The sequence below is a fragment of the Bacillus sp. MD-5 genome (assembly GCF_002201875.1).
Taxonomy (GTDB): Bacteria; Bacillota; Bacilli; order Bacillales; family Bacillaceae; genus Bacillus; species Bacillus stercoris.
Genome location: NZ_CP021911.1, coordinates 2,819,698 through 2,877,368 on the forward strand (window position 1 = coordinate 2,819,698; position 57,671 = coordinate 2,877,368).

At 44.0% G+C, this 57,671-nt stretch carries 59 protein-coding genes, 1 riboswitch and 1 other annotated feature (1 of these 61 running past the window's edge); of the genes, 17 read left to right on the forward strand and 42 right to left on the reverse strand.

Annotated features, from left to right (window positions below; genetic code table 11):
* Positions 1-684, reverse strand: partial view of an unsaturated rhamnogalacturonyl hydrolase gene (gene rmgQ, locus CDO84_RS14250; RefSeq protein WP_156122881.1) — the 5' portion only. The gene continues 438 nt to the left of window position 1, outside the view; only the first 684 of its 1,122 coding nucleotides appear in the window; its start codon is at positions 682-684; its stop codon lies off the left edge, out of view.
* Between the two features lie 7 nt (positions 685-691).
* Positions 692-1,657, reverse strand: coding sequence for a polygalacturonan/rhamnogalacturonan ABC transporter permease (gene rmgP / locus CDO84_RS14255; protein WP_014665041.1), 966 nt, complete (start codon positions 1,655-1,657; stop codon positions 692-694).
* A gap of 214 nt (positions 1,658-1,871) precedes the next feature.
* Between rmgP and CDO84_RS14260 the strand changes: the two genes are divergently transcribed.
* Positions 1,872-4,187, forward strand: coding sequence for a helix-turn-helix domain-containing protein (locus CDO84_RS14260; protein ID WP_052438137.1), 2,316 nt, complete (start codon positions 1,872-1,874; stop codon positions 4,185-4,187).
* Between the two features lie 40 nt (positions 4,188-4,227).
* Here CDO84_RS14260 and CDO84_RS14265 read toward each other — a convergent pair whose 3' ends face one another.
* From CDO84_RS14265 to CDO84_RS14315, 11 genes are all read right to left on the reverse strand, one after another.
* Positions 4,228-5,724 (reverse strand): extracellular solute-binding protein, encoded by a 1,497-nt coding sequence (locus CDO84_RS14265; RefSeq protein ID WP_040082092.1) that lies wholly within the window; start codon positions 5,722-5,724, stop codon positions 4,228-4,230.
* A 23-nt stretch (positions 5,725-5,747) separates the two neighbouring features.
* A complete protein-coding gene (locus CDO84_RS14270) occupies positions 5,748-6,608 on the reverse strand; it encodes a carbohydrate ABC transporter permease (protein WP_080478349.1) in 861 nt (286 codons plus the stop codon).
* 207 nt (positions 6,609-6,815) lie between these two features.
* Positions 6,816-7,577, reverse strand: a complete 762-nt coding sequence (locus CDO84_RS14275; protein WP_014665045.1) for an NAD-dependent epimerase/dehydratase family protein — start codon at positions 7,575-7,577, stop codon at positions 6,816-6,818.
* Between the two features lie 77 nt (positions 7,578-7,654).
* The gene (locus CDO84_RS14280; protein WP_040082089.1) at positions 7,655-8,842 is read right to left on the reverse strand and encodes a biotin biosynthesis cytochrome P450; all 1,188 of its coding nucleotides are present in this window, start codon (positions 8,840-8,842) and stop codon (positions 7,655-7,657) included.
* A 68-nt stretch (positions 8,843-8,910) separates the two neighbouring features.
* Positions 8,911-9,918 (reverse strand): biotin synthase BioB, encoded by a 1,008-nt coding sequence (bioB, locus tag CDO84_RS14285; protein ID WP_040082087.1) that lies wholly within the window; start codon positions 9,916-9,918, stop codon positions 8,911-8,913.
* 2 nt (positions 9,919-9,920) lie between these two features.
* Positions 9,921-10,616, reverse strand: coding sequence for a dethiobiotin synthase (gene bioD, locus CDO84_RS14290; protein WP_040082086.1), 696 nt, complete (start codon positions 10,614-10,616; stop codon positions 9,921-9,923).
* Positions 10,613-11,782, reverse strand: coding sequence for an 8-amino-7-oxononanoate synthase (bioF, locus tag CDO84_RS14295; protein WP_040082084.1), 1,170 nt, complete (start codon positions 11,780-11,782; stop codon positions 10,613-10,615). The genes bioD and bioF overlap by 4 nt, the downstream gene beginning before the upstream one ends.
* Positions 11,772-13,118, reverse strand: coding sequence for an adenosylmethionine--8-amino-7-oxononanoate transaminase (gene bioA / locus CDO84_RS14300; protein WP_040082083.1), 1,347 nt, complete (start codon positions 13,116-13,118; stop codon positions 11,772-11,774). The genes bioF and bioA overlap by 11 nt, the downstream gene beginning before the upstream one ends.
* Entirely contained in the window at positions 13,108-13,884 is a 777-nt protein-coding gene (gene bioW / locus CDO84_RS14305; RefSeq protein ID WP_040082082.1) for a 6-carboxyhexanoate--CoA ligase, read from the reverse strand. The genes bioA and bioW overlap by 11 nt, the downstream gene beginning before the upstream one ends.
* A gap of 187 nt (positions 13,885-14,071) precedes the next feature.
* On the reverse strand, positions 14,072-14,554 hold the full coding sequence (locus CDO84_RS14310; RefSeq protein ID WP_252400775.1) for a hypothetical protein: 483 nt from the start codon (positions 14,552-14,554) through the stop codon (positions 14,072-14,074).
* A 73-nt stretch (positions 14,555-14,627) separates the two neighbouring features.
* Positions 14,628-15,527 carry a dienelactone hydrolase family protein gene (locus CDO84_RS14315; protein WP_040082081.1) on the reverse strand — a complete coding sequence of 300 codons (900 nt, stop codon included), beginning with the start codon at positions 15,525-15,527 and terminating at the stop codon, positions 14,628-14,630.
* A 217-nt stretch (positions 15,528-15,744) separates the two neighbouring features.
* Between CDO84_RS14315 and CDO84_RS14320 the strand changes: the two genes are divergently transcribed.
* From CDO84_RS14320 to melA, 5 genes are read left to right on the forward strand one after another with little or no spacing between them, the layout of a single operon-like run.
* A complete protein-coding gene (locus tag CDO84_RS14320; RefSeq protein WP_040082080.1) occupies positions 15,745-16,779 on the forward strand; it encodes a LacI family DNA-binding transcriptional regulator in 1,035 nt (344 codons plus the stop codon).
* Between the two features lie 33 nt (positions 16,780-16,812).
* Positions 16,813-18,093: an ABC transporter substrate-binding protein gene (locus CDO84_RS14325; RefSeq protein ID WP_040082079.1), complete on the forward strand. Its 1,281-nt coding sequence runs from the start codon at positions 16,813-16,815 to the stop codon at positions 18,091-18,093.
* Positions 18,086-18,997 carry a carbohydrate ABC transporter permease gene (locus CDO84_RS14330; RefSeq protein WP_040082078.1) on the forward strand — a complete coding sequence of 304 codons (912 nt, stop codon included), beginning with the start codon at positions 18,086-18,088 and terminating at the stop codon, positions 18,995-18,997. The genes CDO84_RS14325 and CDO84_RS14330 overlap by 8 nt, the downstream gene beginning before the upstream one ends.
* A complete protein-coding gene (locus tag CDO84_RS14335) occupies positions 18,994-19,824 on the forward strand; it encodes a carbohydrate ABC transporter permease (protein ID WP_040082076.1) in 831 nt (276 codons plus the stop codon). Before CDO84_RS14330 ends, CDO84_RS14335 begins: the two co-directional genes overlap by 4 nt.
* Before the next feature lie 19 nt (positions 19,825-19,843).
* A complete protein-coding gene (gene melA, locus CDO84_RS14340; RefSeq protein WP_040082075.1) occupies positions 19,844-21,142 on the forward strand; it encodes an alpha-galactosidase MelA in 1,299 nt (432 codons plus the stop codon).
* A 21-nt stretch (positions 21,143-21,163) separates the two neighbouring features.
* On the opposite strand, the gene CDO84_RS14345 is transcribed toward melA, so the two are convergent.
* The 3 genes from CDO84_RS14345 to CDO84_RS14355 all read right to left on the reverse strand — a co-directional run bounded on the left by CDO84_RS14345 (position 21,164) and on the right by CDO84_RS14355 (position 24,767).
* Positions 21,164-21,475: a rhodanese-like domain-containing protein gene (locus tag CDO84_RS14345; RefSeq protein WP_014665058.1), complete on the reverse strand. Its 312-nt coding sequence runs from the start codon at positions 21,473-21,475 to the stop codon at positions 21,164-21,166.
* Positions 21,476-21,590: 115 nt separating this feature from the next.
* The gene (gene leuS, locus CDO84_RS14350; protein ID WP_040082073.1) at positions 21,591-24,005 is read right to left on the reverse strand and encodes a leucine--tRNA ligase; all 2,415 of its coding nucleotides are present in this window, start codon (positions 24,003-24,005) and stop codon (positions 21,591-21,593) included.
* Positions 24,006-24,114: 109 nt separating this feature from the next.
* Positions 24,115-24,329: a binding site (T-box leader), on the reverse strand.
* A 102-nt stretch (positions 24,330-24,431) separates the two neighbouring features.
* The gene (locus CDO84_RS14355) at positions 24,432-24,767 is read right to left on the reverse strand and encodes a DUF4257 domain-containing protein (RefSeq protein WP_003223352.1); all 336 of its coding nucleotides are present in this window, start codon (positions 24,765-24,767) and stop codon (positions 24,432-24,434) included.
* A gap of 403 nt (positions 24,768-25,170) precedes the next feature.
* On the opposite strand from CDO84_RS14355, the gene CDO84_RS14360 reads away from it, so the two are divergent.
* Complete coding sequence (locus tag CDO84_RS14360) at positions 25,171-25,956, forward strand: YtvA family blue-light photoreceptor (protein WP_014665061.1); 786 nt, start codon at positions 25,171-25,173, stop codon at positions 25,954-25,956.
* Between the two features lie 32 nt (positions 25,957-25,988).
* Here CDO84_RS14360 and CDO84_RS14365 read toward each other — a convergent pair whose 3' ends face one another.
* Positions 25,989-27,182, reverse strand: coding sequence for an MDR family MFS transporter (locus CDO84_RS14365; RefSeq protein WP_040082071.1), 1,194 nt, complete (start codon positions 27,180-27,182; stop codon positions 25,989-25,991).
* A 188-nt stretch (positions 27,183-27,370) separates the two neighbouring features.
* Between CDO84_RS14365 and CDO84_RS14370 the strand changes: the two genes are divergently transcribed.
* A complete protein-coding gene (locus CDO84_RS14370; protein WP_040082070.1) occupies positions 27,371-28,117 on the forward strand; it encodes an LMBR1 domain-containing protein in 747 nt (248 codons plus the stop codon).
* A 36-nt stretch (positions 28,118-28,153) separates the two neighbouring features.
* On the opposite strand, the gene bceB is transcribed toward CDO84_RS14370, so the two are convergent.
* The 12 genes from bceB to CDO84_RS14425 all read right to left on the reverse strand — a co-directional run bounded on the left by bceB (position 28,154) and on the right by CDO84_RS14425 (position 38,592).
* Positions 28,154-30,094 carry a bacitracin ABC transporter permease BceB gene (gene bceB / locus CDO84_RS14375; RefSeq protein ID WP_040082068.1) on the reverse strand — a complete coding sequence of 647 codons (1,941 nt, stop codon included), beginning with the start codon at positions 30,092-30,094 and terminating at the stop codon, positions 28,154-28,156.
* On the reverse strand, positions 30,084-30,845 hold the full coding sequence (gene bceA, locus CDO84_RS14380; protein WP_040082067.1) for a bacitracin ABC transporter ATP-binding protein BceA: 762 nt from the start codon (positions 30,843-30,845) through the stop codon (positions 30,084-30,086). The genes bceB and bceA overlap by 11 nt, the downstream gene beginning before the upstream one ends.
* Positions 30,846-30,946: 101 nt before the next feature.
* Positions 30,947-31,951, reverse strand: coding sequence for a two-component sensor histidine kinase BceS (gene bceS, locus CDO84_RS14385; protein WP_040082066.1), 1,005 nt, complete (start codon positions 31,949-31,951; stop codon positions 30,947-30,949).
* Complete coding sequence (gene bceR, locus CDO84_RS14390) at positions 31,944-32,639, reverse strand: two-component response regulator BceR (RefSeq protein ID WP_040082064.1); 696 nt, start codon at positions 32,637-32,639, stop codon at positions 31,944-31,946. The genes bceS and bceR overlap by 8 nt, the downstream gene beginning before the upstream one ends.
* Positions 32,640-32,735: 96 nt before the next feature.
* Positions 32,736-34,046 carry an ABC transporter permease YtrF gene (gene ytrF, locus CDO84_RS14395; protein ID WP_040082062.1) on the reverse strand — a complete coding sequence of 437 codons (1,311 nt, stop codon included), beginning with the start codon at positions 34,044-34,046 and terminating at the stop codon, positions 32,736-32,738.
* The gene (gene ytrE / locus CDO84_RS14400) at positions 34,036-34,731 is read right to left on the reverse strand and encodes an ABC transporter ATP-binding protein YtrE (RefSeq protein ID WP_040082061.1); all 696 of its coding nucleotides are present in this window, start codon (positions 34,729-34,731) and stop codon (positions 34,036-34,038) included. Before ytrE ends, ytrF begins: the two co-directional genes overlap by 11 nt.
* A gap of 14 nt (positions 34,732-34,745) precedes the next feature.
* Complete coding sequence (ytrD, locus tag CDO84_RS14405) at positions 34,746-35,723, reverse strand: ABC transporter permease YtrD (protein WP_040082060.1); 978 nt, start codon at positions 35,721-35,723, stop codon at positions 34,746-34,748.
* 29 nt (positions 35,724-35,752) lie between these two features.
* Entirely contained in the window at positions 35,753-36,736 is a 984-nt protein-coding gene (ytrC, locus tag CDO84_RS14410) for an ABC transporter permease YtrC (RefSeq protein WP_040082059.1), read from the reverse strand.
* Positions 36,730-37,608, reverse strand: coding sequence for an ABC transporter ATP-binding protein YtrB (gene ytrB, locus CDO84_RS14415; RefSeq protein WP_014665071.1), 879 nt, complete (start codon positions 37,606-37,608; stop codon positions 36,730-36,732). The genes ytrC and ytrB overlap by 7 nt, the downstream gene beginning before the upstream one ends.
* Positions 37,605-37,994 carry a GntR family transcriptional regulator YtrA gene (ytrA, locus tag CDO84_RS14420; RefSeq protein WP_014665072.1) on the reverse strand — a complete coding sequence of 130 codons (390 nt, stop codon included), beginning with the start codon at positions 37,992-37,994 and terminating at the stop codon, positions 37,605-37,607. Before ytrA ends, ytrB begins: the two co-directional genes overlap by 4 nt.
* Before the next feature lie 33 nt (positions 37,995-38,027).
* Complete coding sequence (locus CDO84_RS21460) at positions 38,028-38,165, reverse strand: hypothetical protein (protein ID WP_003229119.1); 138 nt, start codon at positions 38,163-38,165, stop codon at positions 38,028-38,030.
* Positions 38,166-38,319: 154 nt separating this feature from the next.
* Complete coding sequence (locus CDO84_RS14425; RefSeq protein WP_014665073.1) at positions 38,320-38,592, reverse strand: YtzC family protein; 273 nt, start codon at positions 38,590-38,592, stop codon at positions 38,320-38,322.
* Positions 38,593-38,756: 164 nt separating this feature from the next.
* On the opposite strand from CDO84_RS14425, the gene CDO84_RS14430 reads away from it, so the two are divergent.
* Positions 38,757-39,722: a tRNA modification radical SAM protein MnmL/YtqA gene (locus CDO84_RS14430; RefSeq protein WP_014665074.1), complete on the forward strand. Its 966-nt coding sequence runs from the start codon at positions 38,757-38,759 to the stop codon at positions 39,720-39,722.
* Positions 39,719-40,303 carry a tRNA 5-(aminomethyl)-2-thiouridylate-methyltransferase MnmM gene (locus CDO84_RS14435; RefSeq protein ID WP_014665075.1) on the forward strand — a complete coding sequence of 195 codons (585 nt, stop codon included), beginning with the start codon at positions 39,719-39,721 and terminating at the stop codon, positions 40,301-40,303. Before CDO84_RS14430 ends, CDO84_RS14435 begins: the two co-directional genes overlap by 4 nt.
* Here CDO84_RS14435 and tbcS read toward each other — a convergent pair.
* Both tbcS and ytpA read right to left on the reverse strand, forming a co-directional pair.
* Positions 40,293-41,396 (reverse strand): tetraprenyl-beta-curcumene synthase, encoded by a 1,104-nt coding sequence (gene tbcS / locus CDO84_RS14440; RefSeq protein WP_040082058.1) that lies wholly within the window; start codon positions 41,394-41,396, stop codon positions 40,293-40,295. The genes CDO84_RS14435 and tbcS overlap by 11 nt on opposite strands.
* A gap of 20 nt (positions 41,397-41,416) precedes the next feature.
* Positions 41,417-42,196 carry a phospholipase YtpA gene (ytpA, locus tag CDO84_RS14445; protein WP_040082057.1) on the reverse strand — a complete coding sequence of 260 codons (780 nt, stop codon included), beginning with the start codon at positions 42,194-42,196 and terminating at the stop codon, positions 41,417-41,419.
* 48 nt (positions 42,197-42,244) lie between these two features.
* On the opposite strand from ytpA, the gene CDO84_RS14450 reads away from it, so the two are divergent.
* Positions 42,245-42,760, forward strand: a complete 516-nt coding sequence (locus tag CDO84_RS14450; RefSeq protein ID WP_040082055.1) for a gamma carbonic anhydrase — start codon at positions 42,245-42,247, stop codon at positions 42,758-42,760.
* Between the two features lie 241 nt (positions 42,761-43,001).
* Here the strand turns inward: CDO84_RS14450 and alaP are convergent, their stop codons facing one another.
* From alaP to metK, 3 genes are all read right to left on the reverse strand, one after another.
* On the reverse strand, positions 43,002-44,393 hold the full coding sequence (gene alaP, locus CDO84_RS14455) for an alanine permease AlaP (protein ID WP_014665079.1): 1,392 nt from the start codon (positions 44,391-44,393) through the stop codon (positions 43,002-43,004).
* Positions 44,394-44,529: 136 nt separating this feature from the next.
* Positions 44,530-46,428, reverse strand: coding sequence for an asparagine synthase (glutamine-hydrolyzing) (gene asnB / locus CDO84_RS14460; protein ID WP_014665080.1), 1,899 nt, complete (start codon positions 46,426-46,428; stop codon positions 44,530-44,532).
* A gap of 148 nt (positions 46,429-46,576) precedes the next feature.
* On the reverse strand, positions 46,577-47,779 hold the full coding sequence (metK, locus tag CDO84_RS14465) for a methionine adenosyltransferase (protein ID WP_014665081.1): 1,203 nt from the start codon (positions 47,777-47,779) through the stop codon (positions 46,577-46,579).
* 167 nt (positions 47,780-47,946) lie between these two features.
* Positions 47,947-48,085: riboswitch (SAM riboswitch) on the reverse strand.
* Positions 48,086-48,281: 196 nt separating this feature from the next.
* On the opposite strand from metK, the gene pckA reads away from it, so the two are divergent.
* Positions 48,282-49,865, forward strand: coding sequence for a phosphoenolpyruvate carboxykinase (ATP) (pckA, locus tag CDO84_RS14470; RefSeq protein ID WP_014665082.1), 1,584 nt, complete (start codon positions 48,282-48,284; stop codon positions 49,863-49,865).
* Between the two features lie 37 nt (positions 49,866-49,902).
* On the opposite strand, the gene CDO84_RS14475 is transcribed toward pckA, so the two are convergent.
* Together CDO84_RS14475 and CDO84_RS14480 are read right to left on the reverse strand one after the other, a co-directional pair.
* Complete coding sequence (locus CDO84_RS14475) at positions 49,903-50,145, reverse strand: DUF2584 domain-containing protein (protein ID WP_040082053.1); 243 nt, start codon at positions 50,143-50,145, stop codon at positions 49,903-49,905.
* A 51-nt stretch (positions 50,146-50,196) separates the two neighbouring features.
* Positions 50,197-50,970 carry an alpha/beta hydrolase family protein gene (locus CDO84_RS14480; protein ID WP_014665084.1) on the reverse strand — a complete coding sequence of 258 codons (774 nt, stop codon included), beginning with the start codon at positions 50,968-50,970 and terminating at the stop codon, positions 50,197-50,199.
* 151 nt (positions 50,971-51,121) lie between these two features.
* Between CDO84_RS14480 and CDO84_RS14485 the strand changes: the two genes are divergently transcribed.
* Genes CDO84_RS14485 through CDO84_RS14495 form a run of 3 tightly spaced genes read left to right on the forward strand, consistent with a single transcriptional unit; the run spans position 51,122 to position 53,708 of the window.
* Entirely contained in the window at positions 51,122-52,126 is a 1,005-nt protein-coding gene (locus tag CDO84_RS14485; RefSeq protein WP_040082051.1) for an ABC transporter substrate-binding protein, read from the forward strand.
* A 12-nt stretch (positions 52,127-52,138) separates the two neighbouring features.
* A complete protein-coding gene (locus CDO84_RS14490; protein ID WP_014665086.1) occupies positions 52,139-52,921 on the forward strand; it encodes an ABC transporter ATP-binding protein in 783 nt (260 codons plus the stop codon).
* Positions 52,896-53,708, forward strand: a complete 813-nt coding sequence (locus tag CDO84_RS14495; protein WP_040082049.1) for an ABC transporter permease — start codon at positions 52,896-52,898, stop codon at positions 53,706-53,708. The genes CDO84_RS14490 and CDO84_RS14495 overlap by 26 nt, the downstream gene beginning before the upstream one ends.
* Positions 53,709-53,737: 29 nt before the next feature.
* Here the strand turns inward: CDO84_RS14495 and ytkD are convergent, their stop codons facing one another.
* The 3 genes from ytkD to CDO84_RS14515 form a co-directional block, all read right to left on the reverse strand.
* A complete protein-coding gene (ytkD, locus tag CDO84_RS14500; RefSeq protein ID WP_014665088.1) occupies positions 53,738-54,214 on the reverse strand; it encodes an RNA deprotection pyrophosphohydrolase in 477 nt (158 codons plus the stop codon).
* Positions 54,215-54,422: 208 nt separating this feature from the next.
* The gene (locus CDO84_RS14505; protein ID WP_014665089.1) at positions 54,423-54,827 is read right to left on the reverse strand and encodes a phage holin family protein; all 405 of its coding nucleotides are present in this window, start codon (positions 54,825-54,827) and stop codon (positions 54,423-54,425) included.
* Between the two features lie 156 nt (positions 54,828-54,983).
* The gene (locus CDO84_RS14515; RefSeq protein WP_003229083.1) at positions 54,984-55,421 is read right to left on the reverse strand and encodes a Dps family protein; all 438 of its coding nucleotides are present in this window, start codon (positions 55,419-55,421) and stop codon (positions 54,984-54,986) included.
* A gap of 128 nt (positions 55,422-55,549) precedes the next feature.
* Between CDO84_RS14515 and ytzI the strand changes: the two genes are divergently transcribed.
* Positions 55,550-55,690, forward strand: coding sequence for a YtzI protein (gene ytzI, locus CDO84_RS14520; protein ID WP_003229081.1), 141 nt, complete (start codon positions 55,550-55,552; stop codon positions 55,688-55,690).
* Here the strand turns inward: ytzI and CDO84_RS14525 are convergent.
* Together CDO84_RS14525 and CDO84_RS14530 are read right to left on the reverse strand one after the other, a co-directional pair.
* A complete protein-coding gene (locus CDO84_RS14525; RefSeq protein WP_040082047.1) occupies positions 55,684-56,121 on the reverse strand; it encodes a FixH family protein in 438 nt (145 codons plus the stop codon). The genes ytzI and CDO84_RS14525 overlap by 7 nt on opposite strands.
* Before the next feature lie 119 nt (positions 56,122-56,240).
* Positions 56,241-56,714, reverse strand: a complete 474-nt coding sequence (locus tag CDO84_RS14530) for an S-ribosylhomocysteine lyase (protein WP_014114882.1) — start codon at positions 56,712-56,714, stop codon at positions 56,241-56,243.
* A gap of 127 nt (positions 56,715-56,841) precedes the next feature.
* On the opposite strand from CDO84_RS14530, the gene yidD reads away from it, so the two are divergent.
* Positions 56,842-57,069, forward strand: a complete 228-nt coding sequence (gene yidD, locus CDO84_RS14535; RefSeq protein WP_014665092.1) for a membrane protein insertion efficiency factor YidD — start codon at positions 56,842-56,844, stop codon at positions 57,067-57,069.
* Here yidD and CDO84_RS14540 read toward each other — a convergent pair.
* Positions 57,066-57,629 carry a beta-class carbonic anhydrase gene (locus CDO84_RS14540; RefSeq protein ID WP_014665093.1) on the reverse strand — a complete coding sequence of 188 codons (564 nt, stop codon included), beginning with the start codon at positions 57,627-57,629 and terminating at the stop codon, positions 57,066-57,068. The two genes, yidD and CDO84_RS14540, sit on opposite strands and share 4 nt — an antisense overlap.
* Positions 57,630-57,671: the final 42 nt, after the last annotated feature.

The following is a 57,671-nucleotide window of genomic DNA, read 5'->3' on the forward strand; positions in this document are numbered from 1 at the left end:
CTCTTCAATCATGTCAGCAAGTGACATGACGTACCAGCCGATGGAACGTGCCCAAAATTCCGGTGAACAGCCTGTCTCTTCATTGGCCCAAGGCATTTTTTTCGCTTCATCCCAGGCGTGATAAAAGAGTCCGGTTTTTGAATCCTTCGTATGCTTTCTCATCAATGACTCCTGCAGCACGACCTGATCAAATAGCTCCGGCTCTTGCTTCAGATTCGCGTATTTCAGTGCGAACGGCCCCCCCATGTATAAACCGTCAAGCCACATTTGGTAAGGATAACCGTCTTTGTGCCAAAAACCATCCTCAGACGTCCGGTTCAATGTTCCATATAAGCCGCGGAGCCTTTTTGCCGCTTTGACATACCGCTCATCCTTCGTCTGCTCGTATAATGGAAAAAGAATGAGACCCGCTTGAATAGCGTCCAGCTCATCTCTCCTAAATAATAGATTGCCATAATCATCGATTAAGAGATCTGCATAAGCCTTCGCATACTCAAAATACCGCTTTTCTCCGGTTGCTTTCCATAACCGCAATACACCGCATAAGAAAACGCCTTGATGGTAATGCCAGCGGTTTGCAGGCGGCAGCTCCTCGACTGTGTACGTGTTCATAATCGTATTTGCCAATGCCTCCGCGTACGTAAGAGGCGATTTTACAGCGATTGATTGATCCATTGATCCCATCCCTTCCCTAATAAATTCCTTCCTCGCCAAATTTCTTCGCCAAACGATTCGCAAGCATGACCAAAATCAGCCCGACTGCCGCTTTAAATACGCCGACTGCTGTACTGTAGCTGAATTGGCCCTGTTTCAGCCCGGCAGTATAAACATACGTATCAAAAATTTCCGCTACTTCCCTATTCGTTGCATTTAACAGCAAATACACATGCTCGAAGCCAAGCTCCAGCGTGTCTCCGATTTTCAAAATCAGCAAAACGACGATAACGCTTTTAATGGCGGGCAGCGTAATATGCCACATTTGCCGCAGCCGTCCCGCTCCGTCCATTTTCGCCGCTTCATACAGCTGAGGGTCAACCGCTGTAATGGCCGCCAGATAAATGATCGTCGACCATCCAGCTTCCCTCCAGATAACCTGAAGAATATACAGGGGCCTGAACCATTCTTCGTTCAGCAGAAAATTGATTTTTTCACCGCCAAAAAACACAATCAGTTCATTAATCAAGCCTCCGTCTACCGTTAAAAGCACAAACGACAGCGATACCACAATGACCCAAGACATAAAATGCGGGATATAAATCAGCGTCTGAACAAATTTTTTAAAGAGAGCAATCCGCACTTCGTTCAATAGAAGCGCCAGCAAAATCGGCACCGGGAAAAATATGGCCAGGTTCAACGCAAATAACACGAGCGTATTTTTTAACAAGAGAAAAAATGTAGGCTCAGTAAACAGCCTGATAAAATGCTTCAGACCGACCCACTCACTGCCCAAAATGCCGAGGAATGGCTGATAATCCTGAAATGCAATCACAATCCCCCACATCGGAACATACTTAAAAAGCAAAAAATAAATACACCCAGGCAAAATCATCAAGTACAAATATTTTTGCTGGATCAGTTTACTTAGTAAGCGCTTTCTTTTTTCTTTTTTAAAAATGACTGCATCAACAGCCGGCGCTTGCGCTTCTGCTGTTTTCATTTTTTTCAAGCCTCCTTTCACAGGTTCTTGCATTCACTGTAGCTCAGCAGGCAAAAGTCCGTCTACAATCATATGATCACATCCTGTTTTATCCCTTTATGATCAATGGTTCAGCAGTTCCACCTGAAATAAAGACACCGATATTAGAAAATGATTATTGACAATATCTATCAATCTTTGGATTAATTGTATTAAAGTGAAGTGGATTTAGGAAATGGGGGGTTTTATGAAAAGAAGCCAATACAAGTTTTACTACAAGCTGATCACGTTTTTCTGCCTGCTCAGCACCATTCCGGTTATTTTGGTCGGATTGTTTTCGTACGAGCACTCTCAGAAAACGGCTATTTCCAACGTTTCGGAGGAAAAATTCGACACACTCCAGCAGACCCAGCAAAGCATCGAGCATATCTTGAAAACCGTTGATCACTCTTTGACCCACTATGTGAGTTCGCCGCCTCTCCTTCGCACATTGTCCGAGTCTTTGCACTCTGACCAATTTCAAATCTATAACCAAGTGAACCAAGAGCTCAATTATCTGCAAAGCTTTGATACCGACCTGTCCAATCTGACGTTAGTCAGTTTAACGAAAAAATGGTATATGAACAATTCCGGTTTGTACCGCTTAAACACAGACACTCTTCATGAAGCAGCCTCAGCATACACGAAACACAAAGCGAGCCGCTCATATTGGACACTTGAGGAAAACAATCATTTGATTTCCACAAAAGAAGGCACATCAGAAAACTGCCGTTACAATATCAATTTAATTAAGCAGCTGCCTTTGAACAGCACAAATACAAAAGGATTAGCCGCCGCAAGCATCCCGAGCTGTTCGCTTGTCAAAAATATGCCCGACTATTCTAACGCCAACAACCTGTTTATCATGGATGAAAAAGGCCGCATCATCCTGCATAACAATATGTCTGACGTCGGAGAATCTCTTCATAACGACGGTTTTGTCCAAAAAATGCTGGCGCAAACCGCTAATAGCGGTCAGTTTGAAACAGTTATTGACCGGATTCAGTATAAAGTCACCTATCAAAAATCCGATTATAACACGTGGACTTATTTTTCTCTCGTTTCCCTGCCTGAGCTAAAAAAAGAAGCCAAGTCAATCGGCTGGATCACTTTTACAGTATGCCTTATTTTGTTAACGCTTTCATTACTGTTTTCTTGGCTGGGTTCCCGCCATTTTTACAAGCCGATCAGGGTGCTTTACGAATCATTCGCAAGGCATGGTGCCATACAAGAAAAACAGCCGCCTCAAAATGAATTTGAGTTAATTGAACAGAGCTTTAAGCAGCTGAAGGACAGAAATGATGACCTTGAAGAAACGATGAAGCAGCAAGCCACTCACCTGCAGCAATATTTTATGGTCAGGCTTATGCTCGGAAAACTGACGGATGAGGAGGTTAATAACCGCTTTGAAAGCCTCGGCTTAAAGCAAAATTGGCGGCACCTTGCCCTGCTTGTGCTCCAAATTGACACACTGAATCATACACCTTACGAGAAAAAAGATATGGATCTGCTTTTGTTTGCCGTCAACAGCCTGATTGAGCGCAGCATCCCGACGGACAAACATCTTGCCCCCGCCGTGGTGGACAAACAGCAGGCAACGATTTTGATCAATCAAAGCGGGACAAAGGAGGAATTCATGGCCGAGTTGAATGAGACTGCAAGGATGATTCAGGAAAAAGCGGAAGCTGAGCTGCATCTGTCTGTCAGCATCGGAATCAGCCAGCCGTTTGATGCGCTGACAAAGGCGAAAACAGCCTACGCTGAAGGTTCGGAGGCGTTGAAATACCGGCTTAAAGCAGAAAACAAATCGATTATCTTTTATGAAGACTTAGACCAGAAAAAAACCTTCAAAACCCATTTTCCCAAGCAGCTTCAGCATGAGCTGTTCGATGCTGTCAAAGCAGGAGACAAGGAGAAAGCGGACAAATGCCTGCACGCGATTTTGCAAGCCATTTTCACCCAGAACACTAACCCGTACCAATTTCAGATCGCCATCGCGCGCTTTTTGAACCATGTGATTGAGCTGATGCATGTGCTCGGGATCGAATTGTTTGAGCTTGAAGAAAACAAAATGCTGTATGACCAGATTTTCGAGCTGAAAACGTTCGAGGATACCGAAAACTGGCTCAAAAATGAGTTTATTGACCCGATGACAGACAAAGTGAACGCCCGCGCGGATGCCCAGTACAAAAATATTTCCGACAACATCATTCATATCATCCACCATGAGTTTGAATCTGAGTTGACACTGGATGAAATCGCACGCAGGCTCCATTACAACCCAAACTATTTAAGCAGCATTTTCAAAAAAGAAATGGGTATTTCATTCAGCGAGTATGTCTCAAGCTACCGACATCATATGGCGAAAAGCTGGCTTGCCGAAACCGACATGGCGGTCAAAGACATTGCGGAAAAACTAAAATATAAAAACTCGCAAAATTTTATCAGGTCATTTAAAAAGCTGGAGGGGATTACACCGGGAAACTACCGCCAGCAAAAAAAAAGCATGTAAAAAACCCAAAACACGCAAGCGGTTTTGGGTTTTTCCAGTGTTATTTTGTTTGTTTAAACGCTTCTTCGTATTCCTGAATAATTTGTTTTCCTCCGCTTGACTCCCATTTTTCTACTTCTTTATCGAACTGGCTTTCTGTGATGTCGCCAATCATATATTTATAGGTCGCATCATCAATGATTTTCTTCAGTTCGTCCCCCCGTTCCGACTCCGCCGCGGAATACAGGCTTTCAGCAGGATTTGAGACGATGATCTTTTCATTGTCCTCAGTCAGCTCCTCATACGCCGTCCGAAGCGGATCTCCAGTATTTTTTAAGTAGGCTTTATCAATGGCTATTAAGGCGGACAGCGGCTGAATATCAGTCTGCCAGTCTTTTACCTGGCTTTCTTTGCGTGTGAACGTTTTGTCCTCTCCTTTGTTGTAGTGCACGCCGTCGATGCCATAAGTCATCAGGCTATAGACGTCTTCTTCGGCAATTCGGTCAAAAAACGCCAAGATCCGTTTAAGCTCAGCTTCCGTTTTCACACTCGTTTTCGGGAAAGCAAACACGCCGTTATGGCCTCCTGATGCCCATACCCGCTCTTTCCCATCTGAGCCTTTTATGCGGTTGATGATCTCAAGCTTCATCGATTTATCAGAAGCATGGTCGCGCAGATTGACGGCATCTACCATATTGCCAATATAAATGCCGGCTTTTCCTTGAGAAAAAAGCTCCTGCTGCTGGGTTTTGCTTGTGACGGGAAAATCCTTATTCATATACCCCTTATCACGCAGCTTTTTCATATAGTTCATCGTGTCTTTATATTCCTGTGTCATGAAATCAGGAGTGAATTTGCCGCCTGATTCCTTCCAATCTGTCGGCATGCCTTCATACGAGCCAATCGTTTTAAACGCGCCGTAAATCAGGTCATTACGGTCTGCCAGCCCGAACGTATCATCTTTCCCATCCTTGTCCGGGTCGTCCTCCGTAAATGCTTTGGCCACTTCATAAAGCTCATCTAGCGTTTCCGGCGTTTTCAAATTCAAATTGTCCAGCCAGTCCTTCCGAATGACGATCCCCTGTCTTGAAAGCGGACGCTCTCTGTATATCCCGTAGAGCTTGCCATCGATGGTTACGTTTTTATTAATGAGTTTGTTCATTTTGTTTAAGTTAGGATAATCCTTGATATAATCGCCGATTTCCCAGAACATTCCTGACCGGAAGGCATTCATGACTGACGAATTTTTAATATCCTGGATGGTCACGATTTGCGGAAGATTGCCGGCTGCAAGCGCCGCATTCAGCCTGTCTTCTTTCACCGCGTCTGGAACCCAGGTGATGTCGAGTTCTGTATTTGTCAGCTTTTCAATTTCTTTAATCGCCCTGTCTTTCGGCGGCTGCTGGTGATACAAAATCGCCATCCAAGACAGCTTTACCTTTGAATCCGAGTCAGCCTTGCCTTCAGCCGCAGACTGTTCAGCCCCTTTACAGCCCGCCAGCACTCCGCCGAGTGCCAGTACAAGCACCATGAAAAGCACCCTCCATTTGTTTCCCATCGTACCCCTCCGTTTCATATTTTTTATCCTTTAACAGATCCCAGTAAAGCTCCTTTTGCAAAATGCTTTTGTATAAACGGATAGACAAGCAGAACCGGGATGGTCGCCACCACTATGACCGCCATTTTAATCGTTTGCTCAGGCGGCGGGCTGCCCGAACCCATCTCTGACATATCCCCCTGCATGCCGCTTGATACAATGACGATTTGGCGCAGAAGCACCTGAATCGGCCATTTTGCTGAATCATTTAAGTACAAAATCGCTGTCATATACGTGTTCCAATACGTGACCGCATAAAACAATGAAATCGTTGCGATCGCAGGCAGAGACAGCGGCAGCACGATTTTAAAGAAAATGCCCAGGTCATTGCACCCATCGATTTTCGCGGACTCTTCCAGGCTTGCCGGGATATTTTGAAAGAAGTTTTTCAGAATGATCAGGTTGAAAGCATTAATGGCTGTCGGCAAAATGAGCGCCCAGTAAGAATCGAGCAATCCAAGCGATTTGACCACAAGAAAAGTCGGAATCATGCCGCCGCTGAACAGCATCGTAAATACAACAAGAAACATGAGCGGCTGCCGTCCGATTAATTCACGGCGGGATAACCCGTAAGCCATCAGTGAAGATAAAAACATGCTGACTGCAGTACCTATCACTGTCACAAACACAGAAACAAGCAAACTCTTATAAATAATATCTGTTGAAAAAATGTAGCGATAAGCATCTAGCGAAAAAGTGGTCGGTATTAAAATAAATGTTTTCGACACAACTTCTTCTACTGTGGCGAAGGATGCTGCGATGACATGAATGAACGGCAGTACGCATATTAAAGCGAACATCAGCAAAAACCCGTAAATCAACATATCAAACAAGCGACTTTTCAGTGAATGTGCGATAGCTCCCACCTCTCTTTTGTAAGCGTTATCATTCTTTCCTAAACAAGCTGCAGCATGTGACGATATCGTGTCTAAAATGTAGCAAATCAGTAATTGCCATGTCTATAATCATTTGAACAGAGCCCCAGACCGGGTGGGGAATCCCGCACATGAAAGCCAATGACAAAAGAAAAAGAGCATAATCTTAGAAAATGATTATGCTCCGTTTTCCTCCTCGCTCAGAAGCTCGGCCGTATTGATTTGTGGCGAAAAACCAAGTTCATTGACAGCAGATTCAATGGACCATGGCCGGCCCGGATTATCAGAGACGGCGTAATAAGTGCCGTACCGGATATTGGTTTCAATGGCGGCTTTAAAAATTGACAGCAGATCAGGGTGAGAAAGCAGTGTCTTTTTCGTCCGTTCTTTTTCATGCAGCGTATCCATTTCATCTGTGACGACTGTTCCGATTCGAAGGTTGATCACTGAAAGCTTTTTTTCCAAATAAAACAAATGGCCGATCTGTTCAGACGTCAGCTTTAATACACCGTACAAGTTTTTTGACAGCGGATAATCGCTTGTTGTGATTTCCCGTCCTAAGAGCGAGTGCCCGTCTTTTTCGTATACATCTGTGACATGATTGCTGCTGGCGAACACGAGCTTTTGAATGCCGAGCTCTGCTGCCGCGCGGCACAGATAATAGCTTGCCCTATAGAAAACATCCGTCATTTTTTCAAACTCAGCGATGTCCATGACATCGTATTTAATTTTGACAGCCAGTAAATTTAAGATCACATCGGTATCTTTCGGAATCTTCTTCAAGAGATCCTCGTAATTTGCGGCGTCAGCCTGAATGAAAGAGGCTGTGCCATCGAAATGGTCTTTATCAAGCACTGTCACTTCATAATCTGAAATAAGCCCTTCAGCAAGCAGTCTCCCTATCACACCATTTCCGCCGGCAATCAGCACTTTTTTCACTGTGTTCACTCCCCTTTTTTATAGATTGCCCATTTTCGGCGGGGCTGACACTTTTTTTGGCACTCACATGCTTTGGTTTATTCAAAAATCACCCGCAGCTCTTCAAGCGCCCGAAATCCAAAAAGCGGCCGATATCGCCATTCAGAATCTGCGAGCTTCAGGCTGGGCATTCGCTGCAGAAGGGTGTTAATCGCAATTTGCGCTTCTAATCGTGCCAACGAGGACCCTAAGCAAACATGATGGCCATGTCCGAATGAAAGATGCGGATTAGGGCTTCTCGTAATATCGAAGACATCGGGGCGTGTGAATATGCTTGGATCTCGATTAGCCGCCCCTAACAAAAGATAGACTTGTTCTCCTTGACGGATTGTCACCCCGCTGATGTCAATATCCTCTGCCGCAACTCTGGCTGTCATTTGCGTGGGGCTTTCATATCGCAGAGATTCCTCGACTGCTGTACCAATAAGATCTGGATTTTCTCTCAGTTTCAAAAGCTGTTCTGGGTGCTGCAGCAGACAAAGGACTGAATTGCTGATGAGATTGACCGTTGTCTCATGTCCGGCGATCGCCAGCAATATGCACGTAGATGCTGCTTCCTCTTCCGTCAGCTTATCCTTTTCTTCTCCCTTCAAGAGCATGCTGATCATATCCTGTTGAGGGTGGTGTTTTCTCTTTTGAATCAGCTCTCTGAAATATGCCATAGCCTGTACAGCAATATGATTGCCCTCTGTTAATCCCTTTCTTGACCGGGTAAAATCAATCGTTTGAATGAGACTCGCAGCCCATTCCTTTAATTGCTCCCGATCTTCCTCCGGCACACCTATAATGTTAGCGATGACGAAGCTTGCTAAAGGAAAAGCAAAGTCCGAAATGACCTCCATCTTTTTTTCACCTTGCACCTGATCGAGCAACTGGTGAACAGCTTCAATGATGTACGGCTGATAACACTCTGTTGTTCGCGGCGCAAACGCTCCGCTGGCAAGCGTCCGCAATCGTCGATGATCAGGCTGATTCTGAAACAGCATCATTTGATTTTGCACATGTGTAAGGTCCTGATATTTGGCTGATCTTTCAGGCAGCGGTGTGCGGACTTTGAATCTCGCATCTTTCAAAATAGCTGCCGTTTCTTCATATCCCGTGACATACCAGCCCGGATATTTAAAGAAACTCCCTTTATATATAGGATGAACAGCTCGCAATGTGTCGTAAAAAGGATATGGATTTTTCAAAAACTCAGAAGATGCATGTAAAGATGCAATTGTCATGTGACCTTCTCCTTTCTGTTCAAAAATAAAAGCAATCGACATCACACCGATTGCTTTTATTGATTCTTTCAGCTTTTCGCGCTTAAACTGGCCTTCATTTCTTCGACTGATTCAACTTCAAAGCCTAAATCACTCAGCATTTTATGATCCTCTGTCTCCTCTTGCCCGGCAGTTGTTAAGTAGTCTCCGACAAAAATGGAGTTTGCGGCGTAAAGCCCTAATGGCTGCAATGAGCGGAGATTGACCTCTCTTCCTCCGGAAATGCGAATTTCTTTTGATGGATTAATAAAACGGAACAGCGCCAGCACTTTTAAACAATACAGCGGGTTTAATTCGTTGACGCCTTCTAATGGCGTGCCATCAATCGCATGCAAAAAATTCACCGGAATGGAATCCGCGTCAAGAGCCTTTAAGCTTTTGGCGATGTCAATGACATCCTGTTTTGTCTCCTTCATTCCGATAATGGCGCCTGAACACGGAGACAGTCCCGATTCTTTGGCGATTTCAACCGTATTGACTCTGTCATCGTATGTATGTGAGGTCGTGATGTTTGAATGGTTTCTCTGCGAGGTATTCAAATTATGATTATAACGGTCTACTCCTGCATCTTTGAGCCGCTTCGCCTGCTCTGGCTTTAACAGTCCGAGGCATGCACAAACCTTCAATCCATACGTCTCTTTAATTTCCTGTACCGCATCTACGACCTGATCTACTTCTCTGTTGGACGGCCCTCTGCCGCTTGCCACGATACAATATGTGCCGATATTCAGATCGTGCGCCCGCTTTGCGCCTTCAAGCAGCGTTTCCTTATTCACCATCCGGTAAGACTCAATTGGCGCTTTCGAAATGGCAGACTGTGAACAATAGCCGCAGTTTTCCGGGCAGAGCCCTGATTTCGCATTCATAATCATATTGAGCTTTACTTTTTTTCCGTAAAAGTGTTTTCTGATGTGAAAAGCCCCGTGCATTAATAGCAAAATATCTTCATCCGGACAATTTAATATTGAAAGCGCCTCTTCGTCTGTCACTTCTGCTCCAGTCAGCACCCGGTCTGCGAGTTCCATCCATTGATTCATTCTCATACCCCCACTTGATTCATCAGTAATGATAGATTGATATGGTCTTTTACCATATGTAGAACCGTTTCTTTCGTCACGTTGGCAAGCTTTGGCGTAATCCCTAAAACCGGCACACCGCATAAGCGTTCAATCATCTCAGGATTGGTTTTTTCATCTTGATCGGGAGAATCACTGATTCCATTGATGATAATTCCGGCGATTGGAAGTCCCATGCTTTCTGCATATTTGACAGTTAAAAAGGTATGATTAATGGTTCCAAGGTTTGGACGCGCCACAATAATCATGGGAAGCTGTAACGCTTTTATGACATGACTGACCAAATAATCCTCTCCCAATGGCACAGAAATACCGCCCGCACCTTCTACGATGAAGCATTCATGTTTTTCTTTAATCCGCTCCCAATGGCTTAAAACCTCTTCCATGGTGACAGTCTTTCCCTCGAGTTTCCCTGCAACGTATGGTGCAAGGGGCGCTTTGAAGGCAAAAGGCGTAATGTCTTCATGAGAGAGACCGGTCTGCGACATGTCTTTCAGCAGACTTGTATCACTATCTGGATGATGGCGTGATATACCGCTTAAAAATGGTTTATACACCCCAACATCTTTGTTATGTTCTCGCAATAATGCGGCGATTCCGCTGGATATAACCGTTTTCCCCACTTCTGTATCTGTTCCTGTCACAAAAAAACCCCTCAAATGATGTGCAGCTCCTTTCCGATTGAATGAAATGTTTGCAGCAAATGATCAATATCACCCGTACTGTGATCCGACGTGATTGTGATTCGAATCCGGCTTTCACCTGGCGCAACGGTCGGCGGCCGAATGGCAGGAGCATAAATTCCCTTGCCCTGCAGCTTTTCAGAAAATATGACCGTTTTATGGGCATCGCCGATGACCACAGGAATAATCGGCGTGTGATCTCCTTTCACGGCATAACCCATATTCTTCAGACTGGTTCTGATCATGCTGATATAAGAAAATAAAAGCTGCCGTTTTTCCCTGCTGGCTTCAATTATGTTGAAAGCCTCGTGAGCAGCCGCACAGCTGGCTGGCGGAATAGCGGTTTGAAAGATAAATGTTCTGGCATGGTTCAGAAAAAAGTCGATGGAGACCGCTGATCCTGCCGCAAAACCTCCTTCCACGCCAACAGCCTTGCTTAAGGTGCCGATGACAATGTCGGGACAAACACCAAAATATTCACTCGTTCCTCGCCCTGAATCACCCAAAACTCCTGTTGCGTGGGCATCATCAACGACCACGAAGGCATGATAGCGTTTCGCAAGCGAGATGATCTGGTCAAGAGGAGCAATCGTGCCATCCATGCTGAATACTCCGTCTGTTACGATAAAACGGCGCTGATAACGCTGCGTTTCATTCAGCTTGTTTTCAAGATCATTCATATCAATATGCCGATAAACAACTGTATCAGCCTTAGAAAGTCGGCAGCCATCGATCAGACTTGCATGATTGAGCTGGTCACTTAAAATGACATCTTCCTTTTCTGGCAAAGATGAAAGGACACCGACATTGGCCAAATAACCGCTCGAAAACAATAGCGCCGCTTCTGTCCGTTTAAAGCAGGCAATCTTCTTTTCTAGCTTTTCATGCCAGATCGAATTACCCGTCGTTAAACGTGAGCCGCTGCTTCCTGTCCCAAATTGCTGCAATGCTGTTTGGGCTGCATCGATCAAACGTCTATCGCTTGCGAGTCCTAAATAATTGTTTGAGGACCAGACCGTTTGATTCTTGCCATCAATGTTCCTCTCCGGAACCGGAGCTCCATCCATTGACCGCAGGTTACGATGTACGCCGGCTTCCTTCATTCTGTCTAACCGCTCGTTCAGCCATGAATCAATCTTCAAGGCTCGTAACCTCATGGATCGCTTGTTTCATAATGGCAACCATTTCCTCGAGATCCTCAACTGTACTGGCGAGAGGAGGCAGAAATGCAATCACGTCCCCAAGCGGCCTTGTCAGCATTCCCAGCTCTCGCATTTTTAAGGAAACTTTGTATCCAACCCGCCGATCAGCCGGATAAGGCTCTTTGGTATCCTTCGACTGAACAAGCTCTGCACCGCACATAAAGCCAAGCTGCCGAATATCTCCCACGTGAGGAAGAGCAAGCAGATCTTGAAGAAGGAAATGAAGCTTTTCACTTTTTTTCGCTACTTGTTCCACAATGTTTTCAGATTCAAATAATGCCAGATTTTCAAGCGCAACCGCACATCCAAGCTGATTGCCTGTATAGGAATGGCCATGGAAAAAGGTTTTTAGGTTTTCATAATCATCATAGAATGCCTTATAGATGTCTTCCGTGGCAAACGTAACAGCAATTGGCAAATAGCCTCCTGTAATGCCTTTACCTGCAGCCATCAGATCAGGCTGGACATTCTCGTGCTCGCACGCAAACATTTTTCCTGTACGGCCAAAGCCTGTAGCAACTTCATCAACGATCATTAAGACATCGTATGTTGTACACAGCTCTCGCACCCCTGCCAAATATCCTTCCGGCATCACGATCATACCGGAAGCCCCTTGTACCATTGATTCAATGGAAAGCGCGGCAATTTCCTCGTGATGTTCCTTAAGCAGCTGTTCAAGCTCTCGAAGGCACTGATCACGGCACTCATCAGGATCACCGCTTTCAGAGCGATACACATAAGGAATCGGAGCCTTGTAACTCTCGAACATCAACGGGCCGTATACGTGGTGGAACAGTTCAATTGAACCGACACTGACGGCGCCAATCGTATCACCGTGATACCCGTTTTTCATGGCGATAAATTTTTGTTTCTTGGGCTTCCCGATGTTCTTCCAATACTGAAACGCCATTTTTAAGGCTATTTCCATCGCTTCTGCACCGCTGTCTGAATAAAAGACCCGCGTAAGCTTTTTTGGGCTGATGTTGATTAATGCTTCAGCAAGCTGGGTTGCAGGAACGTTGGTCATGCCTAATAACGTGGAGTGCGCGATTTTTCCGAGCTGCTTTTTTATGGCGTCATCTAATTCCTTTTTACGATGCCCGTGGACATTTAGCCAAACTGAAGAAAAACCGTCATAGTATTCCTTGCCGTTTATGTCTTTGACTTTGATTCCCTTGCCGCTTTCGATGATTAAGGGGTTTTCATCATAATCTTTCATTTGGGTAAATGGCAGCCAGAGATGTTTTTTACTTTTTTCTATCAAATCATGAGTCATAATCTTCCTCCCACTCTATTAAAATAGGCTGTTTCTCCAGATCATGTATGTATGTGGTTACATCTTTGGAGCCATCAATAAAAAAGACTCGGCAGCCCGCTTCAGCTCCATATTCTTTCATTGCTGTAATACGCTGATAGCCCAGTTTTTTCCCCGCAACATAGCCTGTTATGTAATCCGGATCATCTGACCAGCATAATTCTGCAATGGCTGCCGGGTGCCAGCTTACCTTTGAAGCAAGCGCAAGGGCCTCTTTTATTCTTGAATGTGCCGGCACGTGACTGTAAAGCGCCCATTTTTCAAAATTAGCGTCCGGCCAGTCCATCCTGGAGACCCGCACGCCTTTTTCTTTTGTTTGATCCATTCGCCTGCCTGAGTGAATATCAAACAGCACCGCTCCCCTGACATCAGACCATTCAGGCATTTGTTCATATGCTTTGTCAATCACGTCTCGTGAAACGCCTGCTTTTTCCAATAACAATCGGGCGAGCTTTTGTCCTTCTTCCGGGGAGCTCACTTCATTCGTATGAACAGGCAATGGCTGAATGGTTTTTATCGGTTCATGAACCTCTTCAAATTGAATTTGCATAAAATCAGGCTTTCCTCTTGAATGGGATAACCCTTTTTCCAATAAGGCATTGACTGTACGCTTCATCTCATGGAAAGGAATAAGCCGTTCTCCGCCGGATATATGCTTTCCGCCGTCTTCATGAGATCCATTCATAGAAGCTCTCATTCTGACACTATAAAATGTTTCTTCTTGCATGTTTCCTCGCCCTTTCACTGATAACTAAAGAACGTATATCACATCCTATTCTAAATGTTAACCATTTATAAATTAAAGTTAACAATTAGAATATTATTATTCACATACGATTCTGTCAATATAGGAATTGTGGGGCCGGACCTGAAACGAGCAAAAAAGACCGTTTTACAGTAAAACGGTCCTAGCCTTAGATGTCTATTCCTCTGCGTTTTTTTTGAATTCGATACTTGATGAACAGGCCGATTCCATTGACCATCATCAGCCCAAAAATCGTATTGCCTAACGGTGCCCAACCATTCTCACCTGTGAATAATAAGGACAGGACCACCTTCCCAACAAGTGTCACATTCAATAGGATTAAACCAAATACAAGTGACCGCTTCCAGAAAGCAGCCAAAATAAAACCGAGAAAAACCAGCATGAAAGCAATTGTTAAAACAGCCGAGACCGGACTGCTTAAAAGCATTTGCTCGAATTCCAGCACTTTTTTCATTTGCAGATCAATCTTCTCAGGTTCCGGAAACCAGACCATACTGCTCATCATCAATACAAAAGTGACGATGACTCCTTTCCAGCTGCGCTTATACGCAGCATAAACCAATACTAATAAAAAAAGGGGTCGAATATACCAGCTGAATGGATTGAGATGCCGCCGGAAAGCCCAATCCATTATGTCTTGTCATTCCATTGGTTCCACTTCCCTCGCTTCAATTCTGCGCCTTTCCGCCTGTTTCCTGTAACCGTCACAGCCATGTTTGCAAAAAACGGACTGCTTTATGCCTCATGACTGCTGTTTCGAAATGTCCTGAAGCAGAACGGACCACCCGGTAGCAATCAGAAGCTCCCTGTCCAGCATAGACATCTGCCAGTTCTTTTTCGATTTTGTCCACGCCCTCGGCCGGCGTTAACCGATCGTGTATTCCAACAAGACTAAGGTGCGGGCGCGGCGCGATCAGGCTTTGGATCTCCGATGCGGAAAAATGCTTTGCAAGCGATGGGACGTAATAATAAAAGCCGTGCCTGTCAAGATTCTGTGTTTTGATCAGCACGTGATGATCTACCTGGCTGCACAAATCAACACACACCTTAATCCGGTCATCGAGCGCCGCTGTCCACCACGCCATCAACCCTCCCATAGACATGCCGATGGTACCGATCCTGTCAGGCTGAATATCAGAGCGTGACTGCATATAATCTAACGCTCTTAAACTGTCATAAATCATCATCCCCCACATCACTTTTCCGGTCAGAAGCATTTCTTTAAAAATCTCGCTTTCCGCTTTTCCCCGCCGATCTCCAAATCCCCAATGATCAATCGCAAGCACGCCGTATCCGAGAGAAGTAAGCTCATCAGAAAAAGAAGGCGTTTTCAAATAATCCGCTCCCTCAATCAGTTCACTTTTCCCCCTGTCATACCGGCCCCCATGTGAATGCTGAAACAATACGGCTGGGCAAGCTCCTTCTGTTATCCTCGGCTTCACAAAATAAGCGGGCACCTTTTCAAGTCCATTTAAATCGAGCAGGAGCGTTTCAACGATATTTTCTCCTCTTTCTTCAATACGTAATGTCTCAACACTTATTGGCCCCCGGTCAGGCAAATCACCAAGCAATCGAAACAGTTGCTCTCTTCTTTCAGCTCTCATCCCATCACCCTTCCTTATTCGCTTACTTCACATTTACGAGACAGATCTGGGTTCCCCTTTATTTTTCCAAAACAAATCACATCTTTTACTAAATATTTAGTAAATATAACGAAATATTCCGAAAATAATCATTGTAACCGCTTACTTTTATATGATAGTATCAATTTATCAAAAACAGGTGAGTTAATATTTTACTAAATAGATGAGAGGGATTTCCATGGTTCGTATTAAAGATATCGCTTTGAAAGCTAATGTTTCCAGTGCAACTGTTTCCAGAATTTTAAATGAAGATGAGTCGCTTTCTGTTGCGGGCGAAACGAGACAAAGAGTCATCAATATCGCTGAAGAGCTTGGTTATCAAACCGTTGCCAAACGCCGAAAAGCCCGTGGGCAAAAACCGCGGGCCCAGCCGCTGATCGGCGTGCTGAGCTGTCTGTCCCCTGATCAGGAAAGGCAGGACCCTTATTTTTCTTCCATTCGCAAAGGCATTGAAAAGGAATGCTTTGAACAGGAAATTTTTATTACAAACTCGATTCATCTCGGCTCCTTTCAGGAACATATCTTTCGGGAATTGGATGGTGTCATTGTCATCGGCCGTGTTCATGATGAAGCGGTTAAGCATATTAGCGGAAAGCTGGAACATGCCGTATTCATCAATCATTCTCCTGATCCGCAAACATACGATTCGATTAGCATCGATTTTGAATCGGCTTCACGCCAGGCGATTGATCACCTTTTCGACTTAGGCTACAAACGGTTAGGCTACATTGGCGGACAGGAAAAAGAGCATACGCTCAAGGACGGCCAAAGCATTCGCAGAACCATTGAAGACAAACGCCTCACCGCTTTTTTGGAGTCAGCCGCCCCCCAGCCTGAGCATGTGCTGATTGGAGAATACAGCATGCGTGAGGGCTATCGCCTGATGAAAAAAGCAATCGCTCAAGGCCATCTGCCTGAAGCATTCTTTATTGCCAGCGATTCCATGGCGATCGGTGCATTAAAAGCGCTTCAGGAAGCCGGGCTGCAAGTGCCGCGGGATACTGCAATCGTAAGCTTTAACGGGATTGAGGAAGCTGAATTTGCCAGCACGCCTTTAACGACGGTGAAGGTATACACAGAGGAAATGGGCCGGACAGGCGTAAAACTGCTGCTTGACCGTCTTAAGGGACGAACCCTTCCCCACCATGTCACCCTGCCCACAACATTAATCGTAAGACAAAGCTGCGGATGTACAGCTAAGGAGGTGACATAAGCAAATATTCATCACGATGATAAGGAGGAAAAGATGAAACACACTTTTGTTTTATTTCTCTCTCTTATTCTGCTTATTCTGCCCGGATGCTCAGCAGAGAAAAGCTCAGCAGATACCGCAAAAAAGACGTTAACCATTTATTCCACAATGTCAACCGACAGTGAAAGAGATACGTTCAGAAAACTGGCGGCAGCATTCGAAAAGGAACACAGTGACATTCATGTCAGCCTTCATTTCCCAGGCAATGACTATGAAAATATCATGCGTGTCAGAATGGCGGCCAATGATTTGCCTGATCTATTCGATACACATGGCTGGGGGAAAATCAGGTACGGAGAATATACAGCGGATCTCCGGAAGATGGAATGGACTCAAGATCTCGATCCCAATTTAAACAGCATCCTCAAAAATAAAAGCGGAAAGGTGTATGCCTATCCGATCAATCAGGCAAAAGACGGGCTGGCGTATAACCGTAATATTTTAGACCGTTATGGCATTGCCCCGCCGGAAACCATGGATGACTTTATCAAAGCGCTGAGAACGATTAAAGAAAAGAGTAAGGGAAAGATTGTGCCCTTCTGGTTTGCCGGCTATGACAAAAGCTCATTCGCTCAATATTACGACCAATTCGCTACACCTCTTCTCATCACAGACCCTGCCCATAATGAAAAAAAACAGCTCATCAACGGCACTTTTCAATGGAGTAAATTCACTTATTTATCAGAAATCCTCAAACAAATGCAGAAAGAAAAATTGATAAACATCGACGCCGTCACGGCAAAAAAATCACAGCTTATTGAATTAATGGCCCAAAACAAAATCGCCTTTACAATGCAAGGCGGCACACTCGGCCAAGACGTTGCCCAGATCAATCCGAACGTCAAGGTCGGCATTATCCCGACACCTGCCATACATCCCGGTGATGACCCAATATGGATTGGCGGTGAACGCTACACGCTTGCAGCATGGAAAGATTCGCCTCACTTAGAAGAGGCAAAAGAATTTATCACATTTATGGCCCGCCCGGCCAATGCCAAACAAATGGCTGAGGCCACATCGCTTCCTTCAGGGCTGACCAATGTGAAAGCTGATATTTTCTACGCAAATGATTATGAGCATTATCAAAATGTCAAAGTTGAGCCTTACTTCGACCGTTTATACTTGCCAAACGGAATGTGGGATGTCCTGGGCACGGTCGGACAGGAGCTTACGGCTGACATTTTGGAGCCTCAAGACATTTCGAAGAAGCTGGGAAGAGAATATAAACGACTCCGGGAGCAATCGGAAACACAGGGGGCTGAAAACAATGAGTGAGATCGCAAGGGACGTTCATGTGAAACAGGTTAAGCCAAAAAAGCAGTCCTCACTTTGGTGGATGTACATTCCTGCTTTGCTCTCCGTTCTGGTCTTTATGATTTACCCGTTTGTGAAAGGCACATTGATTACCTTTACAAACTGGAACGGCTTTTCACAAGTCTACCAATGGGTAGGATTCGCGCAATATGAAAGGCTGTTTTCTGACCCTGACACGTGGCACATCTTAAAAAACACCCTGCTTTATGGGCTTGGCAGCACTTTTTTTCAAAATGTGGTCGGGCTTCTGTACGCTCTCCTCTTGAATCAAAGCATTAAAACGAAAGCGCTAACAAGAACAATTGTCTATTTGCCGGTGATGATCAGCCCGCTCATTATGGGCTACATTTGGTACTTTTTCTTCTCCTATAACGGAGGCGCGCTCAACGATTTGCTCGGTGTCTTCGGCATCAGCCCTATTAATGCGCTCGCCAGTCCATCGCTCAATCCATGGATTATTGTCATGATTAACACCTATCAATATGTCGGGATCGCTATGGTTGTCTACTTAGCCGGGCTGCAAAGCATTCCGAAAGATTACTATGAAGCAGCACAAATGGATGGCGCGAAAAAAGGCCAGCAGTTTTTCACCATCACGCTGCCGCTGTTAATGCCCTCCATTACCATTAATATGGTCATTAACATTATCGGAGGCTTAAAGCTGTTCGACGTCATCATTGCGCTCACCGCGGGCGGTCCCGGAAATGCGTCACAATCCATGTCCACGTTTATGTATGATTTGTATTTCAAGCGACAGGATGCCGGCTATGCTGCAACACAAGGCATATTTATGGCATTTGTCATTTTGATCATCAGCTTTTGCGCGCTTGCGTACTTTAAAAGAAAGGAGACGGAAATGTCATGAGAGCCGCCCGTTCAAAAAACACACGGATCATTACGCTTCTTGCCGCCATTGTAGCCTGTGCGCATTTTATTCCCTTTTATATTCTGCTGACTACTTCATTGAAAGCAAAAGGAGACTACAGTTCGAAATGGATATTTCCAGCCGACATCTCCTTTCACAATTTTTCAGAGGCGTGGGAGCGTGCTTCGCTAGAAAACTCTTTTATGAACACCATGATCATCACAGGTTTTTCTGCCTTGTTATTAATTATATTCGGCTCACTTGCCGCCTACCCGCTTGCCCGGCGGGAAACAAAACTGAATAAAGCCGTTTTTGCCTTGCTGATTTCCATTATGATCATCCCTCCGTTAACATCCATGGTCCCTTTGTACCGAATGGTCGTGGACGCCGGAATGGTCAATACACACGCCATCGCCATTTTGATCAATACAGCGGCTTACATGCCGTTAACCGTATTCTTGTATTCGGGCTTTATCCGATCGACCATTCCAAAAGAGCTTGAAGAAGCCGCAAGAATTGACGGCGCAGGGATGCTGAAAATCTTTTTTACGATTGTGTTTCCTCTGCTGAAGCCGATCACTGCAACCATCTGTATTATTTCTTGTGTTTTTATATGGAACGACTATCAATTTGCCATTTTCTTTTTACAAGATCAAAAGGTTCAGACATTAACAGTAGCCATGGCAGGTTTTTTCGGAGAAAACGCCAACAACCTGCATTTAGTTGCCGCAGCGGCGCTTATGGCAATGCTGCCAATGGTTGTTCTGTTTTTGGCGCTGCAAAAATACTTTATTGCCGGCCTGTCTTCCGGAGCGGTAAAGGGTTAACACTAAAGGAGGAAGCATTATGAAAAAGATTACATTTATCGGCGCAGGAAGCACGATTTTCGCCAAAAATGTTTTGGGAGACTGCCTGTTAACAGAGGCACTGAACGGATTTGAGTTCGCGCTTTACGACATTGATCCCAAACGCCTGCAGGAATCCCAGCTCATGCTCGAAAATCTAAGAGACCGCTATAACCCGAGTGTGGCGATCAACAGCTATGATGACAGAAAACTTGCCTTGCAAAACGCAGGCTATGTCATCAATGCGATTCAGGTTGGAGGTTACAAACCAAGCACAGTCATTGATTTCGAGATTCCTAAACGGTATGGGCTGCGCCAGACGATCGCCGATACAGTCGGCATCGGCGGGATCTTCAGATCACTCAGAACCATCCCGGTCTTATTTGATATCGCTAAAGATATGGAAGAAATGTGCCCGGATGCGTGGTTTTTAAACTATACAAATCCTATGGCTTCTCTTACAGGCGCCATGCTCCGCTATACCAATATCAAAACAATCGGGCTCTGCCACAGTGTTCAAGTATGCACAAAGGATTTATGTAAAGCTCTCGGAATGGAGCATGACGGAATTGAGGAGCGCATTGCGGGCATCAATCATATGGCTTGGCTTTTGGAAGTCAAAAAAGACGGCGCGGATTTGTATCCAGAAATCAAAAGGAGAGCGAAAGAAAAACAAAAAACAAAGCATCATGATATGGTGCGGTTTGAATTAATGGATAAGTTCGGCTATTATGTCACAGAATCATCCGAACACAACGCAGAGTATCACCCGTACTTTATTAAACGGAATTACCCTGAACTGATCAGCGAGCTGCAAATCCCGCTCGACGAATATCCGAGAAGGTGCGTCAAGCAGATTGAAAGTTGGGAGAAAATGCGGGATGACATCGTCAACAATAAAAACCTTACGCACGAACGCTCAAAGGAATATGGTTCTAGAATTATAGAAGCAATGGAAACAAACGAGCCATTCACCTTCGGAGGAAACGTCTTAAACACAGGACTGATCACCAACCTTCCTTCAAAAGCGGTTGTTGAAGTGACATGCGTCGCCGACAGAAAAAAAATTACACCGTGCTTCGCCGGAGAACTGCCTGAGCAGCTTGCAGCCTTAAACCGGACGAATATTAATACACAGCTGATGACAATCGAAGCGGCTGTCACACGGAAAAAAGAAGCGGTTTACCAAGCTGCAATGCTTGATCCGCATACAAGCGCGGAGCTTTCCATGAAGGACATCATTTCCATGTGTGACGATTTATTTGCAGCACACGGCGATTGGCTTCCGGAATACAAATAAAAACTAGGGGATCGCTCTCCCCTAGTTTTTTGGTTTTGTTTCGCCTTCCCAGGCCATCATGCCGCCTTCAACATTGACTGTTTTAAAGCCTTGCTCATCCAGGTACTTGCAGACGTTCATGCTGCGCATTCCTGAGCGGCAGATAAATACGTATTCTTTGTCTTTATCAAGGGTGTCCATTTTTTCAGGAATATCCCCCATGCGAATATGAACGGCTTGCGGAATCATGCCTTCCGCTACCTCTTCATCTTCTCTGACATCAATTAAATATAATTCTTCGTCCGCCTCAATTTTTTCTTTCAAAGCGGCTGTGCTGATTTCTTTTATTTCCAAAGAAAACACTCCTATTCACAGTGATCATGTTCAGTATATCAAAGTCAGCTGAACGATTGCTATTCTGAGACTGATGAAAAAAATCCCCTTTTGGCAAAGGGGATTTTTTCTAGGCTTAGTTTGCCACAATATTGACAAGCTTGCCAGGCACCGCGATGATTTTCCGAATCGTTTTGCCTTCAAGCTGCTCTTTGACCTTTTCATCAGCTTGAGCAAGCTGTTCCAGCTGTTCTCTCGTTGCATCGGCAGGAACCTGTAATTTCGCTTTTACTTTTCCGTTCAGCTGAACAACGATTTCAACTTCATCATCCACAAGTTTTGTTTCATCATATACAGGCCAAGCTTCGTAGGCAATTGTGCCGGAATGGCCAAGCTTCTCCCAAAGCTCTTCCGCTAAGTGTGGCGCGACAGGAGAAAGTAGCTTCACGAAGCCTTCCATATATTCTTTCGGCAGTTCTGTTGCTTTATACGCTTCATTAATAAAGACCATCAACTGGGAAATACCCGTGTTGAAACGAAGGCCTTCATAATGGTCTGTGACTTTCATGACTGTTTCATGATACACGCGCTCCAATGTTTCACCAGCGCCTTCAACGATTTTGCTATTAAGCTCACCGCTGTCTTCAACGAATAGGCGCCATACACGGTCAAGGAAACGGCGCGCGCCGTCTAATCCTGATTCAGACCAGGCGATTGAAGCATCAAGAGGTCCCATGAACATTTCGTACAATCTCAGTGTATCAGCACCGTGAGAGGCCACGATTTCGTCAGGATTGACAACGTTCCCTTTAGATTTACTCATTTTTTCGTTGTTTTCGCCGAGAATCATTCCTTGGTTGTACAGCTTTTGGAACGGTTCTTTCGTCGGCACTACGCCGATATCATAAAGGAACTTATGCCAGAAGCGTGCATACAGAAGGTGAAGCACGGCATGTTCTGCACCACCGATATACATATCGACCGGAAGCCATTTTTCCAATTTTTCTGGTGATGCCAGCTGATCCGGATTGTGCGGATCAATATAGCGCAAGAAATACCAGCAGCTTCCCGCCCATTGCGGCATTGTATTCGTTTCTCTTCTTCCTTTTTTCCCTGTCTCAGGGTCTGTGACTTCCACCCACTCTTTAATGATCGCAAGCGGTGATTCGCCCGTTCCGCTCGGTTTGATTTCATCCGTTTTCGGCAAAATCAGCGGCAGCTCCTCTTCCGGGACAGCTGTTGACGTTCCGTCTTCCCAGTGAATGACCGGAATCGGCTCGCCCCAATAACGCTGGCGGCTGAAGAGCCAGTCACGAAGGCGGTACGTCACTTTCTTCTCGCCGTTTTTCGTTTCTTCCAGCCAAGCGATCATTTTCTCAATCGCTTCCTGTTTGTTAAGGCCGTTCAGGAAATCAGAGTTCACATGCTCGCCGTCGCCAGTGTAGGCTGCTTCCTCAATGTTCCCGCCTTTTACGACTTCCTTCACCGGAAGGCCGAATGTGTTGGCGAATTCAAAATCACGCTCATCGTGACCAGGAACAGCCATGACAGCACCTGTTCCGTATGATGCAAGCACATAATCCGCAATCCAAATCGGCAGTTTTTCTCCGTTTACAGGATTGATTGCATACGCTCCTGTGAATACGCCTGTCTTTGTTTTTGCAAGATCCGTACGCTCAAGGTCACTCTTTGATTGAATTTCTTTGATATAAGCTTCAACAGCTTCTTTTTGCTCAGCCGTTGTGATGTTTTCCACCAATGCGTGTTCCGGAGCAAGGACAGTGTATGTAGCGCCAAACAGTGTATCTGGTCTTGTTGTAAACACCGTAAAGGATTCATCATGTCCATCTATAGCAAAATGAACGTGAGCGCCTTCCGAACGGCCGATCCAGTTGCGCTGCATATCTTTAATGCTTTCCGGCCAATCGAGCTCTTCCAAGTCTTCAAGGAGCCTGTCCGCATAGGCTGTGATTTTCAGCATCCACTGCTTCATTGGGCGTCTCTCTACCGGATGGCCGCCGCGTTCGCTCTTGCCGTCAATGACTTCTTCGTTGGCAAGAACCGTACCGAGTGCAGGGCACCAGTTTACAGGCACTTCGTCAACGTAAGCAAGGCCTTTTTCATAAAGCTTTAAGAAAATCCATTGCGTCCATTTGTAGTATTCAGGGTCAGTCGTATTGATTTCACGATCCCAATCATATGAGAAGCCAAGCGCTTGAATTTGGCGGCGGAAATTATCAATATTCTGCTTCGTAAACACAGCGGGGTCGTTCCCTGTGTCAAGCGCGTATTGTTCAGCCGGCAGGCCGAATGCGTCCCAGCCCATTGGATGAAGGACATCGTAGCCCTGCATGCGCTTCATGCGGGACAGAATATCCGTTGCTGTGTATCCTTCAGGATGGCCGACGTGCAACCCAGCTCCAGACGGATAAGGGAACATGTCCAGCGCATAAAATTTTTGTTTTTCATTATTATCAAGAGTGGCAAATGTTTTGTTTTCAAGCCAATATGTTTGCCATTTCTTTTCTATCTCTTTGTGCTGAAAACTCAAAGTAAAAACCTCCTTCTGATTGAATACGGCGTGTATGGTTCAAGTATTGACGGGAAGGAGAGGATTATATTCAGAATATTCCCAAACTAAAAAAAACTCCCTCATCCCTAAAAGGGACGAGAGACTTTCGTTTTCCCGCGGTACCACCCTCGTTAGCGCGGCATACACCGCACTCACTTGATACTTTTAACGCAGTTATGCGTCAGCGGCTTTTCACCGCTGCAACTCTGAGGTGAGTTCGGAAACAAACTTGATTGACTTTCACCAGCCGTCAACTCTCTGCAACAATATCTGTTTCTTACTGCTCCTCTTCATTGTTCTTATCGCAACCGTAATCTAACTGTATTTTATAGAATTCTGTTCATAAGTGCAAGCAGGTTTGTATACAATGGGAATGTACCCTGAACGGGCGAAGATTGAGGACAATTATTCGGGTGGAGTTTTGGTTTGACGTTTGGACTCGGCCGGTTCGCCGCCGCTGTTCATTTCTCTCACAAAGTCAAAACTTCTGAGCACAGCTTCACCGCCGTAGCCTGAGATAATGGATAAGATGACAAGTTGAATTCCTGAATCGGGGTCAGCGGATAGTACGAGTAAAATGGAAGCTGTCATTCCGATAAACCAATCTTCCAAAAATCCAAGGTAGATAAACCGCTTCGTCATTCTGGGCTTCTCCAGCCTGCCTCTCTTTTTAACGTGACCGAGAATCCCCATGATTCCTCCAATTACACAAGCAATAAGTACCTGATGCAGCATCTTCATCATCACCTTCCTAAAGCCCTTATTTCGTAAAGCGACTTCAGGCCATCCAGCCCCCTTAAACGATTCCGATGATTTTCGATATCTACATACCGGCAAATCTGAAAAAAGCTTGTTTCTTCCATTATATGTGAACACATGATCGGTAAGCTTGATGCATTGGATTCATTTTTCACCCAGTGACATTGACCTAGTTACCTATTTAGCATGTCAAAACCTTTCCGTTCATATGTTCATATTCTGTTCTTATTTTTAGTGTATACGAGGACAAGCCCTAATGACAAACAACAAACTGCGCTTGCTTGAATCAGAACATGTGTTGTGCTAGGGTTACTGTAGAATTCATTTTAAAAAAGGGGAATATCAGGCTTTCGCATAGCAAGCTGACGGCCTAAGGGGGATTTATATGGCTAGTTTTCAATCATTTGGGATACCAGAACAGCTGGAAATCATCAAAAAAGCGCTTGATCACGCGCGAGTCGGTGTGGTAATTACAGATCCCGCACTTGAAGATAATCCTATTGTCTACGTCAATCAAGGCTTTGTTCAAATCACCGGCTATGAGGCCGAGGAAATTTTAGGAAAGAACTGCCGCTTCTTACAGGGGAAACACACAAACCCCGCTGAAGTAGACAACATCAGAACCGCTTTACAAAATAAAGAGCCAGTCACCGTTCAGATCCAAAACTATAAAAAAGACGGAACGATGTTCTGGAATGAATTAAATATTGATCCAATGGAAATAGAGGACAAAACGTATTTTGTCGGAATTCAGAAAGATATCACCGAGCAAAAAGAGTATGAAAAACTTCTCGAGGATTCCCTCACAGAAATTACTGCACTTTCAACTCCTATTGTCCCGATTCGCAATGGCATTTCGGCTCTTCCGCTAGTCGGAAACCTGACAGAGGAGCGATTTAATTCCATCGTTTGCACATTGACGAATATCTTATCAACATCCAAAGATGATTATTTGATCATTGATTTATCTGGATTGGCCCAAGTGAACGAACAAACGGCCGACCAAATTTTTAAGCTGAGCCATTTGCTGAAATTGACCGGAACCGAATTAATCATTACCGGCATTAAGCCTGAATTGGCCATGAAAATGAATAAACTGGATGCCAATTTTTCGTCGCTAAAAACATATTCAAATGTAAAGGATGCCGTTAAAGTGCTTCCGATTATGTAAAAAGATCCCGCTCATCCGGCGGGATCTTTTATTTATGAAGAGATTGATGCATGCTTTTTTGTTTCTTTAGCTGATTTTAACCGTTTGTCATATAAAAGCGTTGTGGTAATACTGATCAGCAGCAATACCAACAGAGATAAAACAAGAGCCTTAATGCCGTAATGGTCGACAAGCACTCCTCCGAACAGAGGGCCAATCATTCTGCCGCCTGTCGCCGCACTGTTGACAAAGCCTTGATAAAAGCCTTCTTTCCCTTTAGGGGCAAGCTGATTGGCAATCGTCGGCACTGCAGGCCATACAAGCATTTCTCCGATCGTCAGGATCACCATCGCGGCCAGAAACATTGGAAATTGCTTTGCTGTCAGCAACATGCTGAAAGACACAATAAAAATGATAAAGCCGATGACCATTTGCGCTTTTAGCGACTCGGCCCATTTTTTCACCACAAAACCGACAAGCGGCTGGCCAAGCACAATGAGAATTCCGTTAACCGTCCAGAGCACACTGTATAAGGAAAGAGAGATTCCAATGCTTTGTGTGTACGAAGCAATTGTGGTGGACCACTGAGAATAAGCCAGCCATCCGAGTACATAGCCTCCGCTTAAAATGATGAGCGCGGCAAATTTTGCTTTGCTGTTCACAGCATCATAATCAAGCACAGATGTTTGGGACGCATCTCCCGTCTGAATATTTCGAAATCCGAAATATACGATAAAGAAAAAGACCAGATACAATACGGCATTCGCCAAAAATACATATGAAAACGAGAAAGATGCAACGGCACCGCCAAGCGCTGAACCGACGGCCACACCTGCGTTTTGCGCGACGTATATCGCATTAAATGCCTTCCTTCCCCCTTCAGGCCATACCGATCCTGCCATTGCGTAGCTAGCCGGAAAAACAACACCGGAGCCAAAGCCCACAATCGTCAGCAGCACAATATAGGCCGGCCAATCATGAAAAAAGACAAGGCCCATCAGGCTTGCTAACGTAATCGCAATCCCAAGCATAATCGATTTAAAGCCGCCAATTTTATCAAACAAAAAACCGCCGCATAAATTTCCAGCTACACTGGCGCCGGAATTCAGCATCAGGACAAGTCCGGCTACTGTTAACGATTTTCCCAAATGGTTATGGATATAAATCGTATTCAGCGGCCATAAAAAAGAAGCACCCGTCACATTGATAAACATTCCAATAACTAATATTTTAAGAGCACGCGGCATACTCATCCCCCTTTCTTCCCTAAAAAAGCTCATGAAAAAAACGAAACCTAAAACGGCTCCGTATGAATCCAGTTATCATAGCACATTCATTCTATCTGTCTATCTCACATTTTTCAACTGATGAGCGTGAAAAAATCTAACAAATATGGTTCGAAAAATGTAAAATAAATAGAAAAAGGGGTAATAATATGGAAATGGTATTAGCATTCTTAGGTTTTCTTGCATGTCTCATTTCGCTTAGCTACGGATTGTATCACCTCGCCAGATATGTTTTAAAAAAAGAAAAACGTTTCTCTAAAAAACTTTTTTGGCCGCTTTTGATAGGGGGCCTGGTGCTGCTCTTCACCGGGGCAGGCTTGTCAGAACCTGATGCTGCCGCAGCAAATGCTGAGAAAAAATATTCAGCGCTAAACGCCGAATATAAAAGTCTCACAAAAGAGCATGAGGAACTTGAAAAAGAATATAAATCTGTCAGCTCTGAAGCAAAGAAATTAAAAGACAATACAGAAGATCAAGACAAGCTTGAGAAGCTTGAAACAGAAAATCGCGAACTAAAAAAGACTCAGAAATCATTAAAAACTGAGTTGAAAGAGCTTCAAGAAAATCAAAAGCAGCTCAAAGAAGATACAAAAACGGTAAAGGCTGAAAATGAAACACTCCGACAAGATAAAACAAAGCTTGAAAAGCAATTAAAAGAGGCAAATAGCCAAACTGCCAGTTCTCATGAAGACGCTGGAGGTTCTTCAAGCAATACGAATAAAAGTGATGAAACCAAAACAGCTGACAAAGCAGAAGGCTGTAATATTAAAGGAAGCAAAAACGGCATCTACCACACGCCAGGCAGTACATACTATGACCGGACAACCGATCCGGCGGAAATGTTTTGCTCAGTTGAAGAGGCTAAAGCCGCCGGTTACCGGGCGCCAAAACGATAAACAAAAAGCTCCAGAATGTCTGGAGCTTTTTCTGTTTCACAACGACGATTTAATGACCTTCTTATAATAAAGAACTGACAGAAAACCAAAAATGGAATAAAGCGCAGTATATAATACCATCACCATAATCATAGGCGTCCACACCTCTGATCCAAATAAGAACCAGCCGGATTGGACGGCAAAGTAACTGTGGAAGAGGCCGACAACCAGCGGAATGCCGAAGTTGTACATTTGTTTAATGCGTATCCCCTTTATCAGGTCGCCTTGCGTAAAGCCGAGTTTTCTTAAAATTGTATAGCTCGGTTTTTCATCTTCACTTTCTCCCATTTGTTTAAAATAAAGGATACATCCTGATGTGATCAGGAACGTTAACCCTAAGAAACCAACGATGAACATCACGATACCAAACAGTGATTTTTGCGCAATGCTTGTATCCAGTCTTGATAAATGCTCGTTTTTCTTGTTTACCTGTTGAAAAAGTTCATTCGCTTTTTCCATTTGATCTTTATGTTTCACATTGATGCCAATAAATCTAGATTGCGCCAGCTGAATGCGGGGGTCTTTATCCTTATCCAGCTGTTGAAACAGGCTGTCATCCACAATGACGGCAGGCATGCCCCCGCTTGTAAACGTGTAGGACACAAGAAACTCTTCTCTTAATCCTTTATATTTTAATGGTTCCGTCTCATGCTTGCTTTTCACTTTAATAACACCAGAGTCCTTGAAAACCATTATTTTTTTCAGCAAGTCGGTGTATCCTGAGAAAACGGCTTCTCCAGACGCCACATCGACTCCTTTTACATCTTTGTCGCTAACAACAGCAAGCTGCATGTTGCTAGGATCACCCTGCATCTCTTTCGGAGTTCCATCCATGATATTTGCAATGTCAACATTTGCTTGCAGGACAGGGGTGACTTTTTTTACAAACGAGATGTTGCTTTCACTCAAACTGTTTTCAAATAACTTGGCATCTTTCTCGTTCATGAATGAAAAATCAGCCGCTACATTTTGTTCAGCGGTCTTTTCTGACGAGTAATACGAGATGTAAGCAAGAGATAACAGCCCGATCGCGAGCGCTGAAACGGTTGTAATAATCGTCAGCAGCAACGCGTTCGATTTCATTCTGAACATGATCGATGACAGTGACAGGACCTCAGAAATATTTAAGTAGCCGCCCTTGCTTTTTCGAATGATGTTCGAGATAAATGTAACCGAACCTTTATAAAACAAAAACGTCCCGATAATGACGCTCCCCAGAATAAAGCTCATCGCACCAAACAGTTCATTAATGGTCTTGAATTTTCCGCCAAACAGCTCAGAAGACACATAGTATCCTGTCAAAATCAGCACGATGCCTAAAGCGCCGATTATCATTTGGAAAAATGATATTTTCTTCACTTTGTCTTCAGTGGAGGACGTTACTTTAAACAAAGATAAAATACTCTGTTTTTTGATAAACGTATAATTCATGATCATAATCAAAAGGTAAATGCCGCAGAACACAATGACCGTTTGGACCAAGGCCTGCTCAGAAAAATGCAGCTTCGCATCCGCTTTGACATCGACAATTTTGAACAGAATCATCAAGACCAGCTTCGATATTGAAAACCCGGCCGCGACCCCGATCGCTAATGAACCGAAATACAGCATGACATTTTCTGCGCTTAAGATGCGAAAAATTTTATGCTTTGTCATTCCAATTAATTGAAACAGCCCGATTTCTTTACTCCGTCTCTTAATAAAAATCGTATTGGCATATAAAATGAAGATCGCCACTACAGCCACAAGCAAAATCGAAGCGGTTTTAATAGCCGCGGCTCCCTTGATTGAACCCTTCACTTCGTTAATTGCTGGATCATACTGCAGCGTGACAAAGGCGAAATAAAGCGCCACACTAAAGATGAGCGCAAACACATACAAATAGTAATTCCGGAGATTCTTTTTCAAATTTCGCAGGATGAGCTGATTAATGTTCATGCTGCACCCCGCCTAACACGCCTTGCGTTTTCATAATATCCTGGAAAAACGTTTGCCTGTCTTGGCCCCCTTTATTCAGCTGTGTATACATTTGCCCGTCCTTAATAAAAATGACTCTGCCGCAGTAGCTGGCCGCGACAGGATCATGGGTGACCATAATAATCGTGGCGTGGCGTTTTTGGTTGAGCTGACTCAGCTTGTTTAATAAATCGGAGGCCGATTTCGAATCGAGCGCACCCGTCGGTTCATCAGCAAAAATAATGCTCGGGTCATGAATAAACGCTCTCCCGGCGGATGTTCTCTGCTTCTGGCCGCCGGAAATTTCATTCGGGTACTTATCCCGCAATTCATATATTCCCAGTTCCTTTGCAACTTCCTCAAACTTACGATTGGCTTCCTTTTTTGACAGTTTCGTGATTGATAATGGCAGAAGGATATTTTCTTTCACTGTCAATGTGTCTAACAAATTGTAATCCTGAAAGATAAAGCCTAAATGCTGTTTTCTGAATTCAGCCAGCTGCTTTTCCTTCATAGCCGTCATGTCATTACCATTAATATGAATGGTTCCGTGACTGACCTGATCGATTGAGGACAGTACATTAAGCAAAGTGGTTTTTCCTGACCCGGAAGCACCCATAATACTGACGAATTCGCCCTTTTCAACGTGAAGATCAATGCCCTTCAGCACTTCCTGTTTATTCAGCTTGTTTCCATAACTTTTTCGAATTTTATTCGCTTCTAAAATCATCATTTACGCAGTCTCCTTTATATTGGATAATCTCATTATAAAAAGGAATGCTGGGCTTTTCCTTCGATACGGCGAACAAAAAAGAAAAGCATGTGACATTTTCGTCACACGCTTATGACCCGTTCAAATTGATTCCGTTTCGGAAAGGTTAATGTAAAAACTGTCCCCGCACCGAACTCCGACTCAACATCAACATGAATTAATAACGGCGCCGCTGCTTTTTTCACCAAGTACAGCCCCATGCCAGTGGACGCTTGATTATGGTGATCTGTTGTGGATGTGAACCCTTTATCGAAAATACGCGGTACATCCTTTGGATCAATGCCCCTGCCACAGTCTTTCACTTGGAGCTGCGTCTGTTCCCCTTTTTGAAAGCTTTTGATCTCAATTTCAGAGGCTTCGCTATATTTCACCGCATTTGTCAGCAGCTGCCTGATGATAAACGCCAGCCATTTTGCATCACTCAGCACTTCTTCAGCCTCAAGCTGTATGTCAAAACCGACCCCTTTTTGGATACACCACGATTGTAAATCTTTGATTTCCTTGAAAATCAAAGGCTGAAGCTGAATAAATTCTACAGACAGATCGTTTTCAATAAATGAAATGCGTTTTTGATGAAGCTGTTGATCAAGAAGCAGGTGAATACGCAGCCATTCATATGACAGCTGGGATTTCAAAGCTTTTTCTTCCATTCTGTCAATGATTAAATGCATTGCTGTTAATGGGGTTTTGACCTCATGAATCCATGCCATCAGTTCATCTTTTTCATTTTCCAATGCTAAGCGATGCTGTGTTGCAGTCTGCTTCAAGTGTTTCGTTTGCCCGGTAATGCTTCTGTCAACGATTGCTTCAAATGGCGTTTCCGGTTCATTTATGGCAGTCACATCGAGATTGTTTTCCCATGTTTTCAGGCTTTTATAAAACGCGGTTTCTTTCCGATAGCGGAACCAAAGGAATATAACAAAAAACAAGATGCACAAATACACCATATAAAGCACATTTCCAAATGATATGAAAGGATCAACAAAAGCTACGACCAGCATTAAAGCCTGCTGAAACAAAAACGCTGCAATCCAGCTTCGTCTTTCAGTTAGGAATGCTTTAATCATAGAACTGATCCTCTTCCTTCGCGATGTAGCCCTGGCCCACCTTTGTCTCGATATATACGCCAAGCTGTAGGGCGTCCAGTTTTTTTCGCAGGCGATTGACATTGACGGTCAGCGTATTATCACTTACAAAACGCTCATCGTTCCACAAGCTTCTGATCAGCTCTTCCCGGCTGACGATCTTGTTTTTTTGCTCTATTAATTGTTTAAGAATGAACATTTCATTTTTGGTCAGCTCAACAGATCCTTTGTCATTGCTGACGAGATTCTGCTCCGCGTCTACAGCAGCGCCGCACCACGTTTTAATCGCGCCCGGCTCCGTATTATAATGGTGCACACGCCGGAACATCGCTTGGATTTTCGCGATCAGCACATCAAAATGAAACGGCTTTTGAATAAAGTCATCGGCCCCGAGCTGCATGGACATCACCATATCTGCAGGATGATCCCTGGAGGATAAAAAGAGAATCGGAACATTTGACCGGGAGCGGATCAGCCGGCACCAATGAAAGCCGTCAAATTTAGGCAGCTGTACATCAATAATGACACAATCAGGATTAACCGCCGCAAATTCCTGCAGCACCTGACTGAAATCCTGAATGCCGTATACATCATAGGACCATCCCGTTAAACGATCCTTGATTTCCTGAAACAGCGATTCATCATCTTCAATCAGCAAAAGTTTAAACAATCGACTCACCGCACTTTTTCCTTTTTTATCAAGTGTATAGCAAAACGCCATCATGCGCTATAGAGAAAGCCGGCTGTCTCAGCCGGCTCGTTTGCATTATAATTCTCTTCTCAACGCTGTCAGCACGTTGGTTTTGGTTGCTTTTCTAGCCGGATTCATTCCGGAAATGACTGCGACCCCTCCGCAAATCACAACGGCAATGATCACAAGGCTCGCCGGGATGTAGGAGAATGTGTAATTCAAATCGCCCGCATCGCTTCCGCTTGTCGCTGCGAGAATCATCGGAACGGCCAGGTTGACAAGGTAGCTCACGCCGTAGGAAATGATAATTCCAATCACACAGCCTAAAATCCCGATATATGCGCTTTCCATCAGGAACATTCGGCGAATGATAGACGGACTCGCCCCAATCGCTTTCATAATGCCAATCTCCTGCGTTCTCTCTGTCACCGCCATCGTCATCGTATTAAAAATGCCGATCGCTGAAATAATAACTGCGATACATCCGACAAAGATCAGTCCGATTTTGAAGACCATGAAGAAGGTGTTGGCTCCCTCAAGTTCGGTAGTCACTGATGTGACATAGTATCCGTCATCTGTTAGATCCTTTGTCAGCTGTTCCACGTTCTCAAATTTATCAGCAAAAACGCCAATGTTAGTTTCAACGTTCCCGCCTTTAAAATCTAAGAATTCCGAAAAATCCTTTTTGAATTGATCACTGATGAAAATGTTTGAGTCCTCCATCCAGTCTTGAGATGGTTTTTTTGTAATACCGACAATTTTAAAGTCATATGTTTTTGTTTTTGTAACATCGCCTGTTTTAGGATCTGTCTTCGATACACTTAGTTCAATCGTCTTGTTCAGAATGTCTTTCGTATAGCCTTTTGGTTCTTTTATATCTTCTGGATTGCCTTTTGCCTCTTCGATTTTTTTGTTATATTCTTCCGATTCTTTTTTCGTCAATAATCTCTTTGCGAAGTCGTATCCTACTACGATTTCATTTTCCGACTTTGCGACTCTTCCCTTTTCCAATTCCATATTGGCCTTTAATTCATCATTCATATTAGTAAAAATGAGATTTGAGCTTTCATTTGTGCGATTGCCTAAAGTAGCTTTGTTTGGTTCATATACTTGCGTTCTTTCGACAACTGACCTTACGTGATCGTACTTCTCTAAATCAGCTTTTTTAATAGGCTTGTTTCCTTCCTTGCCCATTACACTGACTTTCGTTACAATCTGCTGGCTCATTGTCATATCTGTAATTGTCTTTTGAATCCCAAATCCAACCGACGACAGCACAACCAAAAACGCACACGCCATTGTGGTCGCAAGTATCGTCATAAAGACGCGAAGCCTGTTTTTCTTCATATTTCTTCTGATAAAATGAACCTGATCCTTAAACCTCAACGGTAATTCCCCCTTTTAGCACACCATCATGGAGCTGAAATTTTGAATGTCCGATAGAAGCGACTTCATCATCGTGAGTAATGATCACAAATGTAATGCCACGCTCGCGATTCAGCTGCTGGATCAATTCCAGCACTTCATGTTCCGTTTCCGAATCAAGGCTTCCCGTCGGCTCATCCGCTAAGATAATCGAAGGATTTAAAATCAACGCTCGAGCAATACTGACACGCTGCTGCTGGCCGCCTGACAGTTCATTCGGATAATGAGCGGCGTGATTTTCCAGACCGACGCGTTTCAGCATGTCCTGCACCTTTTGCTTCCGCTCAGAGGGCTTGATTCCTTTTAATGCCAACGGCATTTCAACATTCTCATACGTCGTTAAACCCGGGATGAGCTGAAAGCTTTGGAAAATAAACCCGAAATGGTCAAGTCGAAATTGCGCCCATTCCTTTTCATTAAACCCCGTAACATCAGTGCCATTAATGACAATCCGCCCTTTTGTCAGCGATATGTAGCCGGAAATCAAATTCAAAAGCGTTGATTTCCCTGATCCGCTTCGCCCGACAATGCAGGCGATTTCCCCTTTCGCCACGCTTAATGAAACATCCTTCAATACTGGAACTTCATTCTCACGGCCCTTTTTTCCGATCGTGAAAGAATGGTCGATATGCTGAACATCTATCATATGTTCTCTCTCCCTTACAAAAGTTTTGTTTTTTTATAAATCGCAAAATAACTAATCAAGAAACCGATTACCGCGCCGGCAGCCATGCCAATGAGATAGCCTGTAAAGCTCTCGCTGGCAGAAAATCCAAAGTACCCAAAGCCCATGATTCCTATGATAATAACGATGATCTGCACCGGACGGTCAAGCGGCTTCCATAAGAAGAAGTACCCGTTTCTTTCATTAGATAGTTTGACAAAACTAATATAGCCGATGATGTAGAAGATAATAGTCATGATAGCCGGAATCACTAAATAATATGGTGAATTCTCAACCCATTTCGCGTCTACATAGATTATTGGAATGAAATACTGGACCCATTTAGGTACTGGACCATGGATAAAATCTATTGATCCGCCGAAAAGGATCTCGAGGTTGATCGCAGGCAGGCTGATGAGTAAAAATGGCGAAATGGCCACGGTAAATGAGACCAAAAGCTGGGCAAAAATATTGCCTGTCAGAGCTCCACCCGCCATAACAAGCGAATAAGCCAGCATGCTGACAATGATCATCCCAAGGCTGTAATTGTGAAAATAAACGGCCTGATCTGGCTTCAAAAGCATGATCAGCAAAACAGACAAAACATAACCGATGAGCTGCGGCACCACAATCACCATTCCGCCGGTAAGGAACTTCGCATGAAATATCTGCCCTCGTGTATATGGAAGGCTTAATGTAAAATCAAAGAAGCTCTTGCTACGTTCAATTCCAAGCTGGCTGACTGCCAAAACGACTCCCCAAATCCAAAAAAATGAGATAAATGTGCCGTTTAAATAATCAACACTGAATACGCAGGGGCCGACCCAATTTTCTTTTGAGGTGACACAGCCTTGATAGATGAGATACATATTTATAATTGATAAGGGATTACCCAATATAAAAACCAAAATACTGATGATTAAGGCGACTTTATTTTGCTTCCACTCTTTATAAAACAGTCCGGAATCCGGCAACTCACTTCCCTCCAAACCTAAGGCATTTCTTACAATTTTGTTTTCTTAAATATAGAGAAGTAGCTCACAAAGAATCCAACTACAGCTCCAATAATCATCCCAAAAATATAGCCAATAATGGAATGTCCGGCAGAATATCCAAACAAACCAAATCCAAGAATGCCAAAAATGATAACCAAAATTTGTACCGGACGGTCTAATCTCTTCCAAAGGAAAAAGTATCCGTTTCGCTCACTTGGATGCTTTTTAAAGCTTATATAGCCAATCAAGTAAAACAGAATGCTCATGGCAGCCGGAATGAATAAAATATATTTACTGTTGGTAAGCCAGTCATTCGAAACATAAACAAGGGGAAATAAATACATGAGAGCATTTTCCAATCCATAATAAGATTCCATCGAAGAGAAAATCTCATATATATGAAAATCAAAAACAATTTCCAAATTGGTAAGCGGCAATGCAAGGATTAAATACGGCAATACCCCGGCAGAAAGTGCAGTTAATAGCTGGGCAAAAGCATTTCCAGTTAACGCTCCGGCGGCCATTACCAGTGAGTAAGCCATAAAGCTAATCACGATTACTCCAACACTGCTGTGCTCAAAAAAGTAGACGTGTTCAGGGTTATAGACAAGAATCAGCAGCCACGCAAATAAAAAGCCAATTAATTGTGAAACCACAATCACAAAACCGCCTAACCAAAATTTCGTCTGAAAAATTTGGCTTCTGTTATATGGAAGGCTTAAAATAAAATCCATCGTGCCTTTTGAACGTTCCATTCCCAGGAGACAGACCGCCAATATGACACCCGGCATCCAGTTGATATCCATCAGATTACTTTTATAATTCACAATAAAATTACAATATTGCGTGTATTGGTGATCAAGACATCCTTGATAAGACAAATACGTATTCACAATAGAGAGCGGATTTGCCAGCACTAAAAACACAATACTCAGCAAAATCACCACTTGATTCTGCTTCCACTCTCGATAGAGGAGACCTCGGTCTACCATCTCCGCTTCCCTCCAAACTTCGCAATGAACACTTCTTCCAAGTTGACAGGAAGCTCGTTCCACACTTTTGGCTTCAGCTCTCTCAAAAAGCTCTTTTTCTCCTCATCGCTTTTCGGGATCAGCACCGTGTAAAACACACCGGCCTGATCGAGCATCGGAATGTTTTTCTCTCTGATGGCCAAATTGACATCTGTATCAAACGCCATTTGAATTTTGATGTATTCTTCTTTTAATTCATCAAGATCCATTACATTTGTCAGCCTGTTATCTTCGAGAAAACCAATTCGGTTGCACATCCGCTCTATGTCCTCAAGCCGGTGGGAAGTGATCAGGATGCTCGTATCACGCTCTGCCACTTCATCGACCATCAGCTGCAGCACATCATGCCTTGTCACCGCGTCTATTCCGTCCGTCGGCTCATCCAGAAGAATTAGCGCCGGTCTCGCCGCAAACGACAGAACGAGCGATAGCTGTTTTTTTAAGCCCGTCGACAGTTCGCGATATTTTTTCGTTTCCGGAATTTCGTATCTGTTCATCAGCTCATTCGCGTACGTGACATCAAATTTCGGATAGATTCTTCTCAAAATATCGACTAACTGCTTGTATGTATACTTATCGTAAAACGGATTTTGAACAGGCATGTAGATGATATTTTGTTTGACCTTCGGATGCTTTTTGATTTCTACGCCGTCAAATAAAATTGTCCCGCTGTCTGCGAAAATGATTTGCTGGATTAAGCGGAGCATCGTCGTTTTTCCTGATCCATTGCGTCCAAGCAATCCGAAGATTTCTCCTTTTTCGATTGTTAATGAAACATCTTTTAACACTTGATTGCCGTCAATCGTTTTTGACAGCTGCCGCAGTTCAATCATTTTTCTTTGCCTCCCTTCACATCAGCGCTGATTTCCTTTATCCATTCTTGCAGTTTTTCCAGCTCAACCCCTGCATAGTGTGCATCGATGATGAGCTGTTTGAGTTGCTCTTTAATCATCGTCATCTTCCCTTCAACCAGTGTCGTTTTTGCATTCTCCGATATATAGGTTCCTCTGCCCCGCAGCGTTTCAATAATCCCCTCTCGTTCAAGCTCTTTGTACGCTTTGCTGACAGTGTTCGGATTCGCAATAATGATCGTCGCCAATTCTCTGACAGAAGGAAGCTTATCACCAGGCTTCATGATCCCTTTCAAACAAAGCTCTTTCATTTGCTGAATAATTTGTTCGTAAATGGGTGTTGAGCTTCTTGGATCGATTTGAATCATTTACTTCCCTACTTTCTATACGATCTGAACCTTTTACAGATAAAAATGGTCAATGATACTTTTTTGCCATTCAAAACCGATCATCACGAGAACAAGAAAAAAAGAACAAGCGATCACAGATGCCGCAATCAGCATCGGCACGTTACGTTTGTTTCGTTTTTTATGTTTCATAACTGCCTCCCTTAATTTCAATATATAAATGGTGTTATATCAGTGTCTATAGTGTATTACTTCAATTAGTACACTTAATACAATAAATACTTTGGCACTTAAAGTCAATCCTTTTTTTACAAAAAAACGGACCCTTATGAAAAGGGTCCGTTTCCTACACATCAAGAGGGTGCTGCAGGATCATATTATTTTGCAAAGCTTGAAGCTGAAGCCTCATTCTGTACAGCTGTTCTCTCTGCTGATCATTTGACGACAGCCATAGCTTATTCAAGGCATTTACCGCATCTTCAAGCTGCATTTGCGCATCACTATATTCTTGATCATTATAATGCTCTTGTTTAGAAGCGATTTTCAGCTGTTCTTCAGCATAATCATACGCCTGCATACATTGCTGGAGATGTTCATCTACTGATTGTCTTGTTGCCACAGTAACCCCTCCTCTTGGTAATGGAAGTCATCCATCATTCTTATTGTAGCCTCATCTGACTTTGTTCAATAAAGTAATTTATGGTCGATATTCATTTGTTCTCTTGTGAAATGCGTGCTACAATTTTAGGATGCAATCGTACGCAAGGAGGCACATGAATTGTAATGCAGAACAATCCTTTTCCTTATTCAAATACGGAAAAACGCTATCATACATTGAATTATCATCTTAGAGATCATTTCGGCCATAAGGTGTTTAAAGTGGCGCTTGACGGCGGCTTTGACTGTCCAAACCGAGACGGCACCGTTGCCCACGGAGGCTGTACTTTTTGCAGCGCCGCAGGCTCAGGTGATTTCGCCGGGAACCGGGCCGATGATTTAATTACGCAATTCCATGACATCAAAAACCGCATGCACGAAAAATGGAAGGACGGCAAATACATCGCTTATTTTCAGGCTTTCACAAACACTCACGCCCCGGTTGAGGTGCTTCGTGAGAAATTCGAATCCGTCCTCGCCTTAGATGATGTGGTCGGCATTTCGATCGCCACACGCCCGGACTGTCTGCCTGATGATGTCGTGGACTACTTGGCAGAGCTGAATGAACGCACGTATTTGTGGGTGGAGCTTGGGCTTCAAACGGTTCATGAACGGACTGCACTTCTGATCAACCGCGCACATGATTTTAACTGCTATGTGGAAGGCGTCAATAAATTAAGAAAACACGGCATACGTGTCTGCTCGCATATTATCAACGGACTGCCTTTGGAAGACCGGGACATGATGATGGAAACGGCAAGGGCTGTTGCAGATTTGGACGTCCAGGGAATTAAAATCCATCTGCTTCACCTACTGAAAGGCACGCCGATGGTCAAGCAATATGAAAAGGGAAAGCTGGAATTCCTTTCTCAAGATGATTATGTGCAGCTCGTCTGCGATCAGCTTGAGATCATTCCGCCGGAAATGATCGTCCACCGCATTACAGGTGACGGACCGATTGAGTTGATGATCGGGCCAATGTGGAGCGTCAACAAATGGGAAGTGCTTGGCGCCATTAATAAAGAGCTGGAAAATCGAGGCAGCTATCAAGGAAAGTTCTTTCAGCGGCTTGAGGAGGAATCAGCGCTATGACTTTGAAGAAAATTCTTCCTTACAGCAAAGAACTGCTGAAAATGGCCGCGGGAGAAGGAGATATCGTTGTAGATGCAACGATGGGCAACGGACATGATACACAGTTTTTAGCGGAGCTTGTAGGTCAAAACGGCCACGTATACGCTTTTGACATTCAAGAATCAGCCGTGGCCAATACACAGGAACGGCTCGGTGAGACTTATCAAGCGCGAACAACATTATTTCACAAAAGCCATGACAAAATCGCTGAATCCCTTCCGCCTGAAACACATGGCAAAGTGGCGGCCGCGGTATTTAACCTCGGTTATTTGCCGGGCGGGGACAAATCAATTACAACAAACGGCAGTTCTACGATCAAAGCAATTGAACAGCTTCTCAGCATCATGAAAGACGAAGGCCTGATCGTTCTCGTCGTCTATCACGGCCACCCGGAAGGCAAAGCGGAAAAAAATGATGTGCTTGAGTTTTGCCGGGACTTGGACCAGCAAACAGCCCGTGTATTAACATACGGATTTATCAATCAGCAAAATGACCCGCCATTTATTGTCGCCATCGAAAAAAAAGCTCAGATCAGCAAATGATTTGAGCTTTTTTCTTTGAGTTTTTCATCCAGGACATTTTTTGAAATTTCCGGTAGGCTCTGCCGTTGATATAAAAGAAAAAGGAAGTTTTTCCGCTGGCTTTGATCAGCTTCCTTGCGAGCCGGCCCATTTCCTTTTGGCCCGCCACTTTATCATCCGACAAATAAACGCCAAGCAAGCCTCGATTGATTAAACGATGGAAGTTTTCATGCGGAATGCCTTGTAAATGCTCGTCGGCTTTATGGATAAAGTGTTCAAGCCGATTCATCATCTCTTCATGAGACTGATAATACGAGCAGAAATTCAAGTCTCCTTCCAGCAAGTCCTCCTCTTGATCAATTAAATAATCAAGCAGAATATGAAGGCCCTGTATGTAAGGAAAATAACTGTCGCGGATTTTTTTAGCGGTGCTTTCTGTGAAATCAGGCTGGAACGAATACGCAACTAGACAGAAAATGCCTAACGTTGAACCTGCACAGGCTGAAAATTCATACCACTCCATCTCAGGGAGCTCTGATTCATATTGCGTAAACCACTTCTCAAGCCGCGGCACACGTTCATGCTCAATGACATGCTTATGCACCTGCAAATCGCAATAATAGCCGCACAGTTCAAGCAGATAAGGTTTAATCATGTCATAGTGCTCAATGGAGCCGAGAACACGCTGGCACGTTTTGACCAGTTCATGCAAATATCCGCTGTCATCCTGTTCTTCTCTGAATTGATAATAGTTTTGCAGTTCAGCCCCCACTGTCAGTGCGTCCTGCATTGAGGCATGAAGCATCCGAAAGTCCTGCGGGTCAAGTGAGGTGCTGCGGTCACACAGATTGTCCAAATAATCACTAATCGTTTGATACGCGATGATAAACTCGACACATTTCTGTTTTTGGCTGCCTGACAATAAAGCCAGTATTCCGCCGCCTTCACAGTGAAACGTTTTGTCTCGAATACTTGCGGTTGCCTGCGCTTTTAACTCACTGTTATGAATCGATTCTGATTTTTGCTTCCATATGTCCAGCTCTTGATGAACGAGCGGAAAAATATCTCGATATACCTTTGCCATCAATCCAAAAGGATGTTCCGGTACTGTCAACACATGCACCCCCAACTAGTTCAAATATATTGATCAGTAAACGCTCTTGCTGCTTTAAAGACATCTTCTCTTTCGGGTTCATTAAAGATCTCATGGTAAAGCCCTTCCCACTCTCTGTACGCTTTATTATGAGAAGCAACGCCATTAAACCATTTGATGACCATCGTTTTATCAACAAGCTTGTCATCACCGGCCTGCATCACAAGAAGCGGCACTTTCAAAAAAGCATCTGTCGGCACCATCGCTGACTCAATTGTCTTTAAAAGCTCTCTGTACCATCTGACAGAAACTTTCCTGACGTATAACGAATCATTTTGGTCAGCCTCGATGACGTCCTCATTGCGCGTCGCCATATCAATTGATAATCCCGAATCAACCTTAAGCGACGGAGCGATAACATTCAGGCCTCTTGATGCAAGGTCAAGCGCTTTATTGACTTTAATTTGCAGTCCGAGACACGGTGATGATAAAATAATTCCCGTAATGCGGGGATTTCTTTGTTGTTTAAACCATTCAATCGCGACCAGACCGCCCATGCTGTGACCTAAAAGAAAAACCGGCATATCAAAGGTTCGCGCTTTATCTATCCAAGCATCTACTTCATCAATGTATTCTTGAAAAGAGCGAATATGCCCTCTCGCCCTTGTCGTTGTTCCCTGTCCAGGCAAATCGCCCATGACAACGTGATAACCCGAAGATCGCCACATTTCAATCAGCCATTTATATCGTCCGTGATATTCACTTGCCCCGTGAATGATTACAATCACTGCAACAGGTCTGTCTGCTTTCCAGGTCCACATGCTCTTCACCTCATACGAAATTTAAATAGAGAAAGAAGGATGAATCTTATGATCTACCCTTATAAGGAACATATGCCAGATATCCACCCAACAGCCTTTATAGCTGACAATGCAACAATTACCGGTGATGTCGTGATCGGAGAACAGTCCAGCGTTTGGTTTTCTGTTGTCATAAGGGGAGATGTTGCGCCGACCAGAATCGGAAACAGAGTCAATATCCAAGATTTGAGCTGCCTCCACCAAAGCCCGAACAAGACGCTGCTCATTGAAGATGACGCCACGATAGGCCATCAGGTTACACTTCACAGTGCTGTCATCCGCAAGAACGCCTTAATCGGCATGGGCTCAATCATTTTAGACGGAGCCGAAATTGGCGAAGGCGCCTTTATTGGTGCCGGCAGTCTGGTCCCTCCCGGAAAAATCATTCCGCCTGGCCATCTCGCCTTCGGCCGTCCTGCAAAAGTCATCCGCCCTTTGACGGAAGAAGACCGAAAAGATATGCAAAGAATACGGTCAGAATATGTAGAAAAGGGCCAATATTATAAATCACTTCAACAAACATAAGACCTGCTTCGTCTTACTTTACCATTTTTCAAATTATTTTTGAAAGCAATAACCATCGTTAACCGGACGGCATGACGGTTCGGGTTTCAATTTTTCCATAAAACGTTCACATGTCGCATTAAACGTATGACTTTTATCTTATCACAAAACGTAAACAGCCTCTGCAAAAACACATACCTATTCTTTCCTGTTCTCTATTTTCTATGAGCACACAAAAAGAGCCCTCTGGGAGCTCTTTTTGTCAGCTGATATTTCGTTCACTGTCATTAGCCGCATTTTTTTTATGAAAACCTTTTCCATAGTACACGGCAAGCAAGATGAGAAACCATATCGGCCCAATAATCACGGCTACTCTTGTATCAGGGCTGTAAGCCATAAGAATGACGACGAATGCTAGAAACGCCAATGACACATAAGACGTAAACGGAAAGAAAGGCATTTTATACTTTAAGTGTTTCTTTTCTTCGGGCTTCAAACTTTTCCTGTATTTGATTTGAGAAAGCAAAATGATTGCCCACGTCCAAATCGCTCCGAACGTCGCAATACTTGTAACCCAAGTAAATACCTTCGCAGGGACAACGTAGTTTAACAGCACTCCGACTAATAAAGCGCCCGCTGAAGCCAGAACAGCTTTACCCGGGATGCCGCCTTTCGTCAGCTGACCGTATGCTTGTGGCGCCTCTTTCTGTTCCGCCAAGTTAAACAGCATCCGCCCTGTGCTGAAAATACCGCTGTTGCATGAAGACAGCGCGGCCGTCAACACGACAAAGTTAATGATGCCTGCGGCTGATGGAATGCCCACTTTTTGAAATGTGAGAACAAATGGGCTTCCCTGGGAGCCAATTTCCTGCCACGGATAAATAGACATAATGACAAATAAAGCGCCTACATAAAAAATCAAAATCCGCCAAAATACTGTATCGATTGCTTTGGCTAATGATTTTTGCGGGTTTTTCACTTCGCCAGCCGTCACCCCGATCATTTCAATCCCTAAATAGGCGAACATCACCATTTGAAGTGACAATAAAACCCCTTTTATTCCATGAGGGAAAAATCCTCCGTTATTCCATAAATTGCTGATTCCGGTTGCAATGCCCCCATTGCCGACTCCTGCAATAATCATCAATAAACCGACAGCAATCATAGATAGGATCGCGACAATTTTAATCAATGCGAACCAAAATTCCAGCTCGCCGTAAGCTTTGACAGCCAGGAAATTAACACCCGTCATAATGATCAGCGCCGATAATGCCCAAATCCAGTTTGGCACATCAGGAAACCAGAACCCCATATAGATGCCGACAGCAGTAATTTCAGCCATACAGGTGACAACCCATAAAAACCAGTAGTTCCACCCTGTTAAATAGCCTGCAAGCGGTCCCAAATAATCACGCGCATACCTGCTGAAGGAACCGGCAACCGGTTTTTGAATGGCCATTTCCCCAAGCGCTCTCATAATAAAAAACATGACCAGGCCGCTTGCGGCATATGCTACCAAAATACCTGGCCCTGCTAACTGAATAGCTGATGCGGAGCCGAGGAACAACCCCACTCCTATGGCAGCTCCTAAAGACATTAAAGAAATATGCCTTTCTTCGAGTCCGCGGTGCAGCTCTTGTTTTTGTTTTTGCATGCTTTCTTCTCCCCTAGAAAAAAATATCATTAAATCATTTTTCTGAATATTTCGTGTGGATTGGGTAAATCAATGATGATGGAGAAATAAAAGGATAATAACAAGGCTTTCGACTAATCGAAAGCCTTGTTGTCTGTTACACAAAGATGACTTCTTTAGGCTGATGGCTCAGCTCTTCAGGCATATACCGTTTTTCAATATTAATGCTGTGCCAGATCATAAAGATCAGTACAGTCCAGATTTTACGGCTGTTATCAGCCTTGTCCGCACAATGGTCTTCAAGAAGCTGAAGGACATAATCCTTATGGATATATGCATCCGTTTGGCTTTCTTGAATAATATTTCGCACCCATTCGTTCATTTCGTTTTTCAGCCAATGACGGATCGGTACAGGGAAACCAAGCTTTTTGCGGTTTAATACGTGCTCAGGCACAATTCCTTCAGCGGCCTTGCGAAGAAGATACTTCGTCGTGCCGTTTTTCGTTTTCAGCTCATCAGGAATTTTTGAAGCGACGTCAAATACGACTTTATCCAAGAACGGCACACGCAGTTCCAAAGAATTTGCCATCGTCATTTTATCCGCTTTTAACAAAATGTCGCCGCGCATCCAAGTGTGGATATCGACATACTGCATTTTGTTGATATCGCTGTACGAGCTGCTTTCTGTAAAGTAAGTCTTCGTCACATCGCGATATGAAAGGTTCGGATTATAATGCTTCAACAGCTGCTTTTTGACAGACTCTTCAAAGATTTTCGCGTTACCGATATAACGATCCTGAAGCGGAGTGCAGCCGCGTTCAAGCAGGCTCTTTCCTCTCATCCCTTCAGGCATAACGGCAGCAACGTGCAGAAGCATTTTTTTCAGGCCGGACGGAATGCGTTCAAATGGTTTGAGCGAAAGCGGTTCACGGTAAATGTTATATCCGCCGAAGAGCTCATCCGCTCCTTCACCTGATAAAGCAACCGTTACATGTTTTTTCGCTTCTTTTGCAACAAAGTACAACGGAATCGCTGCCGGATCAGCAAGCGGGTCATCAAAATGCCAAACGATCTTCGGAAGCTCATTCATGTATTCCTCAGGCGAAATGACTTTGCTGATATTTTCAATGCCAAGCGCCGCTGCAGTTTCTTTCGCTACATCGACTTCACTGAAGCCCTGCTGTTCAAAGCCGACTGAGAATGTTTTTAAGCTTGGATGAAATTCCTTCGCAACGGATACAATAAAAGAAGAATCAATTCCGCCAGACAGGAATGAACCGACAGGAACGTCACTTCTCATATGAACGTTTACAGAGTCATAGATCGCGTCCCTGACTTCTTTTACAAGCTTGTCTTCTTCAGTCTGAACCGGCTTGAAGTTCGCTTTGAAATACGTTTTGAATGTGATATCGCCGTCCGGGCGGATTGTGAACTGCGAACCCGGCTCTACTTTTTTCACATGGGCATCAAGCGTGTTTGGTTCAGGAACAAATTGGAAAGACATGTACTGCTGCAATGCCTCTTTGTCTATTTCTATATCATTCTGAGCAACCATTAAACTTTTTCTCTCTGAGGCAAAATAAACCTGATCATTGATCGTTGTGTAGTACAACGGTTTAATGCCGAATGGATCTCTTGCTCCATAAAGCACATGATCGTTTTTATTCCAAATCAGAAAGGCAAACATACCGCGCAGTTTGGACGCCGCTTCTTCTTTATAATGACGGTAAGTCGCAAGAAGAACCTCTGTGTCCGAATCCGTGTTGAATGTGTACCCCTTTGCTTCAAGCTCTTCTCTCAGTTCAATATAGTTATAGATTTCCCCGTTAAAGATAATCCAATATGTTTCATCTTCATATGATAAAGGCTGTCCGCCATTTTCTACATCAATAATGCTGAGACGTCTGAATCCGAATCCGACGTGCTCATCATGGAAATATCCATCACTGTCAGGACCGCGGTGAACGATCATTTGGTTCATTTGTTTGATTAGTTCTTCTTGATCAGCGGTTTGAGCTAACGGATGCTTGTTAAAAACCCCGACAAATCCACACATAGTATTGCCTCCATAATTAAAATTGTCATCATTGAACCCCTATTTATAGACGCTGTGAATAGTATTTGGTTTCACAGTTATGTAAAAAAATAAACATGGATACAACGATAAAAAAGGAAAGCCGCTTAACCAGTAAGCGGCTATAAAATTATTCTCCTAACGCTTCTTTACGCAGCTGCTCCGCTTTGTCTGTACGCTCCCATGGAAGGTCAACATCGTGACGTCCAAAGTGGCCGTACGCAGCAGTTTGTTTGTAGATCGGACGGCGTAAATCAAGCATTTTGATAATGCCGGCAGGTCGTAAATCAAAGTTATTGCGGACAACTTCAATCAGTTTTTCCTCAGAAGCTTTTCCGGAACCGAATGTGTTGATTGAGATTGACACAGGCTGTGCAACACCAATCGCGTAAGCAAGCTGCACTTCGCAAGAATCAGCAAGCTCAGCCGCAACGATGTTTTTCGCAACGTATCTTGCTGCATAAGCCGCAGAACGGTCTACCTTCGTCGCATCCTTTCCTGAGAACGCGCCTCCGCCGTGGCGTGCATAGCCGCCGTACGTATCAACGATGATTTTGCGTCCTGTAAGTCCCGCATCCCCTTGAGGGCCTCCGATTACGAAACGTCCTGTTGGGTTGATGAAATATTTTGTTTCTTCATCAATCAATTCTTTAGGAACAACCGGATTGATGACATGTTCTTTAATGTTGCGCTGAATTTGCTCAAGTGTAATTTCAGGGTGATGCTGAGTTGAAATAACAATCGCGTCAATGCGGACAGGCTTGTTATTTTCATCGTACTCAACCGTTACCTGTGTTTTGCCGTCAGGGCGAAGGTACGGAAGAATATCTTCTTTACGGACTTCACTTAGGCGGCGGGCTAATTTATGAGCAAGTGAAATTGGAAGAGGCATAAGCTCTTTCGTTTCGTTGCACGCATAACCGAACATTAAACCTTGGTCACCAGCACCGATCGCTTCAATTTCTTCTTCGCTCATTGTGCCTTCACGGGCTTCAAGCGCTTGGTCTACACCCATTGCGATATCAGCAGACTGCTCATCAATTGATGTTAAAACCGCACAAGTTTCCGCATCAAATCCGTATTTCGCACGTGTGTATCCGATTTCTTTAATGGTTTGGCGCACTGTTTTCGGAATGTCAACATACGTAGATGTTGTGATCTCTCCGCTGACAAGAACCAAACCAGTTGTCACAGATGTTTCACAAGCAACACGCGCGTTAGGGTCTTTCTTTAAAATTTCATCTAAAATGCTGTCAGAAATCTGGTCACAGATTTTATCTGGATGCCCCTCCGTAACAGATTCTGATGTAAATAAACGACGATTTTTACTCATGATTTGCTTCCTCCTGCACAAGGTCTCCCGATAGACCTTGCATATATGATACGGAACTCGCTCCCTCTTATACAATGTAACGTTATATTAGAGAATGTTAATTGGCATATTTATGAAATAAAAAAACCTTTTCCATCGAGGAAAGGGTTTGGTCTTTGTGCCTTTCACTCTTATCGCTCAAGGAATCATACAACCTTGCAACAGGTTAGCACCTTGGTTGTCTCACTCAGTTCAACATAATAAATAACAGAGAAACCGGTTGCTGGGCTTCATAGGGCCTGTCCCTCCGCCAGCTCGGGATAAGAGTATCCGCTCAATGAAATATCTTATCGTAAAAGGGTTTGCAATGTCAATATGATTCAGAAGAAATAGGCACCTATATTGAGGGAAAACAATGGAAATGCACACACAAAAAATGATAAATAGTATAGACTATTTGAAAATATATGTTATACTAATTCACAATTAGCAAAACACAAAAAACGATAAAGGAAGGTTTCATATGAACTCAGTTGATTTGACCGCTGATTTACAAGCCTTATTAACAAGTCCAAATGTGCGTCATAATTTATCAGCAGCACAGCTAACAGAAAAAGTACTCTCCCGAAACGAAGGCATTTTAACATCCACGGGTGCTGTTCGCGCGACAACAGGCGCTTACACAGGACGTTCACCTAAAGATAAATTCATCGTGGAGGAAGAAAGCACGAAAAATAAGATCGATTGGGGCCCGGTGAATCAGCCGATTTCAGAAGAAGCGTTTGATCGGCTTTATACGAAAGTTGTCAGCTACCTGAAACAGCGAGATGAGCTGTTTGTTTTCGAAGGATTTGCGGGAGCAGACGAGAAATACAGGCTGCCGATCACTGTCGTAAATGAGTTCGCATGGCACAATTTATTTGCGCGGCAGCTGTTCATCCGTCCGGAAGGCAATGATAAGAAAACAGTTGAGCAGCCGTTCACCATTCTTTCTGCTCCGCATTTCAAAGCGGACCCAAAAACAGACGGCACTCATTCCGAAACGTTTATTATTGTCTCTTTCGAAAAACGGACGATTTTAATCGGAGGAACAGAGTATGCCGGAGAAATGAAGAAGTCTATTTTCTCCATTATGAATTTCCTGCTGCCTGAAAGAGACATTTTATCCATGCACTGCTCCGCCAATGTCGGTGAAAAAGGTGATGTCGCCCTTTTCTTCGGACTGTCAGGAACAGGAAAGACCACTCTTTCAGCCGATGCTGACCGCAAGCTGATCGGTGACGATGAACATGGCTGGTCTGATACAGGCGTCTTTAATATCGAAGGCGGATGCTACGCTAAGTGCATTCACTTAAGCGAGGAGAAGGAACCTCAGATCTTTAACGCAATTCGTTTCGGATCAGTTCTCGAGAATGTCGTTGTTGATGAAGACACACGTGAAGCCAATTATGATGATTCCTTCTATACTGAAAACACGCGGGCAGCTTACCCGATCCATATGATTGATAACATCGTGACTCCAAGCATGGCAGGCCATCCGTCTGCAATTGTATTTTTGACGGCTGATGCCTTCGGAGTCCTGCCGCCGATCAGCAAACTGACGAAGGAACAGGCGATGTACCATTTCTTGAGCGGTTACACGAGCAAGCTTGCCGGAACTGAACGAGGTGTGACGTCACCTGAAACGACGTTCTCCACTTGCTTCGGCTCACCGTTCCTGCCGCTTCCTGCTCACGTCTATGCTGAAATGCTCGGCAAAAAGATCGATGAACACGGCGCAGACGTTTTCTTGGTCAATACCGGCTGGACCGGGGGCGGCTATGGCACTGGCGAACGAATGAAGCTTTCTTACACAAGAGCAATGGTCAAAGCAGCGATTGAAGGTAAATTAGAGGATGCAGAAATCATAACTGACGATATTTTTGGCCTGCACATCCCGGCTCATGTTCCTGGCGTTCCTGATCACATCCTTCAGCCTGAAAACACGTGGGCCAACAAGGAAGAATACAGAGAAAAGGCATTCTACCTTGCAAATGAATTCAAAGAGAATTTTAAAAAGTTCGCACATACAGATGCCATTGCACAGGCAGGCGGCCCTCTCGTTTAAAAAGCAAAAGCCAAGAGCAATTAGCTCTTGGCTTGTTTTAATTGACAGAATGCAAAGAAGTCAGCTTGTACGTAATGAGCGTCCGGCCGTCTTCCCATTGAAGCTTCTGCACTTCAGCTGTGCCCGACTTTTCGCCAAGCTTTGTTTTGCGCACATCCATCGGAATCTCCATCGGATATACACGGTATCCGTCCTTCTCTAACGTGAATATATTTTCATCTATGCGAACTTCTTTTCCTTTTGTCACAATCAGTGTATTAAATTCAACAGGCATTCCCAAAGTGAGATCCCCTTTCGTTCTCTTTTTTCTTTATCATACCATATTTCATTGTCAGCGGTTTTTCATCCATTGTGTAAGCTGCCGAACGATACGCCGGTTTTCTTTTGGCGGGAAATAATGTGTGAATGTACTGTAATACCACGTCTCAACCGGCTTATGCAATTGTTTTAGCCTTTCTTCAAATAAATAGGAATGCTGAATCGAAACATTTTGGTCTTTTTCTCCATGGATTAACAGCACGGGAGCCTGAATTTTGTTTACTTGATCAAACGGTGTTCGCCACTGATATTCCTCAGGCACCTTTTTCGGTGTTCCGCCGATGACTCTTTTCATCATTCGCCGCAAATCCTGCCGCTCCTCGTATGTAAGGATCATGTCACTGACGCCTCCCCAGGAAACAAATGAAGCCGCATGCCTTCCCATTTCGATTGCCGTGAGCATTCCCATAATCCCGCCGCGGGAAAACCCGAAGATATGAATTCTGTCCTTCTTGACATTTGGGTGCTGCTGAAGAAGGCGAAAAGCAGAAAATGCATCCTCCCTGTCTTCTCCGGCAAAATCCTCATTGCCTTCTCCTCCTTGATTTCCTCTGTAAAAAGGAGCAAACACCACAAACCCTTGGGATGCAAACTGGATAATCCGGCCCGGCCGCACCATGCCCACGCTTTTAATCCCGCCGCGCAAATATAAAAATCCGTCATATTGTCCCGGTTCCGCCGGCTCAGCCAGAAGCCCCTTTACCCGTAACCCATTTGACAGATAGCAGACCGTATACAAACGCACATGCTGGCTTGGCGACGGAAACCTTCTTTTCTCTACAATCAAAAACAGCCGCCTCCTTTTTTCTATATGCTTTCCTTACTCCAAAATTACATCCGGTGAAACTGATTAGGCATTCACACATTTTTATACCCATCATACGATATGTAAAGCAAAAAAGGATATTAACTTGATGCTAAATAAGGAGGTTGTCTATGTGAACAAATGGTTAAGGCTGGGCTTCGCCTGTGTCGGCAGTATCTTTCTGATGATCGCCCTGGCAGCTTGCAAGCAGGAAGAAACGCTGACCAAAGTTAAAGTGGCTGAAGTGACCCATTCTATTTTTTACGCACCTTTATATGTTGCGGAGTCAAAAGGATTTTTTAAGGAAGAAGGGCTTGATGTCGATGTGAATACAACCTGGGGCGGAGACAAAACGATGACATCGCTTCTTTCAAACGGCTCCGACATCGCGCTTGTCGGATCAGAAACATCTATTTATGTCGAGGCGCAAGGGGCTAAGGACCCCGTTATTAACTTCGCCCAGCTGACTCAGACAGACGGGACGTTCCTTGTCGCGAGAGAAGATGTTGAACACTTCAACTGGGATCAGCTGAACGGAAAAACGTTTCTCGGCCAGCGAAAAGGCGGCATGCCTCAAATGGTCGGCGAGTATGTGCTGAACAAACATAAGATTGACCCGCATAAAGATATAGACCTCATCCAGAACATAGATTTCGCCAATATTGCCAATGCGTTTGCTTCTGGAACCGGTGAGTATGTACAGCTTTTTGAACCGCAGGCTTCTCTCTTTGAGAAAAAAGGCATCGGCCATATCGTGGCTTCATTCGGAGAAGAATCAGGCGACGTTCCTTACACGACCTTTATGGCGAAACAAAGCTACCTGAAGAAAAATGAAGACACAGCCGTCAAGTTTACAAAAGCCATTTACAAGGCGCAGCAGTGGGTTGAAAATCATTCTGCGAAGGACATCACAGATGCCATTAAAGATGAATTTGATGATACCGACCCAGACGTCATCGAAACATCCATTGAACGCTATAAAAAGCAGCATTCATATTCGCCAGATCCTTTGCTTAACGAAAAAGAATGGGAGCTGCTCCAAGACATTATGGATCAAGCGGGTGAACTGCCGAAGCACATTCCATACAATCAGCTTGTAAATAAAGAAATTGCTGAAAAAGTCACCTCGGAGAAATAGGAGGCGCCATCTATGTCTTTCTTACATGTCGACCATGTAACCCATACTTACTTTTCTATCAAAGAAAAAACAACGGCTGTGCGGGATATTCATTTCGATGCCGAAAAAGGTGATTTCATCTCATTTCTCGGCCCAAGCGGCTGCGGAAAAACAACACTGCTTTCCATTATTGCCGGTTTGATTGAGCCATCGGAAGGCAGAGTTCTGATTGAAGGCCGTGAGCCGAATCAAAAAGAACATAACATTGGCTATATGCTTCAGCAGGATTACTTATTTCCCTGGAAATCTATCGAGGAAAATGTGCTTCTCGGTTTAAAAATCGCCGACACGCTGACAGAAGAAAGCAAGGCCGCTGCACTCGGCCTATTGCCGGAGTTCGGCCTCATAGATGTGGAGAAAAAATATCCGAAAGAGCTGTCAGGCGGGATGCGCCAGCGGGCCGCGCTTGCAAGAACTCTTGCGCCAGATCCAAGTCTGCTTTTGCTGGATGAGCCATTTTCCGCGCTTGATTTTCAGACAAAGCTGTCATTGGAAAACCTGGTATTCCGCACATTAAAGGAATATCAAAAAACAGCAGTGCTTGTCACTCATGATATAGGGGAAGCGATAGCGATGAGCGATACGATCTTTTTATTTTCGAATCAGCCGGGCACCATCCATCAGATTTTTACCATTCCTAAGGAATTGGCCTCGATGATGCCTTTTGACGCCCGCCAGGAGCCATCCTTCCAGACGCTGTTTCAAACGATATGGAAGGAGCTGAATTCTCTTGAGAAACAGCAAAGAAACCATTGATCTGCTTCATGAGCAGTATCAATTCAAACAAAAAAAGGAAAAGTGGAATGTCCATTCCTTTCAGCTTGCCATATTTATTCTCTTTTTCTCAAGCTGGGAAATCTCCAGCAGGCAAGGCTGGATCGATCCGCTGATCTTCAGCTCTCCATCAGCTGTATGGCGTTTATTGCTGGAGAAACTCGGTGACGGTTCATTACTGTCACACATCGGCGTCACTTTATTCGAAACGGTGCTAGGCTTTTTGCTTGGAACGTTTATGGGCACGTGCCTCGCCGCTTTGTTATGGTGGTCCAATCGGCTTGCCAGGATTTTAGATCCGTATCTTGTGATTTTGAATGCAATGCCGAAAGTGGCCCTGGGCCCGATCCTGATTGTCGCACTCGGTCCCAGTTTTATCAGCATTATTGCGATGGGAGCCATCATCAGCGTCATTATCACCACCATCGTTGTGTACACCGCCTTTCAGGAGGTCGACGAAAACTATACGAAAGTCATGAAAACATTCGGCGCAAAAAAATGGGTTATTTTTAAAGAAGTCATACTGCCCGCATCCTCTCCCGCGATTATTTCAACATTAAAAGTAAACGTCGGTTTATCATGGGTTGGCGTCATTGTAGGGGAATTCCTCGTTTCGAAGGTTGGATTGGGATATATGATTATTTACGGATTCCAAGTCTTCAATTTCACACTCGTCTTCTTAAGCCTGCTGATCATCGCCATCTTTGCCACACTGATGTATCAGGGTGTCGAGCTGCTGGAAAAGAAATGGACGAAGGGCAGGACATAATAAAAAATCCGGCACATGTGCCGGATTTTTTATTCGATCCATCCAGATTCTTTCAGTTTTTTCAAACTGATCGGAAGAACGGAATCCTTCATAATAAAGCTGAACTTTTTATTGCGGGAAAGGTTCTCCGGAAGCTCGTGAAACAAAACCGGGCCTTTCGTTTCAAAGTAATCAGCTTGCTCTTCAAGCTTTTCTATATCTGCAAAATATATATTTTTCACAATCACTTTTTCTTTACCGAGAACCTTATACTGTCCGAGATACTTGAGGCTTTTGACTCTCGCGCCCGTCTCTTCCTTTACTTCCCGAAGCGCAGCCTCTTCCGCGCACTCCATCGGCTCTACTTTCCCGCCTGGAAACTCATAGCCTCTGTCCTCATGTTCTGTTAAAAGCCATTTGCCGCCAAAACGGCAAATCACCCAGACATGCTTCGGGCTGTCCGAGAAAGGCTGATTGTCAAAGGAAAGCTGAACAGTATTCTGATAATAATCTTTAAACTCGTACATGTTTATCCCTCAAATCCGTTCCTAGCTATCTTCCATACATCATACCACAGTTACGTTTCTGCGGAAGCCTTTTATCAAAAAATAAGGGAAACCCAGCACGCCGTCAGGTTCTGCATACAGACTAGCTCGTACAGTTTTTTGTGATGCCTAATGCCGAAAAGTGCGACTGACGCTCTGGGCTTTATTATGACCCGCGAACAGGGAAAAGTTACGGTTTGCGTTTAAATTTATTTTTTAACGTTTCTAAAAGATCGACAAGCACCTGGGGAACCGGTATGCCGAGAGAACTGGCTGTTACAACAATTTGCACAGATTCATAAAGAATATAAAACATAATAGCCAAGTCACGAATGGACCCCTGTGTATTCAGCAGCTGATCAAAAAAGTGGCATACAGAGATCAGAGCCAGCGTGACTAATTTTTTGACAAGCCGGGCAAATATCTTCTTAAACGACAGTTTGTGAATAATCGTTTCCTTCAAAGTCGTACTGATAAATTCAATTGCCATAAGAGAGAGCAAAATCAGAAATGAATACTGAAAACCTCCGAAGAAAAAACCCGCTGCTGAAACGCTGACTGCTATTAACGAAAAGATGCCAAAGTCTCTATCCATTTATCCCAACATCCTTTCACAGAAACGGCCTTACGATATTCTATGGAAAACAAGCCGACCGGATTGGATTTTTCAGAAAAATGGACTGGTTGTCGCCTATTTTTCAGATACAAAAAGAAAAGCCGGACGTCTGTTTTTAGACGTCCGGCCGTTCTTTTACCCCAGGTAAGCTTTTAGCATCCAGTTATGTTTTTCAATATTTTGATGGATCGCAAGAAGCATGTCCCCTGTTGTTTCGTCACCGACTTCATCAGCTAAATCCATGCCGTTTTTCAGCTCTTCCGCGATGACCGTAAAATCATCGTATACGCTTTGAACCATTTGTTCAGCTGTTTCATTTCCAGCCGCTTCTTTGACAGAAGCCGTTTCTAAGGATTCCTTCATTGTTGCAATCGGTTTTCCGTTCAGCGCCAAAAGACGTTCTGCTAAGTCATCAATATAAGTTGCTGTTTCGTTGTACAGCTCCTCAAACTTTTCATGAAGAGTGAAGAAATCTTTCCCTTTCACATACCAGTGATAATTATGTAGTTTCACATACATGACCGTCCAGTTGGCTACTTGTTTGTTCACTGCTTGAATCAATTGTTCTGACATGGTATCTCCTCCTTGTTATATGACTATGTATACCCTTAATATCGTACGCTAAAACCTCTTTTTTACCCTTATCTGTCACGATTTCTTCTATTATGCTACAATTGTTAAAAAACGGGAGGTGGAATGTCATGACGCTTCTCATTACGATAAGTATTTTGATTGTGCTGGCTGTATTGCTTGTAACCATTTGGACGACTGTAAAAGCCTATAATGTAAAGCATACCATTGATCCACCGCAAGAAAATCACTCTGATTCACACAATCAATGATGATGTGATTGCTTCTCTTCTGACTGATTGCCCGCAGCATCGGCGTCTCCGACTTGGACTTTTAAGGTCGGCATGCTATGCTGTTTTTTTGCTGTGACATGGGATTGGACCGTGTATACACCATCTTCCTTAAACGTTGTTTCCAGCCGGTATACGCCTTTTTCTTGTTTCGCCTTAAACATTTGGCTGGCGTCTTTTTCCCCTTCTTCCCATACTTCAAACTCTACTTCATCGGCATCTGTCACAGCTTCATCACCGTATGATACGGCTGCTTCATAAACAGCGCTTTCTCCGGGATTTACTTTTTCAGGCCCGGTCAGCTTGACATCCAAAACTTTGGGCGCCTCATCTGTATTTGCTTTGCTTTCGCCAGATCCGCATCCGTTAAGCAAAAAAGCAGAAAAAAGCAGAACAACCAACATCTTTTTCATGCCATCACCCTTTCATCGTTTACCTAAATAGTAGCAAACGCTTACAGCAAATGGTACACAAAATATGAGACGTCACAAAAAAGACCTTTTTGCGCTTGAGCAAAAAGGTCTTTTCTATTTTAGCCAAATACTTTTAGCAATTCTTCTTTATCCTGTGAAAGCCAGAAACGCATTAAACGTTTAGCGCCTTCCAGATCATGAAGCTTCGCTTGGCCGCACTGCTTTTCATTCGCAGCCGGTATTTCAGTAATCTCTACCGCTTCCTTCATTGTGTCTTCAAGCAGATCAACGATTTCCGCCGGTGTCGGCTCTCCGCTCACAACAAGATAATAGCCGGTTTGGCAGCCCATTGGAGAGATATCAATGATATCAAAATGATCGTATTTCTCTGCATGAGAACGAATCGTAAACGCGAGCAAATGCTCAAGTGTGTGAATGGTGTCAGGCTTCATTGCCTGTTTATTTGGCTGGCAAAAACGAATATCAAATTTATTTACAACGCCGTCTGTTCCTACTTTATGCACGCCGCAATGTCTTACATATGGAGCAACAACCGCATTATGATCAAGCTCAAAACTTTCTACTGAAGGCATAATGGCACTCTCCCTTTTCTAAAAATGTACATTCATTATAACATACCTTTCCGATAAGAATAATCGAATAGCTTTTCAATCTGCGTTTTTTTTCTTATACTTGCATCAGAAAGGTTGCTGAATACATATGAAAACCCTATTTATCGCTCTGATCAGAGGATATCAAAAATTCATCTCGCCGCTGACGCCGCCAACATGCCGCTTTTATCCGACTTGCTCTCAATATGGAATCGAAGCGATTAAAACACATGGGGCTTTAAAAGGCGGCTGGCTGACAATCAAACGGATTTTGAAATGCCATCCGTTCCATCCGGGAGGGGTCGATCCCGTTCCTGAAAAGAAACACAAACATTAAGCGTTATAGCCGTTTACAACAAGATCCAGTTTTCCTGTGTCAGGATCAATAACTAAGCCATGGACTGGAACGTTTTCCGGGAACAGCGGATGATGTTTAATGACTTCTACGCTGTCTTTCACACTTGCTTCTACTGAATCAAAGCTTTTAAACCATTGATCAAAATCAACACCGGAGTACTTTAATGTTTCGATGCGTTCTTCCGGAATTCCTCTTTCTTTGATTCTATCAAGCATGCTTTCGCTGCTGATTTTGCTCATGCCGCAATCGTGATGTCCGATCACACATACCTCATCGGCGTTCAGCTCGTACACTGCGACGAGTAAACTTCTCATGATGCTTCCGAATGGGTGTGTCACAAGCGCACCGGCACTTTTAATGATTTTCACATCTCCGTTTCGCATATTCATCGAATGCGGCAGCAGTTCAACCAGACGAGTGTCCATGCAAGAAAGAATCGCCATTTTTTTATCGGGGAATTTTGACGTTTTATACTTTTCATACTCTCTTTGTTCAGTAAATGTCTTGTTAAATTCGAGAATATCATTTAGAAGACTCATGTTCGTTGTCCCTTTCTATTCTTTTTACTCTTCAATATATCA

Excerpts from the sequence above, each read along its gene's own strand:
- CDO84_RS14315 (WP_040082081.1), bottom strand. The coding sequence starts at position 15,527 with ATGAGAGCTGAAAGAAGAGAGCAACTGTTTCGATTGCTTGGTGATTTG.
- ytzI (WP_003229081.1), top strand. The coding sequence starts at position 55,550 with ATGACGCTTCTCATTACGATAAGTATTTTGATTGTGCTGGCTGTATTG.
- ytrE (WP_040082061.1), bottom strand. The coding sequence starts at position 34,731 with ATGATAGATGTTCAGCATATCGACCATTCTTTCACGATCGGAAAAAAG.
- CDO84_RS14280 (WP_040082089.1), bottom strand. The coding sequence starts at position 8,842 with ATGACAATTGCATCTTTACATGCATCTTCTGAGTTTTTGAAAAATCCA.
- bioA (WP_040082083.1), bottom strand. The coding sequence starts at position 13,118 with ATGACTCATGATTTGATAGAAAAAAGTAAAAAACATCTCTGGCTGCCA.
- CDO84_RS21460 (WP_003229119.1), bottom strand. The coding sequence starts at position 38,165 with ATGAAACATAAAAAACGAAACAAACGTAACGTGCCGATGCTGATTGCG.
- CDO84_RS14505 (WP_014665089.1), bottom strand. The coding sequence starts at position 54,827 with ATGGATAGAGACTTTGGCATCTTTTCGTTAATAGCAGTCAGCGTTTCA.
- CDO84_RS14355 (WP_003223352.1), bottom strand. The coding sequence starts at position 24,767 with ATGAAGATGCTGCATCAGGTACTTATTGCTTGTGTAATTGGAGGAATC.
- bceB (WP_040082068.1), bottom strand. The coding sequence starts at position 30,094 with ATGAACATTAATCAGCTCATCCTGCGAAATTTGAAAAAGAATCTCCGG.
- CDO84_RS14320 (WP_040082080.1), top strand. The coding sequence starts at position 15,745 with ATGGTTCGTATTAAAGATATCGCTTTGAAAGCTAATGTTTCCAGTGCA.
- CDO84_RS14490 (WP_014665086.1), top strand. The coding sequence starts at position 52,139 with ATGTCTTTCTTACATGTCGACCATGTAACCCATACTTACTTTTCTATC.
- ytrB (WP_014665071.1), bottom strand. The coding sequence starts at position 37,608 with ATGATTGAACTGCGGCAGCTGTCAAAAACGATTGACGGCAATCAAGTG.
- CDO84_RS14540 (WP_014665093.1), bottom strand. The coding sequence starts at position 57,629 with ATGAGTCTTCTAAATGATATTCTCGAATTTAACAAGACATTTACTGAA.
- rmgP (WP_014665041.1), bottom strand. The coding sequence starts at position 1,657 with ATGAAAACAGCAGAAGCGCAAGCGCCGGCTGTTGATGCAGTCATTTTT.
- bceS (WP_040082066.1), bottom strand. The coding sequence starts at position 31,951 with ATGATTAAAGCATTCCTAACTGAAAGACGAAGCTGGATTGCAGCGTTT.
- CDO84_RS14260 (WP_052438137.1), top strand. The coding sequence starts at position 1,872 with ATGGGGGGTTTTATGAAAAGAAGCCAATACAAGTTTTACTACAAGCTG.
- CDO84_RS14525 (WP_040082047.1), bottom strand. The coding sequence starts at position 56,121 with ATGAAAAAGATGTTGGTTGTTCTGCTTTTTTCTGCTTTTTTGCTTAAC.
- ytkD (WP_014665088.1), bottom strand. The coding sequence starts at position 54,214 with ATGTACGAGTTTAAAGATTATTATCAGAATACTGTTCAGCTTTCCTTT.
- melA (WP_040082075.1), top strand. The coding sequence starts at position 19,844 with ATGAAAAAGATTACATTTATCGGCGCAGGAAGCACGATTTTCGCCAAA.
- asnB (WP_014665080.1), bottom strand. The coding sequence starts at position 46,428 with ATGTGTGGATTTGTCGGGGTTTTTAACAAGCATCCGTTAGCTCAAACC.
- CDO84_RS14530 (WP_014114882.1), bottom strand. The coding sequence starts at position 56,714 with ATGCCTTCAGTAGAAAGTTTTGAGCTTGATCATAATGCGGTTGTTGCT.
- bioB (WP_040082087.1), bottom strand. The coding sequence starts at position 9,918 with ATGAATCAATGGATGGAACTCGCAGACCGGGTGCTGACTGGAGCAGAA.
- CDO84_RS14450 (WP_040082055.1), top strand. The coding sequence starts at position 42,245 with ATGATCTACCCTTATAAGGAACATATGCCAGATATCCACCCAACAGCC.
- CDO84_RS14365 (WP_040082071.1), bottom strand. The coding sequence starts at position 27,182 with ATGCCGCGTGCTCTTAAAATATTAGTTATTGGAATGTTTATCAATGTG.
- CDO84_RS14325 (WP_040082079.1), top strand. The coding sequence starts at position 16,813 with ATGAAACACACTTTTGTTTTATTTCTCTCTCTTATTCTGCTTATTCTG.
- pckA (WP_014665082.1), top strand. The coding sequence starts at position 48,282 with ATGAACTCAGTTGATTTGACCGCTGATTTACAAGCCTTATTAACAAGT.
- ytpA (WP_040082057.1), bottom strand. The coding sequence starts at position 42,196 with ATGTGGACCTGGAAAGCAGACAGACCTGTTGCAGTGATTGTAATCATT.
- alaP (WP_014665079.1), bottom strand. The coding sequence starts at position 44,393 with ATGCAAAAACAAAAACAAGAGCTGCACCGCGGACTCGAAGAAAGGCAT.
- CDO84_RS14430 (WP_014665074.1), top strand. The coding sequence starts at position 38,757 with ATGCAGAACAATCCTTTTCCTTATTCAAATACGGAAAAACGCTATCAT.
- ytrA (WP_014665072.1), bottom strand. The coding sequence starts at position 37,994 with ATGATTCAAATCGATCCAAGAAGCTCAACACCCATTTACGAACAAATT.
- bioW (WP_040082082.1), bottom strand. The coding sequence starts at position 13,884 with ATGCAAGAAGAAACATTTTATAGTGTCAGAATGAGAGCTTCTATGAAT.
- CDO84_RS14435 (WP_014665075.1), top strand. The coding sequence starts at position 39,719 with ATGACTTTGAAGAAAATTCTTCCTTACAGCAAAGAACTGCTGAAAATG.
- CDO84_RS14515 (WP_003229083.1), bottom strand. The coding sequence starts at position 55,421 with ATGTCAGAACAATTGATTCAAGCAGTGAACAAACAAGTAGCCAACTGG.
- ytrC (WP_040082059.1), bottom strand. The coding sequence starts at position 36,736 with ATGGTAGACCGAGGTCTCCTCTATCGAGAGTGGAAGCAGAATCAAGTG.
- CDO84_RS14310 (WP_252400775.1), bottom strand. The coding sequence starts at position 14,554 with ATGGATTGGGCTTTCCGGCGGCATCTCAATCCATTCAGCTGGTATATT.
- CDO84_RS14370 (WP_040082070.1), top strand. The coding sequence starts at position 27,371 with ATGGAAATGGTATTAGCATTCTTAGGTTTTCTTGCATGTCTCATTTCG.
- CDO84_RS14335 (WP_040082076.1), top strand. The coding sequence starts at position 18,994 with ATGAGAGCCGCCCGTTCAAAAAACACACGGATCATTACGCTTCTTGCC.
- CDO84_RS14265 (WP_040082092.1), bottom strand. The coding sequence starts at position 5,724 with ATGGGAAACAAATGGAGGGTGCTTTTCATGGTGCTTGTACTGGCACTC.
- bceA (WP_040082067.1), bottom strand. The coding sequence starts at position 30,845 with ATGATGATTTTAGAAGCGAATAAAATTCGAAAAAGTTATGGAAACAAG.
- CDO84_RS14330 (WP_040082078.1), top strand. The coding sequence starts at position 18,086 with ATGAGTGAGATCGCAAGGGACGTTCATGTGAAACAGGTTAAGCCAAAA.
- CDO84_RS14360 (WP_014665061.1), top strand. The coding sequence starts at position 25,171 with ATGGCTAGTTTTCAATCATTTGGGATACCAGAACAGCTGGAAATCATC.
- yidD (WP_014665092.1), top strand. The coding sequence starts at position 56,842 with ATGAAAACCCTATTTATCGCTCTGATCAGAGGATATCAAAAATTCATC.
- metK (WP_014665081.1), bottom strand. The coding sequence starts at position 47,779 with ATGAGTAAAAATCGTCGTTTATTTACATCAGAATCTGTTACGGAGGGG.